The organism is Blastococcus sp. TF02A-26, assembly GCF_003319125.1.
Lineage (GTDB): Bacteria > Actinomycetota > Actinomycetes > Mycobacteriales > Geodermatophilaceae > Trujillonella.
Genome location: NZ_QOHG01000023.1, coordinates 1 through 56,775, shown reverse-complemented (window position 1 = coordinate 56,775; position 56,775 = coordinate 1). Strand labels below are relative to the sequence as shown.

55 protein-coding genes are annotated in these 56,775 nt (G+C 73.1%); 36 read left to right on the top strand and 19 right to left on the bottom strand.

Annotated features, from left to right (window positions below; translation table 11 throughout):
- Positions 1-142 precede the first annotated feature (142 nt).
- Positions 143-898 carry an SDR family oxidoreductase gene (locus tag DQ240_RS20530; protein ID WP_113841565.1) on the bottom strand — a complete coding sequence of 252 codons (756 nt, stop codon included), beginning with the start codon at positions 896-898 and terminating at the stop codon, positions 143-145.
- Between the two features lie 1,058 nt (positions 899-1,956).
- On the opposite strand from DQ240_RS20530, the gene DQ240_RS20520 reads away from it, so the two are divergent.
- Positions 1,957-2,352, top strand: coding sequence for a hypothetical protein (locus tag DQ240_RS20520; protein ID WP_113841563.1), 396 nt, complete (start codon positions 1,957-1,959; stop codon positions 2,350-2,352).
- An 85-nt stretch (positions 2,353-2,437) separates the two neighbouring features.
- Positions 2,438-3,121, top strand: a complete 684-nt coding sequence (locus DQ240_RS20515; RefSeq protein WP_113841562.1) for a DUF6766 family protein — start codon at positions 2,438-2,440, stop codon at positions 3,119-3,121.
- A gap of 235 nt (positions 3,122-3,356) precedes the next feature.
- On the opposite strand, the gene DQ240_RS20510 is transcribed toward DQ240_RS20515, so the two are convergent.
- The 4 genes from DQ240_RS20510 to DQ240_RS20495 are packed head-to-tail and all read right to left on the bottom strand — an operon-like array spanning position 3,357 to position 7,327.
- Positions 3,357-4,097: a histidine phosphatase family protein gene (locus DQ240_RS20510; protein ID WP_113841561.1), complete on the bottom strand. Its 741-nt coding sequence runs from the start codon at positions 4,095-4,097 to the stop codon at positions 3,357-3,359.
- A 25-nt stretch (positions 4,098-4,122) separates the two neighbouring features.
- Positions 4,123-5,280 carry a zinc-binding alcohol dehydrogenase gene (locus tag DQ240_RS20505; RefSeq protein ID WP_113841560.1) on the bottom strand — a complete coding sequence of 386 codons (1,158 nt, stop codon included), beginning with the start codon at positions 5,278-5,280 and terminating at the stop codon, positions 4,123-4,125.
- Entirely contained in the window at positions 5,277-6,260 is a 984-nt protein-coding gene (locus DQ240_RS20500) for a Gfo/Idh/MocA family protein (protein ID WP_199589433.1), read from the bottom strand. Before DQ240_RS20500 ends, DQ240_RS20505 begins: the two co-directional genes overlap by 4 nt.
- Complete coding sequence (locus tag DQ240_RS20495; protein ID WP_113841559.1) at positions 6,257-7,327, bottom strand: glycosyltransferase family 4 protein; 1,071 nt, start codon at positions 7,325-7,327, stop codon at positions 6,257-6,259. Before DQ240_RS20495 ends, DQ240_RS20500 begins: the two co-directional genes overlap by 4 nt.
- A gap of 453 nt (positions 7,328-7,780) precedes the next feature.
- On the opposite strand from DQ240_RS20495, the gene DQ240_RS20490 reads away from it, so the two are divergent.
- Entirely contained in the window at positions 7,781-8,356 is a 576-nt protein-coding gene (locus DQ240_RS20490) for a phosphoribosyltransferase family protein (protein WP_158548825.1), read from the top strand.
- Between the two features lie 415 nt (positions 8,357-8,771).
- Entirely contained in the window at positions 8,772-9,125 is a 354-nt protein-coding gene (locus DQ240_RS20485; RefSeq protein WP_113841557.1) for a hypothetical protein, read from the top strand.
- Between the two features lie 1,010 nt (positions 9,126-10,135).
- Here DQ240_RS20485 and DQ240_RS20475 read toward each other — a convergent pair.
- Positions 10,136-11,092 (bottom strand): Gfo/Idh/MocA family protein, encoded by a 957-nt coding sequence (locus tag DQ240_RS20475; RefSeq protein WP_113841556.1) that lies wholly within the window; start codon positions 11,090-11,092, stop codon positions 10,136-10,138.
- A 118-nt stretch (positions 11,093-11,210) separates the two neighbouring features.
- On the opposite strand from DQ240_RS20475, the gene DQ240_RS20470 reads away from it, so the two are divergent.
- Together DQ240_RS20470 and DQ240_RS20465 are read left to right on the top strand one after the other, a co-directional pair.
- On the top strand, positions 11,211-12,179 hold the full coding sequence (locus DQ240_RS20470; RefSeq protein WP_113841555.1) for a glucosyl-3-phosphoglycerate synthase: 969 nt from the start codon (positions 11,211-11,213) through the stop codon (positions 12,177-12,179).
- Positions 12,176-13,342 carry a glycosyltransferase gene (locus DQ240_RS20465; protein WP_113841554.1) on the top strand — a complete coding sequence of 389 codons (1,167 nt, stop codon included), beginning with the start codon at positions 12,176-12,178 and terminating at the stop codon, positions 13,340-13,342. Before DQ240_RS20470 ends, DQ240_RS20465 begins: the two co-directional genes overlap by 4 nt.
- Here DQ240_RS20465 and DQ240_RS20460 read toward each other — a convergent pair.
- The 5 genes from DQ240_RS20460 to DQ240_RS20440 form a co-directional block, all read right to left on the bottom strand.
- Positions 13,330-13,689: a transposase gene (locus tag DQ240_RS20460; RefSeq protein WP_158548823.1), complete on the bottom strand. Its 360-nt coding sequence runs from the start codon at positions 13,687-13,689 to the stop codon at positions 13,330-13,332. The genes DQ240_RS20465 and DQ240_RS20460 overlap by 13 nt on opposite strands.
- 262 nt (positions 13,690-13,951) lie before the next feature.
- Positions 13,952-14,185: a hypothetical protein gene (locus tag DQ240_RS20455; protein ID WP_199589432.1), complete on the bottom strand. Its 234-nt coding sequence runs from the start codon at positions 14,183-14,185 to the stop codon at positions 13,952-13,954.
- A 659-nt stretch (positions 14,186-14,844) separates the two neighbouring features.
- Positions 14,845-15,006 (bottom strand): alpha helical protein, encoded by a 162-nt coding sequence (locus tag DQ240_RS20450; RefSeq protein ID WP_113841552.1) that lies wholly within the window; start codon positions 15,004-15,006, stop codon positions 14,845-14,847.
- 487 nt (positions 15,007-15,493) lie between these two features.
- Positions 15,494-16,708, bottom strand: coding sequence for a zinc-dependent alcohol dehydrogenase (locus DQ240_RS20445; protein WP_113841551.1), 1,215 nt, complete (start codon positions 16,706-16,708; stop codon positions 15,494-15,496).
- A 108-nt stretch (positions 16,709-16,816) separates the two neighbouring features.
- Positions 16,817-17,476, bottom strand: a complete 660-nt coding sequence (locus DQ240_RS20440) for a phosphoribosyltransferase (protein ID WP_199589431.1) — start codon at positions 17,474-17,476, stop codon at positions 16,817-16,819.
- A 205-nt stretch (positions 17,477-17,681) separates the two neighbouring features.
- On the opposite strand from DQ240_RS20440, the gene DQ240_RS20435 reads away from it, so the two are divergent.
- Together DQ240_RS20435 and DQ240_RS23745 are read left to right on the top strand one after the other, a co-directional pair.
- Positions 17,682-18,977 carry an erythromycin esterase family protein gene (locus DQ240_RS20435; RefSeq protein ID WP_113841549.1) on the top strand — a complete coding sequence of 432 codons (1,296 nt, stop codon included), beginning with the start codon at positions 17,682-17,684 and terminating at the stop codon, positions 18,975-18,977.
- Between the two features lie 482 nt (positions 18,978-19,459).
- A complete protein-coding gene (locus DQ240_RS23745; RefSeq protein ID WP_199589430.1) occupies positions 19,460-19,627 on the top strand; it encodes a hypothetical protein in 168 nt (55 codons plus the stop codon).
- A gap of 306 nt (positions 19,628-19,933) precedes the next feature.
- On the opposite strand, the gene DQ240_RS20420 is transcribed toward DQ240_RS23745, so the two are convergent.
- The 3 genes from DQ240_RS20420 to DQ240_RS20410 form a co-directional block, all read right to left on the bottom strand.
- A complete protein-coding gene (locus DQ240_RS20420) occupies positions 19,934-20,170 on the bottom strand; it encodes a hypothetical protein (RefSeq protein ID WP_113841547.1) in 237 nt (78 codons plus the stop codon).
- Positions 20,171-20,544: 374 nt separating this feature from the next.
- Positions 20,545-22,338: a thiamine pyrophosphate-requiring protein gene (locus tag DQ240_RS20415; RefSeq protein ID WP_113841546.1), complete on the bottom strand. Its 1,794-nt coding sequence runs from the start codon at positions 22,336-22,338 to the stop codon at positions 20,545-20,547.
- Entirely contained in the window at positions 22,335-23,012 is a 678-nt protein-coding gene (locus DQ240_RS20410) for a DsbA family protein (protein ID WP_113841545.1), read from the bottom strand. The genes DQ240_RS20415 and DQ240_RS20410 overlap by 4 nt, the downstream gene beginning before the upstream one ends.
- A 164-nt stretch (positions 23,013-23,176) precedes the next feature.
- On the opposite strand from DQ240_RS20410, the gene DQ240_RS20405 reads away from it, so the two are divergent.
- Positions 23,177-24,742 (top strand): alpha/beta hydrolase fold domain-containing protein, encoded by a 1,566-nt coding sequence (locus tag DQ240_RS20405; RefSeq protein WP_113841544.1) that lies wholly within the window; start codon positions 23,177-23,179, stop codon positions 24,740-24,742.
- The gene (locus tag DQ240_RS20400; protein ID WP_233498861.1) at positions 24,739-25,851 is read left to right on the top strand and encodes a major royal jelly family protein; all 1,113 of its coding nucleotides are present in this window, start codon (positions 24,739-24,741) and stop codon (positions 25,849-25,851) included. Before DQ240_RS20405 ends, DQ240_RS20400 begins: the two co-directional genes overlap by 4 nt.
- A 489-nt stretch (positions 25,852-26,340) precedes the next feature.
- On the opposite strand, the gene DQ240_RS20390 is transcribed toward DQ240_RS20400, so the two are convergent.
- Both DQ240_RS20390 and DQ240_RS20385 read right to left on the bottom strand, forming a co-directional pair.
- Positions 26,341-27,078, bottom strand: coding sequence for a GAF and ANTAR domain-containing protein (locus tag DQ240_RS20390; RefSeq protein WP_113841543.1), 738 nt, complete (start codon positions 27,076-27,078; stop codon positions 26,341-26,343).
- Positions 27,079-27,430: 352 nt separating this feature from the next.
- Positions 27,431-28,621 carry a PP2C family protein-serine/threonine phosphatase gene (locus DQ240_RS20385; RefSeq protein WP_233498860.1) on the bottom strand — a complete coding sequence of 397 codons (1,191 nt, stop codon included), beginning with the start codon at positions 28,619-28,621 and terminating at the stop codon, positions 27,431-27,433.
- Positions 28,622-28,946: 325 nt separating this feature from the next.
- Between DQ240_RS20385 and DQ240_RS20380 the strand changes: the two genes are divergently transcribed.
- Positions 28,947-29,315 carry an STAS domain-containing protein gene (locus DQ240_RS20380; protein WP_147262049.1) on the top strand — a complete coding sequence of 123 codons (369 nt, stop codon included), beginning with the start codon at positions 28,947-28,949 and terminating at the stop codon, positions 29,313-29,315.
- Between the two features lie 243 nt (positions 29,316-29,558).
- Here DQ240_RS20380 and xerC read toward each other — a convergent pair whose 3' ends face one another.
- From xerC to DQ240_RS20370, 3 genes are all read right to left on the bottom strand, one after another.
- Entirely contained in the window at positions 29,559-30,692 is a 1,134-nt protein-coding gene (gene xerC / locus DQ240_RS20375) for a tyrosine recombinase XerC (protein ID WP_113841540.1), read from the bottom strand.
- Positions 30,693-30,720: 28 nt separating this feature from the next.
- Complete coding sequence (locus DQ240_RS23155; RefSeq protein WP_147262048.1) at positions 30,721-30,933, bottom strand: hypothetical protein; 213 nt, start codon at positions 30,931-30,933, stop codon at positions 30,721-30,723.
- 65 nt (positions 30,934-30,998) lie between these two features.
- Positions 30,999-31,220, bottom strand: coding sequence for a helix-turn-helix domain-containing protein (locus tag DQ240_RS20370; RefSeq protein ID WP_113841539.1), 222 nt, complete (start codon positions 31,218-31,220; stop codon positions 30,999-31,001).
- Positions 31,221-31,745: 525 nt separating this feature from the next.
- Between DQ240_RS20370 and DQ240_RS20365 the strand changes: the two genes are divergently transcribed.
- From DQ240_RS20365 to DQ240_RS20240, 25 genes are all read left to right on the top strand, one after another.
- Positions 31,746-32,198 (top strand): helix-turn-helix domain-containing protein, encoded by a 453-nt coding sequence (locus DQ240_RS20365; protein WP_113841580.1) that lies wholly within the window; start codon positions 31,746-31,748, stop codon positions 32,196-32,198.
- A 348-nt stretch (positions 32,199-32,546) separates the two neighbouring features.
- Positions 32,547-33,005 (top strand): hypothetical protein, encoded by a 459-nt coding sequence (locus DQ240_RS20360; protein ID WP_233498859.1) that lies wholly within the window; start codon positions 32,547-32,549, stop codon positions 33,003-33,005.
- Positions 33,006-33,007: 2 nt separating this feature from the next.
- The gene (locus DQ240_RS20355; RefSeq protein WP_369832024.1) at positions 33,008-33,907 is read left to right on the top strand and encodes an ATP/GTP-binding protein; all 900 of its coding nucleotides are present in this window, start codon (positions 33,008-33,010) and stop codon (positions 33,905-33,907) included.
- Positions 33,904-34,590, top strand: a complete 687-nt coding sequence (locus DQ240_RS20350; protein ID WP_113841537.1) for an SAF domain-containing protein — start codon at positions 33,904-33,906, stop codon at positions 34,588-34,590. The genes DQ240_RS20355 and DQ240_RS20350 overlap by 4 nt, the downstream gene beginning before the upstream one ends.
- Positions 34,591-34,605: 15 nt before the next feature.
- The gene (locus tag DQ240_RS20345; RefSeq protein ID WP_113841536.1) at positions 34,606-35,409 is read left to right on the top strand and encodes a hypothetical protein; all 804 of its coding nucleotides are present in this window, start codon (positions 34,606-34,608) and stop codon (positions 35,407-35,409) included.
- Between the two features lie 58 nt (positions 35,410-35,467).
- Positions 35,468-36,814 carry a CpaF family protein gene (locus DQ240_RS20340; RefSeq protein WP_233498858.1) on the top strand — a complete coding sequence of 449 codons (1,347 nt, stop codon included), beginning with the start codon at positions 35,468-35,470 and terminating at the stop codon, positions 36,812-36,814.
- Positions 36,811-37,722, top strand: a complete 912-nt coding sequence (locus DQ240_RS20335) for a type II secretion system F family protein (protein WP_113841534.1) — start codon at positions 36,811-36,813, stop codon at positions 37,720-37,722. Before DQ240_RS20340 ends, DQ240_RS20335 begins: the two co-directional genes overlap by 4 nt.
- Positions 37,719-38,633, top strand: a complete 915-nt coding sequence (locus DQ240_RS20330) for a type II secretion system F family protein (RefSeq protein ID WP_113841533.1) — start codon at positions 37,719-37,721, stop codon at positions 38,631-38,633. Before DQ240_RS20335 ends, DQ240_RS20330 begins: the two co-directional genes overlap by 4 nt.
- Before the next feature lie 30 nt (positions 38,634-38,663).
- Positions 38,664-38,861, top strand: a complete 198-nt coding sequence (locus DQ240_RS20325; protein ID WP_113841532.1) for a hypothetical protein — start codon at positions 38,664-38,666, stop codon at positions 38,859-38,861.
- A 7-nt stretch (positions 38,862-38,868) separates the two neighbouring features.
- Entirely contained in the window at positions 38,869-39,333 is a 465-nt protein-coding gene (locus tag DQ240_RS20320) for a TadE/TadG family type IV pilus assembly protein (protein WP_233498857.1), read from the top strand.
- Positions 39,334-39,359: 26 nt separating this feature from the next.
- Positions 39,360-39,755: a TadE/TadG family type IV pilus assembly protein gene (locus tag DQ240_RS20315; protein ID WP_233498856.1), complete on the top strand. Its 396-nt coding sequence runs from the start codon at positions 39,360-39,362 to the stop codon at positions 39,753-39,755.
- Positions 39,752-40,201 (top strand): pilus assembly protein TadG-related protein, encoded by a 450-nt coding sequence (locus DQ240_RS20310; protein WP_113841530.1) that lies wholly within the window; start codon positions 39,752-39,754, stop codon positions 40,199-40,201. Before DQ240_RS20315 ends, DQ240_RS20310 begins: the two co-directional genes overlap by 4 nt.
- Positions 40,198-43,407: a LysM domain-containing protein gene (locus DQ240_RS20305; protein ID WP_113841529.1), complete on the top strand. Its 3,210-nt coding sequence runs from the start codon at positions 40,198-40,200 to the stop codon at positions 43,405-43,407. The genes DQ240_RS20310 and DQ240_RS20305 overlap by 4 nt, the downstream gene beginning before the upstream one ends.
- Positions 43,408-44,167: 760 nt before the next feature.
- The gene (locus DQ240_RS20295; protein WP_113841528.1) at positions 44,168-45,034 is read left to right on the top strand and encodes a hypothetical protein; all 867 of its coding nucleotides are present in this window, start codon (positions 44,168-44,170) and stop codon (positions 45,032-45,034) included.
- A complete protein-coding gene (locus tag DQ240_RS20290; RefSeq protein ID WP_113841527.1) occupies positions 45,031-45,414 on the top strand; it encodes a hypothetical protein in 384 nt (127 codons plus the stop codon). The genes DQ240_RS20295 and DQ240_RS20290 overlap by 4 nt, the downstream gene beginning before the upstream one ends.
- A 62-nt stretch (positions 45,415-45,476) precedes the next feature.
- The gene (locus DQ240_RS20285) at positions 45,477-46,220 is read left to right on the top strand and encodes a hypothetical protein (RefSeq protein ID WP_233498855.1); all 744 of its coding nucleotides are present in this window, start codon (positions 45,477-45,479) and stop codon (positions 46,218-46,220) included.
- Between the two features lie 148 nt (positions 46,221-46,368).
- Positions 46,369-47,838, top strand: coding sequence for a hypothetical protein (locus tag DQ240_RS20280; RefSeq protein WP_233498854.1), 1,470 nt, complete (start codon positions 46,369-46,371; stop codon positions 47,836-47,838).
- Complete coding sequence (locus tag DQ240_RS20275) at positions 47,835-49,355, top strand: SCO6880 family protein (protein ID WP_199589429.1); 1,521 nt, start codon at positions 47,835-47,837, stop codon at positions 49,353-49,355. The genes DQ240_RS20280 and DQ240_RS20275 overlap by 4 nt, the downstream gene beginning before the upstream one ends.
- A complete protein-coding gene (locus DQ240_RS20270; protein ID WP_113841526.1) occupies positions 49,352-50,857 on the top strand; it encodes an ATP-binding protein in 1,506 nt (501 codons plus the stop codon). Before DQ240_RS20275 ends, DQ240_RS20270 begins: the two co-directional genes overlap by 4 nt.
- Positions 50,854-52,014 (top strand): M23 family metallopeptidase, encoded by a 1,161-nt coding sequence (locus tag DQ240_RS20265; RefSeq protein ID WP_113841525.1) that lies wholly within the window; start codon positions 50,854-50,856, stop codon positions 52,012-52,014. The genes DQ240_RS20270 and DQ240_RS20265 overlap by 4 nt, the downstream gene beginning before the upstream one ends.
- A gap of 63 nt (positions 52,015-52,077) precedes the next feature.
- Positions 52,078-53,988: a type IV secretory system conjugative DNA transfer family protein gene (locus DQ240_RS20260; RefSeq protein WP_113841575.1), complete on the top strand. Its 1,911-nt coding sequence runs from the start codon at positions 52,078-52,080 to the stop codon at positions 53,986-53,988.
- Positions 53,985-54,542: a hypothetical protein gene (locus DQ240_RS20255; RefSeq protein ID WP_199589428.1), complete on the top strand. Its 558-nt coding sequence runs from the start codon at positions 53,985-53,987 to the stop codon at positions 54,540-54,542. The genes DQ240_RS20260 and DQ240_RS20255 overlap by 4 nt, the downstream gene beginning before the upstream one ends.
- Positions 54,542-55,099 (top strand): hypothetical protein, encoded by a 558-nt coding sequence (locus DQ240_RS20250; protein WP_113841524.1) that lies wholly within the window; start codon positions 54,542-54,544, stop codon positions 55,097-55,099. Before DQ240_RS20255 ends, DQ240_RS20250 begins: the two co-directional genes overlap by 1 nt.
- A gap of 16 nt (positions 55,100-55,115) precedes the next feature.
- Positions 55,116-55,412, top strand: a complete 297-nt coding sequence (locus DQ240_RS20245) for a hypothetical protein (protein ID WP_014739737.1) — start codon at positions 55,116-55,118, stop codon at positions 55,410-55,412.
- 3 nt (positions 55,413-55,415) lie between these two features.
- Complete coding sequence (locus tag DQ240_RS20240; RefSeq protein ID WP_113841523.1) at positions 55,416-56,675, top strand: hypothetical protein; 1,260 nt, start codon at positions 55,416-55,418, stop codon at positions 56,673-56,675.
- The last annotated feature ends 100 nt before the right edge of the window (positions 56,676-56,775 follow it).

The window sequence follows — 56,775 nt, the reverse complement described above, 5'->3', positions numbered from 1 at the left end:
CGCCGACGCTGTCCCCTCTTCCACGCTGCGTCTCAGGCCGCGCGAGGTCCACGCCGACCGGCGTCGCGCAGTGGCCTGACGGCAGAGCCGGGACCCGACTCGCCCGTTGTTGTGGCCGCGATGTCAATGCACCTTCGTATCCCTACGGCCATCCCCGCTCGAGCAGTGGGGTGACGGTGACCTCGTTGAGCACCACGTCCGGTGGGGCGGCGGCGATCCAGCAGATCAGGCGGGCGACCTGATCGGGAGCCAGCGCGTCGGCCGACAGGGCCGGCTCAGCAGAGCCGGTCCGATCGTCCGGTGACCAGACGCCCCAGCTGGTGTCCATGGCGCCGGGATACAGGACGCAGGCGCGGATGCGGTGCGGCCTGCCTTCGGCCGCGAGTGCCTGGGTGAGGCCGGTCAGCCCGAACTTGGCCGAGCAGTAGGCCGCGGCGTTCGCCCAACCGCGACGGCCGGCCACCGAGGACACGTTGAGGATGGTTCCGCCGCCGTTGTCGCGCATGTCCGGCCAGACCGCCTTGGCCAGCAAGAATGACGCGCGCAGATTCACCGCGAGCACCCTGTCCCAGGCCGCGACGTCGAGCTCGGCCACCGGACCCGGCACATCTGTTCCGGCCGCGTTGACCAGGACGTCGACGCGGCCGAGTTCGGCCCGCACCTGGCCCACCGCCCGCTCGATCGCATCGGCATCGGCGAGGTCCACCACGACCGCGCTCGCGCGGACCCCTGCAGCGCGGACCTGCTCCGCGGTCTCCTCCAGGTCCGTGGATCCACGGGCCAGAACCGCGACGTCGGCGCCGTCGGCAGCCAGCGCCAAAGCCGTGGCTCGGCCCAGACCGCTACTGCCGCCGGTCACCAACGCGATGCGCTCACGCAGCCCAGGTGAACTGCTCATTCCTGCCTCCGGTCTCCCCGTCACGGCCGCTGGGGCCAGCCTGCCCGCCACGGGCAAACGGTGCTGAGCAGGGTCGACGGGCAGGGTCGTGACACCCGCCGGAGGAGCTGACCCGGCCTTGCGCCGGAACCTTCAGCAGCGGAGCCTGACGGGCATCGTCCAGCCGATTGCCGCCACCGCGCGGTCAACTCCGTCAGGAGGACCGCACGATGGGCCGCTCATCCGCGTCACGGGGACCAGGAATGGCGCCTTGCGCTATGCCATGGCTGCGCCGGTCCCGCTTCACCGGTTGGGGCCACGTGGGAGCACGGGACATCGGATCTCCAAGTCGACCCCACCGGTGGTGGCGTTGCCCCGCCGCCACGCCCCCGGGCGCGTCGAGCTCGGAGCCCGACTGACCGCGGCGGAGGAGCGCCCTGCGCCCACGACTGTCGAAGCGTCCCAGCTCATTGGGCGCCGTGCAGTCCGGGCCGGGTGCAGCTGTGCCAGCTCGGACGCATGCGGGAACAGACTCAGCGTCCGACCAAGCGGCACCGCCGACCAGATAAGCAGCGAGTGCGGAGCGCGGCTGAGCTCCAATCAGACCGGCGTGGCCCCACCACAAGTAGGTCGGCGGCAGCGCGCCCAGCCGCCCAGAGAGGACGGTCAACGGGCAGGCAGAAGTCGCACGAGGTGCGCACGCACAGCATGGTCCCGCTGGGGTGCACGGGCCTCCCGTCGGCGCCCACTCCTGAGCCGGCCGCCGCCGGCGCCGTGAGCACGCAGGAGGTGCTCACCGTCGCAACGGCCCCCGACGCCCAGCCGCATCACCGCGGCGGTGGCGTCGGGCACGTCGCGGCTCTCCCGTGTGGACGGCGCCGCGCCACCGACGACTTCGTGGACTCGGCGAGGCGGTGGTCCGCCTGCTGATCGGTGCTCGGCGGCCGAGCGGCACCACTGCGGAAGGGGAGGACGCCCGACCGGACGAGGGCCGTTTGCCCGTCGGCCGCGCACGGGTAGCCGCAGGTCACGCGGGCGAGCCCAGCCGGCGGACGTGCTGCCCGCGAGAGGAGACCGGCGTGACCGGCTCGGTGTTGGGCGCAGGGCTGGCCGCCGCGGCGGCGGTGCTGGCTCTCGGGGGATGTGCGAGCACGCAGGACGGCGACGTCCGCGACGTCGCGGCGGCGTTCTTCGACCCAACCGCGACGCCGGACGCCCGGTGCGACCTCCTGGCCCCGGCCACGCGTGAAGCGCTGGAGTCCGACGAGTCGGCGCCCTGCCCTGACGTCATCGGAGAGCTACCGCTGGACGGCGGCACCGTCGAGTCCGTGGAGATCTGGGGCAGCAACGCCCAGGTGCGGACGACCGGGGACGCCGTGTTCCTGACCGAGACCCCCACCGGCTGGCGGGTGGTGGCGGCCGCCTGCGAGTCGCGTGGCGAGGCGCCCTACGACTGCGAGGTAGAGGGGCCATGAGAGGCGTCCACCGGCTGTACGTCATCTACCTGACGGTGATCCTCCTCGGAGTCGCCTACGTCACCCTGCTGGGGTTGATGGGGCGATGACCGGCCGCCGCGGCTTCGTCAAGGACAACGCCCTCGGCCTGGCGTTCGGCGGGTTCTTCGTCCTCACCCTGGTCGGCCAGGCGATCTTGGGGACGGCGGACTACAACGCGCAGCAGGTCACCAACGGCCTGGAGCCGGTCTCCTTCCTGGACTACGTGACGTCGTCGTCGTTCGGCGTCGATGTCATGGAGAACTGGCAGTCGGAGTACCTGCAGTTCTTCCTCTACATCTTCGCCACCGTCTGGCTGGTGCAACGCGGATCGGCGGAGTCCAAGGAGCCCGGCGACGAGGGCATGGAGTCCGACCAGGAGCAGCGCATCGGCGAGCACGCCCGCGCTGACTCCCCGGCCTGGGTCCGGGCCGGCGGGTGGCGGACGACGCTGTTCTCCCGCTCGCTCGGCCTGGTCATGGGCGTGCTCTTCCTCCTCACCTGGGTGGCGTCCTCGGTGGCCGGCTGGGCCGCCTACAACGGCGAGCAGCTCGCCGAGAAGCAGGACCCGGTGAGCTGGGTCGGCTACCTTGGCGAGGCCGACTTCTGGAACCGGTCCTTCCAGAACTGGCAGTCGGAGATGCTCGCCGTCGGTTCGATGGCGGTGTTGTCGGTGTACTTGCGCCAGCGTGGATCGCCGGAATCCAAGCCGGTCGGCGCCGCGCACGCTGACACCGGCGAGACCGGGTGAGGCAGCTTTGCCCGGTGGGCGAGCTGCACCAGTCGCTGGTGGAGGAGGCTGACTGACCGTGGTTGAGGAGCTCACGTGCCGGGCGGTCGGCCGGCACTCGCCGTGGTGCCGTTCTGGTCGCCATCTGTGACGTACACCAGGGTTCGTGGGTGATTCGTGACCGGTTGCTCGAGCCGCTGACCAGCCGGGACGCACGTCAGCGGACTCCTACGGACCTTTCGAGCCGCCCTGGCGGTCAAGGGCGTGCTGTCGAGGACGCTCGCTCCTCCCCGGTCCCCGCACGGTCGTCGCCATGGAGAGGCACGGCGTCCTGTGCCGGCGACTCGGGCAGGACGCTGTTCGTCAGGTGGCTGGCGTCGTTGAACGTGACCAGCGTCCACAGCGGCTCTCCGCAGGGTCCGAGCCGGTGGCGCCAGTGGGTGAGGCTGGTGTTCGTCGGTGCGCAGTCCACCCGGTGCGCACTCGCCCCCAAGCCGAACGCCAGCGCGAACGACGCCTCCACGATCCCCGCGTGGCACACGGCGACCACCGTCTCGTCGCGGTGGCGGGTGACGAGCTGGGTCAGCGCTCCACCCGCGCGGGCCAGGAACGTCGCCCAGCTTTCGCCGCCCGGGGAGAACACGCGGTAGGACTCCCGCGTCCCCGGCGGTTCCTCGCCGACGCGGTACAGGTCCCGCCACTGCTGCACGGTCAGCCCGTCGGCCTCACCGGGGCGGAGTTCGTGCAGCCCCTCGTCGTGCAGCACCGGCAGGCCCAGCGCCCGGGCGACGTACTCGGCGGTCTCGAGTGCCCTCGGCAGGGTGCTGGAGACGAGTCGGTCGACGTGCATGGGCCGGCGCGAGAGCCGGTGCTCCAGCAGCCGGCACTGTTCCCGCCCCCGCGAGGTCAGGCCCCTGTCGCCCCGCATGCCGCCGATCACCGGCTCGATGTTGGCCACGGCCTCGCCGTGTCGCACCAGGTACAACTCCGTCGCCACCAGCCCTCCCTCCTGCCTGGCGCCGCTACTCACGGGCGCGCCCGTCGTCCCACGGACCGCTCGCACCCGGTGAGTCGGCGGCGTACCGCAGCACCGCCTGCAGCGGGGGACTCGGCAGCCGCCGTTCGGCGAGATCGGTCAGCAGCCGCGGCCCCTCTTCGAAGGGGACGACGCTGGTGACCACGTGGTCGCGGATCGCCCGGCCGCGATCCCGGAGGAGGTCGAGGGTGGCTGCGGCCAGCGCCGTCCGGGGCCAGGCGTCGGTCATGCCCCGGGGCACTCGGCCGATCTGCGCGCAGACCAGCGCGAGGCCGTTGTGGTGGAACTCCTCGCCGAGCCGTACCGCCCTGGCGCCGGCCTGGTAGAAGCCCAGGTCGACCACCAGGCCCTGCGGCCGCAGGGCCTTGAGCGCACCGGCCAGCGAGACGTCGTGGCCTCGGCACTGGAGCGCGACGTCGGCGCCGGCGTCGCCGGGACCGTGGCGCCACCGGTCCTTCACGGCCAGCCAGACCGGTTGGTCGGTGTCGTCGACGGTCTCGAGTCCCAGTGCCGCGGCGACTGCGCGGCGCTCGGGCGCCGACTCGACGACGAGGACGTCCGCGGCCCCGTGCTGTACCGCCAGGAGCGCCGACAGCAGCCCGATGACGCCGGCGCCAGTGACGAGCACCTGCCGGCCCCGCACCCCGTCGCCGATCCCCGCCGCCGGCCCTGCCAGCGCTGCCGCCGCGTGCAGGAGGCCGTTGACGCAGATGGGCCCCATCTGGGCCAGGTATATGCCGAGCAGGGGGTCGAGGTCGTCGGGCACCGGGATCACCGGCATGGTGGCCGGGTCGGCGCACCGGCCGGTGCGGTGGCCGTAGTTCATGGCGACCCGGCTGCCCTCGACCAGCACGTCCGTGCGGCTCTCCGTGACCCGCCCGACCGCCATGTACCCCAGACCGCGGATGGGGTAGCCGGCCCTCGTCCCGGGGGCGCCGAAGGTGCGCAGGTCGGGATCCCAGCCCACCTGGTGCTGCGGATCGGTGCCACGGACCAGGGCCACCTCAGTACCCGCGCTGATCCCGGACCACTCGGTGAGGACCCACGCCTGCCCCGGGCCGGGCTCGGGTTCGGCGTCGTCGATGATCGCCGGCCGGCCCGGGCCGAGGACGCCGATCGACCGCGCCGGCCGCTGTCCGGTCACGCGCCCTCGCCCAGGAGGCTGACGGTGGTCCCGTCGCGAGCGGCCCGGTCGGCGGCACAGGCCAGCGCGTGGGTGCGCAGCGCCTCGTCGTACGGCACGCGGGCCTGCGACACCCGGCCCAGCAGGACGTCGAGGAACTCGCGGTCCTCGGCGAGGATGGGGTCCTCGTCCGACCGGATGACGTCCTCTCCGTCCGCGGTGACCACCCGGAGTTCGTGATCGGTCAGGCTCCGCTCGGTGAGCTCCACGACCAGACCCTCGGCGACCAGGTTCAGCGCGACACGGTGCCGCCAGCCGAGTACACGGGCCGAGGAGATGCTGCCCACGGCACCGGAGGTGAACCGGAGGAGCGCGCTGGCAGCTGCCGGGACGTCGCCCCTCCCGTCCTCGGCGGGCCGCTCGGCCGCCGCGACGGTCGCCACGTCCCCGACGAGGTGGCGGGCCAGGTCGAAGATGTGCGTGGTCTGCTCGATCACCTGGCTGCCGGAGTTGTCCCGGTGCGGCCACCAGCCGACTCCCGGGGTCTTGTCCAGCCAGTAGCCCGTGACCAGCTGCGCCGGCTCCCCGGCCAGCAGCTCCGCCGCCCGCTGCACGGGGCCGAGGTGTCGCCAGTGGTAACCCACGGCCGTGGCCAGCCCGCTCGCGGCGACCCGGTCGGCGACCGTCCGTGCGACGGCCAGGTCCGTGGCCAGGGGCTTCTCGACGAAGAACGGGACCCCGCGGTCGATCGCGGCGGCCTCCAGGGCGCCATGGGCGAACGGGGGTACGCACAGCCAGACGGCGTCGAGGTCCTCGTTGTCCAGGAGCGCGAGCCCGTCGGCATGGGCGCGGGCGCCGATCCGGTCGGCCGCCTGCCGGGCGCGCTCGGGTACCGCGTCGGCGACCGCCACCACCTCGACGTCGTCGAACCCGGCGAGGGCGTGCAGGTGCTTGCCGGCGATGAAGCCGGTCCCGACGCACCCGACGCGCAGCCGCCTCACGCCGCAACCTCAACGCCGGCGAGCACCGCTTCGTAGACCTCGGCCGTCTCGGCGGCCATCCGCTCCCGGGTGAACGAGGCCTCGTAGCGGTGACGGCCGGCCATGCCCTGCCGACGGCGCAGTGCGGGATCGGCGAGCAACCGGCCGAGCGCGGCACCGAGCGCGGACGGGTTCCCGGGCCGCACCAGCGCCCCCGTGACGCCGTCGTCGACGACCTCGGCAGTGCCGATGACCCGGGTGGCCACCACCGGCAGGCGCGCTTCCATGGCCTCCAGCGCGGCCAGCGGCATGCCCTCGTGCCGGGACGGCAGGACGAAGACGTCGGCGGCGGCCAGCAGCCGCCGGGCATCGGGCCGGTGCCCGGCGAAGACGACGTGCCGGGAGACGCCCAGCGCGGCGGCCCGTGACTGCAGCGACTCCCGCAGCGGCCCGTCGCCGAGGAGGACGACGGCCAGACCGGGGAAGCGGGCGATCAGGGGCGGGAGTGCGTCGATCAGGTGCCACTGCCCCTTCATCTGCGTCAGCCGGCCGATGGTCAGCGCCACCGGCTGGTCCGGTCCCAGACCGAGGACCCGCCGCGCCTCCTTCCGGCTCATGCGGCCGGTCAGCGGGGCGACACCGTTGGGAACGGTGACGATTGACTCCGGCGGCACACCGATCCGCTCGTAGGTCCGCCGGAGACCCTCCGACACGGCGATCAGCCGGTCCACCTCCTCGACCGCATGGTGGAACGCCTGCCGCTTGCGGGGGTGCGACACCAGGAAGGGCAGGTGTTGCGTCTGCACCACGGCCGGGCACCCTGCCGCGCGGGCGAGCCGGACGCCGTCCCAGTCCTCGCACCCGGTGCCGACATGGCAGTGGAAGACGTCAGCCGGGTGTGTGCCCAGGAAGCAGGTGATCGACTCGGCGAACCGCGGGTCGCGCGGGGACGGCAACGGCACGGTGCGGGCGCCGAGAGCAGCAGCTTTCTCCAACAGCCAGTCCACTCGGGAAGTCTTCTGCGCCATCAGCGACACCTCTGCTGTCCCCACATACTCCGCGACCAGATCCAGCATGTGGGCGCCCATCCCGGACGGATCCGCGGACGGCGTGTACAGGCAGAGCGAACGACGCAGGGACACCCACACCACCCCCAGGCACGACGCTGTGTCTCAGCGGGTCCCTCATCAAGCCCGACGGACGTCCCTCCGGCAACCGGAGGTACTGCTGCAGGCGACCGAAGCGGACCAGCACGGCGCCCGGAGCACGTCACGTCCGCGGCAGCCGTCCCGGTTCCGCTCGCGGGTCCCGACCCGACGCCCTAACCTCGCAGCCCACCGGTCGGGGGACAGCGGCGCAGCCGCGAGAGGGGCCGCCAGATGCCGTTCGACCTGCGAGCCCTGACTCCTGCTCCGGCCGGGTTCGGCTCCTGTGCCGGCTGTCCGTACCGCGACTCGGCGACCCCTGCGCTGTGCTTCACGTGCGCGACCGCGACGACGGACGGGGTCGCCGGTGCCCGGTGTGCGTCCTGCGGACAGCCCATGGAGGACGGCCGCTGCCCGAACGCAGTCTGCAACCTGGACCACCGGTACTTCTCCCGGATCCACACCATTTGCGACCACCCGGACGACATGTGGCGCGTGATCATGGCTTACAAGTACCAGGAGCAGAGGGCCTGGGCGCAAGTCCTCGGCCGCGTCCTCGTCGGGTACCTGGAGCAGCACCGCGACGAGTTGGCGCGCTACGACGTGATCACGACCGGGGCCATCTACGTCGGCCCGCGGGCACAGCGGCTCTGGGACTACCTCGAGCTCATCATGCGGGCGGCCCAGGCGCAGGGTCCGGGCTGGCCGTTCGCCCCCCGCCTGATCGCGAAGTCCGGCCCGACCGGGCGCTTCCTCGGGATCAGTCCACAGGCACGCCGCGAGATCGCGGAAGGCGAGCTGCGCGCAGCGCTGTCGGTGCCGGCGCCGGAGGACATCGCCGGTCGCCGCATCCTGGTCATGGACGACATCTACAGCGAGGGTTACTCCCTCCGTGAGATGGCGCGGGCCCTTCTCGCCGCTGGCGCCGCCGAGGTCGCAGGCCTGGTCTTCGCCCGTCGCAAGGGTGGATGACCTCGGAGCCGCCTGCAGCCCGGGAACGGGCGGGACCGCCGGGGCACCAGTGTTCAGTCCGCTGCGTGGTTCACGGAGGGGTCACCGACACTCGTGTCGCCGTCATCGCGTGGCCTCGAGCGGCCGCGAGTCTCCGGGGCATGCGCATCTTCGGCCACCGGGGGACGCTGAGCTGCCCGGGCGCACTCGGAGAACACCTTGCAGTCCGTCCGCACGGCACTCGACGGGGGCGCCGACGGCGTCGTGCTGGTGCTGGCTCACGACCCGGATCTGGGCAAGGTCCTCGGGACCGGTGCCCGAACAGGGCCGGTCATCGCGGAGATCACGCTCGGTGAGCTGCGCGTGCTCCGGCTCCCGGCGGGCGCTCGCGTTCCCACACTCGCCGAGGCGCTCGACCTCGCCGCGGCGCGCTTTCGTGGTCACCGAGGTCAGGCCCGAGGCCCGAGGTGCGGCCGCGGCTCGCACGGCCAGACTCCTCGCCGCGCTGCTCGACCACCGCAGGAAGCAGTGGCCGGGCGCCGACCGGGTGACCACCTCGTCGTTCGACCTGCTCACCGCCGCCTCCGTCGCCGGCTACGGCACGGTTTCCGGGGCCCTCATCGTCGCGCCCCACGTCGATGGCGACGTCGCTGCCCGGCGTGCCCGGGAGCGCGGTGTGACCGACGTCCATCTGAACCCGGTACACGTCCGGCGCGATCCCGGCGTGGTGGCTCACGTCCACGCGCTAGGCCTCTTGGCGTCCGTGGGGGTCTTCAACAAACCGGTATGAGGTCCGGCAGATGGCCCGACTTGGCATCGACAGAATCTGCACCGACGACCCGATCGGGCTCGCTCGTCAGGGCATCGCCGTCTTGGGCGCAGCGACTCGCACGCGCTGACGCGGATTGGTCGGTACGAACTGGCCTATGGCGTCGGTCGGCTGCACTCGGGCGGTGGTGACAACGTCCTCGGACGAAGTGTTCATCCGCGCACCCATGCCCCTCGTGGATGCACTAGCGCCCCTCGGACCTTGGAGCCTATCCGCAACCCGACGGCGGGGCATGTTCGGTGCGGGTCGCCGCGAAGCGACGCTCACTTCCCGACGGGAGTCGTACCGAACATGAGGACCCGCCGACCCACGTCGAAGTGGACGTCCTCGCTAGGCCTGAGCAGGTTTTGCAAGACGTCGGCATCCTCTGCGGACACCGTGAGAACTTCTTCCCGCACCCCTTGGTCCGTCACGAGTTGCATGGTGAAGACGCCAGCCTCGCCCGCTTCCTGGGCGATCCACGAGAACTGGTAGTGGCTGAGCTGACGGACGCGGATGCTGTCGTCCGTGATGTCACGTTCACTGTGCCTGGCTTCTCTGCCATGACTTGCTCCAGGTGATCGCGGGACCCGGTGCCCACCCGCTGGCTCGGCACGCAATAGAGATTCCCGTCCGTGGTGGCCCACCGAACGCCAACCCCACCTGCTTCGTCGACGGGTGAACGCATCGCGACGACCGAGCCCTCGGCCTCCACCGCCGCGGCTCGGCTGTCGGTCACCCGGGCGAGCTCCATGTAGCCCAGCCGCCGCACCGGGAACGACTGCGCCGGCCGCCGGGTCGAACAGGCCGAACTCGGCGTCCCAGCGGAGGCGAGGTAGGGGCTCGGGCCGCGGTACCAGGTGAACTCGGTCCCGGCAGACAGCCCGCTGTAGAGGGTCTCGGCGCGGAAGCGGCCTCGTCCAGCGGCGGCTCGGGGGTCTCCTCGACCTCGAGCACCCCGGCCCGGGGGACGACGAGCGTGCGGACGACGCTCACCGCGGCACCCGCACCGTCGTCCCGGTGCGGGTGGCCTCGGCGACCGCCCACCCGAGGCGGTGGGTGGCCAGCGCCTCGGCGACGTCGACGAGACCCGGCGGTGCGGGTCGCCCGGAGAGGACGTCGACGAAGGCGCGGTCGACGGCGGTGCGGGGCTCGACGGCGGGTGTGGACTCCTCGTCGCCGCCGGGCGTGCGGACCCGCAGCGCGGTCTCGGTGAGGTGCACCGACGTCCCGTCGGCGACCACCTCCAGCCCGGCTGCGGTCGGGGCCGGCAGCACGCACGAGGTGCTCACCGTGCCGACCGCGCCGGACTCCAGCCGCAGCACGGCGGCGGTCGCGTCGGGCACGTCCCGGCCCTCGCGGGTGGAGGGCGCCGCACCCCCGACCACCTCGGCGACCTCCCCGGCCAGCACCCGCAGCAGGTCGAGCACGTGGGTGGCCTGCTCGACCACCTGACCGCCGGACCGGTCCGCGCGGCTCCACCACGCCGGCGGCGGCGTCGTGCCCCACCACCGCGCGTCGACCAGCCGCACCGTCCGGCCGGCCAGCGCCGCGCGGGCCCGGGCGACGGTGTCCAGGTGCCGCCAGTGGTAGCCGGTCGCCGTCGGCAGCCCGGCGTCCGCGACCGCCGCGGCGACCCGCTCGGCCACCGGCAGGTCGGCGGCCAGCGGCTTCTCGACGAAGAAGGGCAGCCCGGCGCGGACCAGAGCCAGCTCCAGGTCGCCGTGCGCGAACGGCGGCACGCAGACCCACACCGCGTCCGGCCCGCGGCCGAGCAGGGCGTCCAGGTCCGGCGCCTCCGTGCTGCCGACCTCGGCGGCCAGGGCCGCGGCGGCGCCCGGTGCGGCGTCCCAGATCCCGGCCAGCTCGACGTCGGCGAAGCCCGAGAGCACGCGGGCGTGGCGGGCCCCGACCCCGCCCGCACCGACCAGTCCCACCCGGATGCCCATGGCCGCATCGTGCCGTCGGAGCAGGTGAGCCGCGCGCCGACGGGGTGACGGATGGCGCTGTTCCGGGGTAGGCATGGCCGACGGGGACGGGAAGCAGCACCCGACCGAGAGGGTCCGAATGCGCATCGACGTCGCTCGCTGGTTGAACCGCCGCACCTTCTCCGCCCGGGACTACGACCCGTGCCGGCTGCTGGAGCGCAAGCGCCGGCAGGACCTCACGGTGAGCGTGGTGCTGCCCGCCCTGGACGAGGAGCGGACGGTCGGTGCGATCGTCGCGGCGCTGCGCCGGGAGCTGGTCGACGCCGTGCCGCTGGTCGACGAGGTGGTCGTCGTCGACAGCGGGTCGACCGACCGGACGGCGGCGCGCGCCGCGGCGGCCGGCGCCCGCGTCGTGCACGTGGACGACGTCCTGCCCGAGCGCGGGCACGTCCCGGGCAAGGGCGAGGCGCTGTGGAAGTCGCTGTTCGTGACCTCCGGCGACCTCGTGGTCTTCGTCGACTCGGACTTGGTCGAGTTCGACCCGCGGTTCGTCGTCGGCCTGCTCGGGCCGCTGCTCACCGATCCGGCGATCGGGTACGTCAAGGGCCTCTACGACCGGCCGATGCAGACGCACGAGGGGCTGGTGCCCACCGGTGGGGGCCGGGTCACCGAGCTGACCGCGCGGCCGCTGCTCAACGCGTTGTGGCCGCACCTGTCCGGGTTCGTGCAGCCGCTGTCGGGCGAGTACGCCGGCCGCCGGGAGCTGCTCGAGCAGGTGCCGTTCGTGTCGCACTACGGCGTGGAGCTCGGCCTGCTGATCGACCTGGCCGAGCTGGCCGGCGTCGACGCGCTGGCCCAGGTCGACCTCGGCACCCGCCGGCACTCCCACCAGAGCGACGCGGCGCTGGGCCGCATGGCCGGGCAGGTGCTGCAGACCGCGCTGGCCCGCTGCCCCGGCATCGGGGTGCCCGAGGACCGGCTGGTGCAGTACGTGCGCGCCGGGACGGCGGTGGAGGCGGTCACCTGGGAGGTCGGCGTCCGGGAGCGGCCGCCGATGCGCACGGTGCCCGGGTACCGCGGCGCGCGGGTGCGGGGAGCGGACCGGTGAAGGTCCTGATGGACGCCGGCCCCTGGCTGCCGGTGCCCCCGCTCGGGTACGGCGGGCTGGAGAACGTCGTCGCCACGCTCACCACGGAGCTGCGCCGCCGCGGGCACACCGTCGTCCTGGCCACGGTGGGGGAGAGCACGCTGCCGGCCGACGGCCGGGTGGCGGCGTTCCCGACCGGGCGGTTCGCGGAGCTGGCCGCGCCCTACCCGCAGGTCACCGGGGTGGCGCACGCGCACGCGCAGGCGGTCGTGGCGGAGATCGGCCGGCACGCGGCGGCCGGGGCGCCCTTCGACCTGGTGCACACCCACCTGGAGGTGGTGGGCCCGGCGGTGCTCGCCGCGCTCGGCCCGGGCGCGCCGCCGGTGCTGCACACCCTGCACTGGGACCTGCGGCGCAACGCGGAGTTCTACGCGTCGTTCGACGGCGGCGGGCGGGTCTTCTACGCCGGGGTGTCCGACTCGCAGGTGGCCCGCGGCCCGGAGCTGCTGCGGCGGCAGACGCTCGGCGCGGTGCCGCTCGCCGTCCCTCTCCCGGAGGGGCCGCCGGTGCCGCGTGAGGAGCGCTCGGACTCGGTGCTGGTGCTGTCGCGGATCTGCGAGCTCAAGGGCACCGACGTCGCGCTGCGCGCCTGCCGCGCCGCCGGGGTGCCGCTCGTGCTCGCCGGGCCGGTGGGCGGGCAGCCCGACCGGGCCGCGCTCGATGCGGCGCTGGCCGACCCGGCGAGCCCGGTGGCCGGCTACCCGGACGTCCGCTGGTTCCGCGAGCACGTCGAGCCGCTGCTCGACGACGGCTCCGCGCGCTGGATCGGCAGCGTCTCCGGCGCCCGGAAGGACGACCTGCTGCGCCGGTCGCGCGCCGTGCTGTTCCCCATCCGCTGGCCCGAGCCGGGCGGGACGGCGGTGTGCGAGGCGCTCGCCGCGGGGACGCCGGTCGTCGCCTCCCCGCTGGGCTGCCTGCCCTCCCTGGTCGACCCCGGCGTCACCGGCTTCCTCCCCGAGGACGAGGCGGCCTTCGCCGCGGCGCTGCGCCGGCTCGACGAGATCGACCCCGCCGACTGCGCCGCCGCCGCGCGCCGCCGGTTCGCCCCCGCCGTGATGGCCGACGGGTACGAGCGGCTCTACGCCGAGTTACTGCACCGTTCGAGCCTGGCTCAGGCTGCGTGAGACGGACTCCCCGAGCGGCCCGCTGGTCCCATCCGTCTCATGAGCGCATCGAGACCGGCGCGGGACCACTCGCGCTCGCCCTGTTCTCCGAACTTCTCGACGAGGCTCTGATGGAGCTGGATGAACACTCCCAGCTTCTCCCACTCGTGCATCCGCCGCCAACAGGTCCAGCCGGAGCATCCAAGGTCCTCGGGCACCTTGGTCCACGCGATGCCGGTGGTCAGCACGTAGGCGATGCCCTCGAGCACCTGCCGGTCGGGTGTGCGCGGCCGTCCTGTACGCCCATGCAGGGGCACCTCCTGGCGCGGGACGACGGTCTCGAACGTCGTCCACAATTCGTCGCTCACCAATCGCGACGGAGAGGACGTCGTCGACGACATGAGACCAGTCTCCGACTGAGCTGCCCTGTCAGCCACCGATACGCGCTCATGCCGCATCGTCGGCCACGCTCGACCGTCGGTCCACCGCAGGCATCGGCAACGGCACAGACGAGCTGAGCCCGTCGAGGTCAGGAGGGCGGGCGGTGGGGAGGCGCGTCAGATAGCCGCCGGATGCTGCGCGGCGCACAGTGGTGCGTGACCGCACCTGGAGCAGTGGTCGGTCGGCGCATCAGCGGTCGAGCAGGCGGCTCAGCGGATGGCCATCCACCAGCCGGTTCAACCCCGCGTACACGAAGGTGATCCCCGGGCAGGTGCGCCAGTGACCGAGGAGCCGCGGTTTCAGGTGCTCGACGCTGAGCGGCTGGCGGAGCAGGACGTTGTCCTGAAGGTGAATCATGGCCGCGGCCAGGTAGTCCGCGGCCCGCCGGTAGCGGCGCAACTGGTCGGTCGAGACGTCCGGCACGCTCGATGCCCTACCCGTAGCTGAATCGGTGAGCCGGTCACGGGGGCGTCCGCCGGTTCGTGGCGTACTGGCGTACCTCGGATGGTGAGCGCGTCGGGAATCGCCCGGGTTCGGCTGGCGGGCCGCGTACAGGGGGGCGTGCTCGGCGTGGCCGGCGCTGGAAGGGCTCACGCAGTCCTGGCATCACCGTGGGCGGACCGCCGTCGCTGATGAGGTCTGCGACGAGATGGGGTCCAGAGTCCGAGTCGGAGGAGCACCCTCGCGCAGGGTGGCGCCGCGGGCGGCGGCGGTACCGCCGCGGAGCCGCAGTGCCGCCCCTTCCGGATGAAGGTCTCCCGGGCTCTCGATGAGTCGCGTGGATCAGACGGGAGGCGGGGCGGTCGGTGCCGGGGCAATCGGCTCGGTGGGATCCGGCTGCGGCACGGGCGCGGGGCCGGGTGGCGAGACCGGATCGGGGAAGGCAAAGGCGAGGGCGGTTGCGGCGCCGGGGTCGGCGGTGTCGTCATGGGCTTCTTCCCTGTCAGGCGCCTGCTCCCGGTTGTCGCGGCGGTGTGGCCGGTGAATTCCGGAAGGTGGGTGACCACCTGCGCGAGGGGTGCGCCGAACTCGGGCGCCGTCCGAACCGACGCCGGCGTGGGCGACGGCACTTCGGTTCCGCGTCAGCTTTTGTTGCCCGGTTCGTTGCGGCGGGTCTCGAACGTCTTGTGCCCGTTGGGGCACGGGGGGATCTCGTCCCCCTGCGTCACGTGCACCTTCTCGCTGAAGTGGGCGCAGTAGAAGTCGCCGGTCTTCTGCGCCTTCTCGCCGGCGTGAGCGGCCATGGACACCTCCGGGTGTGGTGTTGGGGACAGGGCTGCCGTCGGCTGGAGGATCAGCGCAGGGCCAGTCCGCCGCCTTGCGCCCGGCTGTCGGGGTCGATACCGAGCTCGCGGAGGAGGTCGGCATCGCGAACGGTGTCGACCTCCACGTCCAGCACCTCCTCGGCTCGACGTGCCTGGTCGGTTCGACCGCCGGCGCGCAGTACCTGGACGACGTGCGACCTGTCGATGTTCAGACCGTTCCTCCTCGTTTGCGGCTACCGCCGGAGCGTCCGACAAGACCGTGCGCCGGTCCTCGCCCGTGCCGCAGTCCTGCTGAGGGTCGCGCGAGGTCTCGGCGATGCCGGACTCGCTGTCGTAGCAGGCCTGCTCTGCCGCAACCACGAGGGCGTCCTTGTCGGCGGGGTCGCCGACGTCGACGAGGTGGCCGAGCGCCTCCTGGGCGGTCACGGAGCCGGACACGGCGTCTCCTCTCGTCGGGGGAAGGTCGTCAGGACGACGGGTCGAGGGCGACCTTGGTCCAGCCGGTCTGCCGCTGGTCGAAGGTCTCGTAGGCGTCGATCACCGAGGGCATCTCGCCGACCTGGGTCAGGACCGTGGAGGGGTCGATGGCGCCGGTGCGCACCAGGTCGAGCAGGTGCGGGATGTACCGGCGGTGATTGCAGTTACCCATCTTCACGGTGAGGTTCTTGTTCATCGCCGCACCGGTGGGGAAGCTCGTCATCTGCGGCGGGTAGACGCCAATGATCCCGATGCTGCCGGCCTTGGCCACGGCCTCCACGGCCCACTGCAGCGACTGGCTGGGCGCGTCGCCCGGCACCCAGGTGTCGCCCTGCGGGGCCTGCTCCGGGGCGACCTGCGACCGCTCCTGGTCGAACTGCTCCGCCTGCTGTTCACCGGACTCAGCGGCGGGCCCACTCTTCGGCCGCTGCGCATCGACGCCGACCGCATCGATCACCCGGTCGACGCCGATGCCACCGGTGAGCTCCTTCACGACGGCCACGGGGTCCTCGCTGTTGAAGTCGATCGCCTCCGCGCCGCGGGCGCGGGCCTGATCCAGCCGGCTGCCGATGCCGTCGACGACGAGGACGCGCCCGGCGCCCTGCTGGAAAGCGCTGGTCACAGCGAACTGGCCGACCGGTCCCGCACCGAGCACAAGCACGGTGTCGCCCTGGCCGACCTCGGCGAGACGGGCGCCGAACCAGGCGGTCGGGTAGATGTCGGACAGCATGATGGCCGCGTCGTCGCCAACCTCCTCGGGCACCCAGACGGGGCCGACGTTCGCGTACGGGATGCGGGCGTACTGCGCCTGGAGGCCGTCGATCGGGCCGGTGGTCTGCGGGCCGCCGAAGAAGCAGGTGCCGGCGGCGGCGCCGTTCGGGTTCGCGTTGTCGCACTGGGCGTAGTAGCCGGCCCGGCAGTACGAGCAGGTGCCGCAGCCGATCGTGGACGGGATGACGACCCGGTCCCCCGGGCGTAGGTTCCGCACCCCGGGCCCGATCTCGCGGACGATGCCGACCGCCTCGTGGCCGAGGATCGTGCCCTCGACCATGCCGGACATGGTGCCGCGCACGAAGTGCAGGTCGGTGCCGCAGATGGCGCTCGCGGTGATCTCCACGATCGCGTCGGTGGGGTCCTGGATGGTCGGGTCGGGGACGTCGTCGAGCCGGATGTCCCCGACGCCGTGCCACACCACTGCCTTCATCGCTGAGCCTCTCCGTCGTCGGACCTCACTGGTTGCCCTACCCGACGGACGGCGGCCTACGCCGGGTCGGGTGGGTGCCGCCTGCTCGACCTGCGGGCGCCCGCACGGTCAGGCGCTCGCGCGGGCCAGCGCGTCGCGGACCTCGTCGTCGGTGGTCGCGCGGAAGTCCTCGTAGCCCTGTCCCACCGCGGAGAACGAGTCGGGCGCCCAGAGGCAGACGACGTCGTCCACCTCGTCCTGGAACGCCGTGCAGACCCGGGGGGAGCCGACGGGCACGGCCACGGTGAGCCGTGCGGGCTGCTGCCGGCGGACGGCCGCGACGGCGGCGCGCATCGTCGAGCCGGTGGCGAGGCCGTCGTCGACCACGACGACGGGGCGGCCGTCCAGCGGGGTGGGCGGCCGGCCCTGCCGATAGGCGTCCTCCCGGCGGCGCAGCTCGGTGATCTCGCGCTCCCGGGCCCGGGCGAAGGCCGCCTCGTCCACCTGCACCTGGCCGAGCACGCGCTCCTCGCGGATCGTCTCGACCTCGGAGTCGACGGCGGCGATCGCGCCCATGGCGAGCTCGGGCTGCCAGGGCACACCGAGCTTGCGGACGACGACGATGTCCAACCTCCCGCCCAGCGGGCGGGCGACCTCCGCGGCGACCACGACGCCTCCTCGCGGCAGGCCGAGGACGACGAGGTCGGGGGAGGCGTGTCCGGCCAGGCGGACGGCGAGTGCGCGTCCCGCTTCCGTCCGATCGCGGAAGGGTTTGATGGTCGCGGCCATGGGTCTCCTCCTCCGGGCACACCGGGTCATCCGGGGTGGCCGTCCTCGCCGGGCCCTACCCCGGACGGGGCGACGGCAACGCCGACGCACGGCTCCAGGTGCCCGTCGATCCGCCGCGTTCCCGACGAGCCGCCTCCTGGGCATGCCGACGGGAGCAGGGGGTAGGGCGCCCACGGGATGGAAGATCCCCGGAGGGGGCGCTCGGATGGACGAGGTCGAGGCGCAGGTGCGGGACCAGGCCCTGCCGCTGCGGGATCCGGATGACCTCGAGCCGCTGCTGGAGCGGGTCGGGGACGCGCGGGTGGTGCTGCTCGGCGAGGCCTCGCACGGCACGCACGAGTACTACGCGTGGCGGGCCGCGCTCACCCGTCGGCTCATCGGCGAGCGGGGCTTCTCCTTCGTCGGGGTGGAGGGGGACTGGCCCGACTGCTACCGGGTCAACTGCTCGGTGACGCTGGCCTCCGCCGCCGAGGACCCCCGCGAGGTGCTGCGCGGCTACGAGCGCTGGCCGACGTGGATGTGGGCCAACGAGGAGGTCGCCGAGTTCACCCGATGGCTGCGCGCCCACAACGCCGCGCGTCCGGTCGAGGCGAGAGCGGGCTTCTACGGCCTGGACGTCTACAGCCTCTGGGACTCGCTGCGGGCGATCCTGGGCTACCTGGAGGAGCACGAGCCCGAGCACGTCGAGACGGCCCGGGCGGCGTTCCGCTGCTTCGAGCCCTACGCCGAGGACCCGCAGGCCTACGCCCGAGCCACGCGGCTGGTCCCCACCAGCTGCGAGCACGCCGTCGTGTCCATGCTCGGCGACCTCCGGACGCGGATCTCCGATGACGGGGTGCCGGACCGCGACACGGCATTTAACGCCCAGCAGAACGCCCTCGTCGCCGCCGGCGCGGAGGCCTACTACCGCGCGATGGTCCGCGGCGGAACGGAGTCGTGGAACGTGCGCGACCACCACATGGCCGACACCCTCGACCGGCTCCTCGACCACCACGGACCGGGTGCCAAGGCGGTCGTCTGGGAGCACAACACCCACGTCGGCGACGCGCGGTACACCGACATGGCCGACCGGGGGTTGGTGAATCTCGGGCAGCTGGCCCGCGAGCGGTACGGCGAAGACGACGTCGTCGTCGTCGGCTTCGGCAGCCATCACGGCAGCGTGGTCGCCGGGGAGAGCTGGGGTGCGCCGATGCAGCGGATGCCGCTGCCGCCCGCCCGGCCCGGCAGCACCGAGGCGCTGCTGCACGATTCGGTGCCCGAGGCCAGCGCGCTGTTCCTCTTCCCGCGCGAGCTGCCGACCTGGCTGGCCGAGGAGCGGGCGCACCGAGCCGTCGGCGTCGTGTACCACCCGGGCGCCGAGCGATGGGGCAACTACGTGCCCACTGTGCTGGGCCGCCGCTACGACGCCTTCTGCTGGTTCGACGAGTCCCGGGCGTTGACGCCCCTGCACGACGTCCACACGTCCGGGGCGGAGATGGAGACCTATCCCAGTGCCGACTGACCGCACGGTCGAGGCGCCGACCTCGTCCGTGTCCCTCATCGATGACCTCGCCGTTTCGCGAGGGGCGCGCGGTCTGGTGCTGTTCGCCCACGGCAGCGGCAGCAGCCGGCACAGCCCCGCGACCAGCAGGTCGCCGCCGCCCTGCAGCAGGCGGGCTACGGCACGCTGTTGATGGATCTGCTCACCGAGGATGAGGGGCAGATCGGCGCGGACGCCCGCGCACTCCGCTTCGACGTCCCGTTCCTGGCCGGGCGGCTGACCGACGCGGCCGACTGGCTCGACGACGCCGACGGGATCAGGAGGCTGCCGCTCGCCGTTTTCGGGGCGAGCACCGGCGCGGCCGCCGCGCTCATCACCGCCGCCGACCGCCCCGACCGCATCTCCGCCCTCGTCTCCTGCGGCCGCCGACCCGACCTCGCCGATGACGCCCTGGCCCGGGTCCGAACCCCACGCTCCTCGTCGTCGGCGGTGCCGACCAGCCGGTGGTCGAGTTCAACCGCGACGCCGGAGCCCGCCTCACGACCGAGCACGAGATCGCCGTCGTCCCTGGCGCGACCTCCCTGTTCGTCGAGCCCGCGGCGCTCGAGCAGGTCATGGACCGGACCATCGACTGGCTGAACCGGTGGCTGCTGCCCCGGCTGGCCCAGTGACGGCGCTTGCCTGCGTGCAGTGCCCCGTTGCTGACCAGGGGGTGGTGGGCCGGGGCTCGCCCAACGCGGGACGCCGGGGCCCCCGCCGCCCGGTGATGGTCGCCTACGCCGTCGGCATCCACCACGCCACAGGGTCGCCGACGCCCGGTGCGCCGCTGTCCGGCCACGCCGAGGTCGTCGCGGCCGCGAGGACACCGGATCTCCTCGCGGGTCTCGAGCCGCTACGGGCCGCCGCCCGTCACCGCCTGGTGTTCGTGTGGGGCACGGGGCAGGAGGATGGGTTCCCGCCCATCGTCCGGGCGTAGCTCAGCCTCGGATCCGGCTGGCGAGCATCTGCTTGCCCTGCTCGGCGCCCTTGCGGCTCTCGCCCTGTGCCCGGCGGAAGAGGTCAGCGAGTTCGTTGTCGCCGTCCCGCTCGGCGTCCTGGATGTCGGTCTCCAGGCGCAGGGCGTTGCTCAGGCAGGCCTCGGTGAACCAGATGAGGTTGTAGTCCTTGTCCTTGGTGCCGGTGACGTCGCCGGTCTCGCTGTCGCCGCTGGTCATGACGTCCTCCTGGGGCTGACGTGGTGCCGGCACCGGGGCCCTCCCGGCGCCTCGTCGATCCTGATCGGATCGAGGTAGGCACCGACACGGACAGTCGAGCCGAGCGAGGACGCTGCCGCCACTCGGGATAGCAGTCGACCGACGGTCTCCGACGAGCCGATCCGAACGTCGCCCATGGCCCGGAGGAGCGGTTGGTCACCAGTGACCCACACATGGGCCGGGCCGTTCCTGATCACCGCGGGCCTCGCGACGTCGTTCCGACGGTCGCCCGTGCAGCCTGCAGAACCGCTCGCCCCTACGGCCGAATCCACCGACGGTCGGTCCGTCGCGCTCACCCCGGCGTCGAGCCGGTGTCGGCGAATGGGGGATGGGCCTCAGCTTTGGGTACTGCGTGCCTCGTGTTCGGCGTAGGTGTCGAGCAGTTGCCGGGCGTGCTCGCCGGACGGGCCCTCCTGCGCCAGTCCGGCGCGGAAGGAGCTGAGCTTCTGCTCGCCTGCGGGGAAGGGCGGGAGCAGCGGGACGTCCGGGTCGGTGCGGACCTCGAGGACGACGGGTCGGTCGGCGGCCAGGGCCTGGTCCCACGCTGAGCCGAGCCCGGCCGGGTCGTCGACCCGGATACCGGTGAGCCCGAGCAGGTCGGCGTAGCCGGCGTAGGGGAAGTCGGGCAGCGTCTGGCTGTCGTCGAATCGGGGGTCGCCCTCCATCTCCCGCTGCTCCCAGGACACCTCGGCGAGGTCGCGGTTGGCCAGCACGCAGACGACGAACCGCGGGTCGGCCCACTGCCGCCAGCGGTGGGCGACCGTGACGAGCTCGGCGTTGCCCAGCATCTGCATCGCGCCGTCACCGGAGAGAGCCACGACCGGGCGGTCCGGCGCGGCGAGCTTGGCCGCGAGCGCGTAGGGCACCGCGCAGCCCATCGAGGCCAGCGTGCTGGACAGGTGCGCGGGCACGCCCCGGGGCAGCCGGAGCTGGCGGGCGTACCAGTAGGTCACCGACCCGACGTCGACGGCGACCTGCGCGTCCGCCGGCAGCCGCGGGCTCAGCTCGGCGAGCACGGCCTCGGGGTTGACCGGGGTCGCCGGCGTCCGCGCGCGCTCGGCGGACAGGTCGTGCCAGGACCGGACGGCGCCCTCCACCTCGGCCTGCCACGGGGACCCGCCCCGGTCGGCCAGGAGGGGCAGCAGCGCGCGCAGGGTCTCCGCGGCGTCGCCGGGCAGCCCGACCTCGACCGGGTAGCGGTCGCCGAGGTGGCGGCCGTCGACGTCGATCTGCACCGCCCGCGCCTGACCGGGCGCGGGGTAGAACTCGGTCCACGGGTCGTTGGTGCCGACCAGCAGCAGGGTGTCGCAGCCGCCGAGCAGGACAGCGCTGGCCGTCGTCCCGAGGTGGCCCATCACGCCGGCGGCGGCCGGCAGCGTCTCGTCCACGTACGGTTTGCCGAGCAGGCTGGTGGCGATCCCGGCGCCGAGCCGGTCGGCCACGGCGACCACCTCCTCCTGCGCGCCGCGGGCGCCCTGCCCGACCAGCAGCGCCACCCGCTGCCCGGCGTTGAGCACGTCGGCGGCGGCACGCAGATCCTCGTCGGCCGGCAGGTGCCGGCCCCGCCGCCACGTGGGCGCGGTGATGACCACCCCGTGCTCCTGCTCCGGCTCGGGAGCCGGCTGTTGCTGCACGTCGTGCGGCAGGACGACGACGGTGGGGGAGCGGGTCTCCAGCGCGGTGCGGAACGCCCGGTCGAGCACCATGGCCGCCTGCTCGGGCGCCGTCACGGTCTGGGCGAACTGCGCGGCGACGTCCTTCACCAGCGACAGCAGGTCGATCTCCTGCTGGTACTCGGCGCCCAGCACGGTGCGCTGCTGCTGACCCATGACCGCGACCACGGGCACGCCGTCGAGCTTGGCGTCGTAGAGCCCGTTGAGCAGGTGGACGGCACCCGGCCCCTGGGTGGAGAGGACGACGCCCACGCCGCCGGTGTACTTCGCGTGCCCGACCGCCATGAATGCGGCCGCCTCCTCGTGCCGCGCCTGGACGAACGCCGGGTCGCCGCCGGCCCGGCGCAGCGCGCCCATGACCGCGTTGATCCCGTCGCCGGAGTAGCCGAACACGCGCGGGACGCCCCACGCGCGCAGCCGCTCGACGACCAGGTCCGCGACCAGCCGGTCGCTCACCGCGATGCCCCGGCGGCGCGCCGCACCAGGTCCTCGTAGGCCGACGGGTCGTCGGCGTCGACCACCGGGTAGCGGGCGTCGGAGGAGTGTTGCTCGGTGCCGGGGTTGTGCACGTCGGAGCCGTCGGCGAGGAAGAAGTGCGGGCTGCCCTGCACCTCGCCGGCGTGTGTCCGATAGTCGGCCATCATCGGCCCGCGGGCGCGGCCGTCGTCCAGGGCGGCGGCGATCGCGTCGGCGTCCACGGCGTCGCAGCCGCGGGCGACGTCCACGACCTCGTGCAGCATCGAGATGCAGCGGCTGTCGCGGAAGAAGGCCAGCCGTAGAGCCATGTCCAGCTGCTCGGCGGCGGCCGGCGACTGCGCCTTCGCGGCATGCACGGCCTCGTTGGTCAGGAGCACGGTCACCGGCCAGTCCGAGGGCTGTCCCTGCCACGGGGTGATGCCGAGTTCGGGCTCGAGCTGACCGACGACGGGGAGCTCGGCGTTCAGCATGCGCATGGGGATGGCGAAGGAGTTGACGTCCTCGAGGAGGAAGAGCCGGTGGTCGACGTGCACGGCGTCGTCCAGGCCGAGGCGTGACCGGGCCGTGTAGAAGCGGTGCAGGGCCACGGTGGACCACGCGCAGATCACGTCGGTGTAGACGGCCACGGTTCCGGGTGCCACCTCGACGGTCATGGCTCAGGCCGTACCCCGTAGTGGTTGTGACACGCATCGACCCGGCGGTGTAGCTGCGGATACGGCGGGTAGGTGGCGCACGACGGATCGCTCGTCACGACGGGACGGCGGCTGAGACCAGGCGTGTGCCGACCGCCCTCACATCCACCGCGAGGAGCTCTTCTGTGGCGCTGTCCTACCCGACCCAGCCCGGCGACATCGACCACCTGATCGCCGACGACCACGCGGTCGTCGAGCGGCAGTTCCAGCACCTGGAGGCCGGCCGCGGCAACCGTCGGGTGCTCGTGGACCAGATCTCGCTGGAGCTGGCGTTGCACGCCTTTGCCGAGGAGACGGTGCTCTACCCGATCTGGCCCGAGGTCGGCATGACCGACGAGCACGACGACGCCGAGCACGAACACCAGCAGATCAAGGAACTGCTCGTCGTCCTCGGCCGGACCGAGCCCGGCGAGGCCGAATTCGAGCAGGCGCTCACGAAGCTCATGGAGGTCGTACGCCACCACGTGCACGACGAGGAGGACGAGGAGCTGCCGGAGTTCCGTCAGAAGGCCGGCCCCGAGCGGATGGCCGAGCTCGGCGGACAGTTCCTCGCCGCCAAGCGGCAGGCGCCCACCCGGCCGCATCCGCACGCGCCGAGCGAGGGCCTCGCCGAGCGCGTCGCCGGTCTGCTGGCCAAGCCGCTGGACTCCGTGCGCGACTTGCTCTCGGGCAAGCAGAAGGAGATGGCGACCGACCCGTCGGGCCTGCTGACGCCGCAGGCGCAGGCGATCGTCGACGCGCACTCCTCGCTGGGCCCGCTGCCGTTCGAGATCCTGGAGCCCGCCCAGGCCCGGAAGCAGCCCGGCCCGGACGACGCGGTGAAGAAGGTCATGGCCGACCGCGGCATCTCCGGCCCCGAGCCGGTCGGTTCGGTCGAGGACCGGATGATCCCCGACGGCGCCGAGGGTGAGATGAGGGTGCGGGTGTACACGCCGGCACAGGCGCCGGCCGGCCCACTTCCGGTCATCGTGTGGATCCACGGGGGCGGCTGGGTGCTGTTCGACATCGACACCTACGACGCCTCGTGTCGCGGTCTGGCGAACAAGACCGGCGCGATCGTGGTCAGTCCCGACTACCGGCGGGCACCGGAGGCGGTGTTCCCGGCGTCCCACGACGACGTCCTAACGGCCTATCTGTGGACCGTCGCGCACGCTGCGGAGCTCGGCGGCGACCCCACCCGTATCGGCATCGGCGGCGAGTCCGTGGGCGGGAACATGGCCCCGGCGACCGTCCTGCAGCTCGCCGAGGCGGGGGAGCCGCTGCCATCGGCGGTGGTCTGCGTCTACCCGCTGACCACGGGCGAGCAGTTCGGCGAGTCGATGGACGACGCCGCCGACGGCCGCCCCCTCAACCGGCCGCTGCTGTCGTGGATGGCGATGCACGCGTTCCAAGGCGTCCCGGAGGGCGCGAAGGACCCGCGCGTGGACCTGCTCGGCTGGTCGTCGGAGCAGCTGGCGCAGATGCCGCCGACGCTGGTGATCACCGACGAGCGGGACGTGCTACGCAGCCAGGGGCAGGAGTTCGCCCGCAAGCTGGAGGCGGCGGGGGTGCCGACGACGCACCGGTTCTACGCCGGCGTGATGCACGAGTTCTTCGGCGCCGCGGCCGTCCTGGACGAGGCCGACCAGGCCCAGCGCGAGGCGGCGCAGCACTTCACGCGCGCCTTCGGCACCGCAATGGCGGCCCGGTGAGCACGGCCCAGCAGCCCGCGGCGGACGAAACGCTCGGCGGGCTGGAGGTCGTGCACCTGTTCTCCGGCGCGATGCCCACCGGCGTGACCGTCTCCCACACCGGCCGGGTGTTCGTCTGCTACCCGAAATGGGGCGATGACGTCGGCTTCACGGTCGGGGAGATCCGTGAGGGCCAGGAAGCTGCTGCCTTTCCGGACCAGGAACTCAACGACAACCGGTCCGACGCCGACCCCGAGAGGTTCGTGTCGGTGCAGAGCGTCGTCGTCGACCCCGCCGACCGGCTGTGGGTGCTCGACACCGGCAGCCCGATGTTCCAGCCCACCGAGCACGGCGGACCGAAGCTGGTCTGCATCGACCTGGCCACCGATCAGGTCGTGCAGACGATCCTTTTCCCGACCGAGGTCGCACTGCCGACGACCTACCTCAACGACGTCCGCTTCGACCTGCGCCGGGGCGAGGCGGGGATGGCGTTCATCACCGACTCCTCCGACCAGGGGCCGAACGGGATCATCGTCGTCGACCTGGCGACGGGGCAGTCCTGGCGGCGGCTGCACGAGCACCCGAGCACCAAGGCGGTGACCCCGCCGGACCTGCGGATGGTCGTCGAGGGCCAGGAGTTCATCGAGCGCGCCGAGGACGGGACGACGTCGCCGATCTGCATGGGTGCCGACGGCATCGCGATCTCCGCCGACGGCGAGCGGCTCTTCTACTGCCCGATGGCGGGCCGGCGCTGGTACAGCGTGTCGGTCGATGCGTTGGTCGACCGGTCCACGGACGACGACGATGTCGCCGCCACCGTGCGGGACGAGGGCGACAAGGGGTGCGTCAGCGACGGCCTGGAGACCGACGACGCCGGCCGGCTCTACGTCACCGACGGCGAGCACAACGCGATTCACCGTCGGCTGCCCGACGGCACCTGGGAGACCGTCGTCCATGATTCGCGGCTGCTGTGGCCGGACACCATGAGCGTGGCCGCCGATGGCTTCCTCTACGTCACGGCCAACCAGCTGTACCGGCAGGACAAGTACCGCGGCGGCCGGGACGAGCGGCGCAAGCCATACGTCCTGTTCCGGACTTCGATCGACGCGGGCCCGGTCCGCCTGCGATGAGCCCTCCGGTACCGGAGACCCAGGCGGACGGAGGAACTCCGGGAGGGACCGACCTGCGCGCCGGAGAGGTCCTCAGGACCCGGACGCGGCGGACCGCGGCCGGGCCCCCAGGGGTCGTGTCAGCCGAGGGCGGTGACGGAATCTCGGCAGGCCTGCTCGCAACGGCGGCAGGCGTCGGCGCAAATGCGAGGGCGCTCGGGCATGTCTTCGTGACGAGCACACTCGTCGCCGCACGCCTTGCAGGCCGCGGCGCAGGTGAGCACGACCGCCGCCGTTCGGCGGTGGCCCCCGGTCAACCGGGCTCTCGCGGGCGGTCGCGCCGCCTCACCACACGGACGTCGGATTGGGAACGGTGGCGGTCCCGTCGCGGTGGAGCAGCTGGTGGTCGAGCCGGGGCGGGTGAGCTGGCCGTCGAGGAACGGCGGCGTCCCGGTCAGCATCATCATCCGCCGGTGATGCCGCAGCGCTCGGCGTCCCGACGGGTGTCGTTCAGTTCTGGTGCCGATCCTGACCGGCGACACCGTCGACGATTCCCTGCGCGATGTCGCGCAGCTTGCGGTTGGACCGCTGTGAGGCGGCGGCGAGGAGGTCGAACGCCTCCGTCGCGTCGCAGCGTCGTTGGCTCATCAGGATGCCTTTGGCCTGTTCGATGACGGCCCGGGTGCGCATCGCGATGTCGAGGTGTTCGGCCAGCTCGCGGGCGCTCTCGTAGAGGTGCATGTTGTGGATCGCGACGGCGGCGTAGGAGGCGAACGTTCGGGCCACACCTTTGGCGTCGTCGTCGAAGGCGTGGGCCTCGACCGCATAGAGGTTGAGGCCGCTATGGATGCCTTCGCGCACCGGCACGGGCACCGAGATGGAGCTCAGCGATCCGCGTTCGACGCAGATCCGGGTGTAGTCGGGCCAGCGCGTCTCCTCGCGGGCGTCGGTGATCTCCCGGATCTCCTCGCCGACGGCCGCCTCCAGGCACGGGCCGTAGCCGCGGCCGTACTGGGTCTCGTCGAGCTCGAGGGCGAGTTTGCCGGTGTAGGCGGCTGTCGTGGCCTTGTCGGCGGCGATGAGGCTGACTGAGGCCTCCGCGACGCCGGGGATGACCTCTTTGGCCAGTTCCGCAACCCGTTGCAGCATCGCGTCCATCGACGTGTTGTCGAAGGAGAGTCCACCCAACTGCGCGAATGCGTCGCGTGGGTCGAGGGGTGGGCGTTCGGCGTGCTGGTCTGCGCTCATCGGTGCCGGGCCCATCTGGTCGGCCGACGGCGAGGAGGTCTCGACGACGGAAGGTGCGTGTGCTCGGCTGGTCGAAGGCAACTCGGCCAGAATTTCCTCAACCGGCGGCGCTCGGCCGGGCGGACGTAGATCCGAGCACCAGGCGTATCGCTGACCCTACGCGCGAGGCGCCCGTCAGGACAGGACGGTCCGATGTGGATGCCGGACCTCCGCTCAAGGACGGCCGGTCGCAGGCGTCCCCGATGATGGGCGGCCGCGGACCAGACTCACCGGGCGCAGTCGCGCGGGGAGCCCAGCCGCGCCGTGCTCGACGGCCGGTCGTAGGACATTTAGTGGGTCTCGGCTGCAAGGTTCAGCGCTCCAGCTGCAGCTGTGCTTCATCGCCGGTCAGCCACTCCAGGACCACGATGCTGGCGTCGTCCTGGAGTTGGTCGGCCTGATGGGTGAGGATGTGGCGCATCAGCCGCCGGACGGTCTCCGGGGCGGAGTCGCCGGCGGCCACGGCGGCGGAGATGAAGTCGGCCAGCCGCTGCTCGCCGAAGAACTCCCCGTCCGGGGAGCGGGCCTCGATGACGCCGTCGGTGTACAGCAGCACCCGGTCCCCGGGTTCAAGGCGGGTCTCGCAGCAGGTCGGTTTGGTCTCCTGCAGCCCCAGCGGTCGGCTGGGCGGGCAGTGCGGCGGCTGCACCAGCGAGGTGCCGCGCACGATGAGGGGTGCGGGATGCCCGGCGTTGACCCACCGCAGCCGGCCGGTGTCGATGTCGAGGCGAGCGAGCACGGCGGTGGCGAATTGGCTGCCGGTGAACTGCCCCGCGATGGCGGTGTTGATCTCGGCGGCGATGTCGGGCAGGTCCAGTGCATTGCGGCGGGCGTGCCGGTAGGCGCCAACCGCGACGCTGGCCAGCACCGTTGCCGGCAGGCCGTGCCCGACCGCGTCGATGACCAGCAGATCGGCCGTGCTCCCGTTCACGGCGTAGTCGAAGGAGTCCCCGCCGATGTCGTAGGCCGGCTCCAGGCCGCCGGTGATGACGAGCCGCTCGGTGCCGAAGCTCAGCGGCGGCAGCAGCTCCCACTGCATCTCCGCGGCCAGGGACAGGGTCTTGCGCCGGCGCAGCCGGGAGAAGACGTCGCTGTAGGCGTCGTTGACCACGATGAGCTCGGCGACCAGGGTGACGAACACCCGCAGGTCATGCTCCAGGTCCGGACTCGGCGGAGCCGGCAGTTCCAGCTCGGCGACGCCCAGCCGCTCCACCCCGTCCAGCAGGGGCACCCACAGCCGGTGGCTGCCCTGGGTGGCCGTGCTGTTGACCATCTCCACCCGCCGGAAGGCGCGCCCGGCCATCGTGCCCTCGATCGGCAGCTCCTGGCGCTCCGGCACCCCGGCGCCGGGCAGCGGGAGCAGCGTGGCCTGCTCGTAGTCGGCCAGGTAGAGGACTGTGTCCCGGACTCCCATCCGCCGGGCCTCGGCGGCTGCGGTGGCGGCCAGGTCGTCCGGTGCAAGCAGATGCGACGCGCGCAGCAGCGAGCTCAGGGAGTCCGTCACCGAGCAGGCGTTCTTCCTCGCGCTCTCATGGAGGCAGACGGTAGCCCCGCGTCCACGCCCGGTGTCCGTCCTCGGCCCGGCGATGTCAAGGGCAGGCCTCCCAGCCAGCGATTCGCTAATGCTGACTGCGCTGCTCCGGGTGCCGACGTGCACCAGCCCGCACGGCGCGTCGTCGCGTCGACATCGGCTGCGGCCGGGTGGCTGATCGGCGTAGGGCGGGCTAGCGTCGAGACGGGTCGAAAACGCGGCCACTCCCGCAGTGCTGCGGGCGCCGGGTTCCTCCCTCTGTCGCCGGCGACCATGCTCGTCCGCCGAGGTGATCGTGGTGGCCCTGCGGTCCATGTTCCCGGCCGAGGCGCGTCCCGACGACGTCCCGGAACTCTTCGCCCATCTGGACCTGGTCACCGGCCGGGTCGAGCTGGTCGGGCGACTCGACCACGCGACCGCGCACCTGCTCCATGACGCCGTCTCCGCGCTCCTGGTGACCAGCTGTGCGCAGTGGACCGTCGACGTCACCCGGGCGACGGTGAGCGACCACCACGGCTTGCGTGCCCTGGCCGTCGCCTACCGCCGCGCCGGCCGGCACCACCGGCAGTTCCTCCTGCTGGGAGCGTCTCCCACCGTCCAGCGTGCCGCGCTGCAACTCGGCGGCAGCGAGTCTTCAGCTGTTGCCGGCCAGGTCTGCCCGAACTGAGGCCGACCCCGCGGACATGTGACGGCGCCAGCCCGACAGTCGTCGGCGCTGGTCCGCCGGGCCTGGTCCAGCGGGATGCCCTGCAGCGCGCCCATCGCCGAGAAGCCGCCGCGGCGCACGCCGGTGGGCAGCGACGCGGCGAGTGCGGCCAGCGGCCGAGAACCCGGGCCCACGGACATGTCGCGGTGGTCCTTGCCCCGCAGGTACCGGCCCACCGCGTGGGCGGCGTTGACCCGTGTCTGATCAGGTCGAGGCGGCACCGTCCGCTTGCCTCACTGCCGCGCTCATGGCGGCCGCGAGAGCGGCATCTCTTTCTTGCTCGGCGCGTTGGTATCGCAGCGCCGTGGCGGGCGAGGCGTGCCCGAGCCGGTGCATCAGTTCCTTCGTGGTAGCGCCATGCCGGGCGGCGATGGTGGCGCCCCAGCCGCGCAGGTCGTGTAGGTGAGAGCCGGGCGGGAGTCCGGCCGTCTCGGCTGCTGGAGCCCATACGCGTGCCGAAAAGTTGTTGCGTCGGATCGGCCCGCCCTTGGGTCCTACGAAGACCAGCCCTTGTGCGCCGGGCTGGGCATACGTCGCGAGGTGGTGCTCCAGGTCGTCGATGATGTGCGGCGGGATGGCCACCGTTCGGCGGCCGGCGGCCGACTTCGGCGGTCCGTAGGAACGTTCCTGCCCGATCACGTCGACGACCGAGCTCCTCACGCTCACGGTGCCTGCGTCGAGGTCGAGGTGTTCCCGGCGCAGCGCCGACAGTTCACCGATGCGCAGGCCCGTCCAGGCGGCCAGGAGGATCAGCGCTCGCCAGCGATCCTCGACGGCATCGACGAGTGCCTGGACCTGAGTGAGGGTGAACATCGGTCGCTCGCTGGATCGTTCCTGCCCCGCCCCACGGATGGAACACGGGTTTCGAGCGATGAGGTTGTCGTCGACGGCCGTGGTGCAGATGGCACGCAGCAGCCGGTAGCACTTCGCTGCCGTGACCTGGCCCGGCCCGCTGGGGCCGCTGATTTTGCCGTACCAGGACCGGACGGCGGACGCCTCCAGCTGGCGCAGCGGCGTCGATCCTAGGGCAGGCGCGATGTGGTTCTTGAGTTGTGCCCGGTAGAGCTCCGCAGTGCGGGGTGCCAGCGGTCGGCCACGGACGAGTCGGGTGTCGACCCACCGTTCGGCGTATACCTCGAGTGTCTCCTGGCCCGCCTTCGGATCGATCCAGCGCCCCGAGTCCAACTCGGTCTGCACCTTGGCGAGCCACCGATTGCCGTCAGCCTTGGACGAGAACGTGTGCGGCGCCGAGACCTGCTTGCCCGAGCCATCCGGGTATCGAGCCTGGTAGCGGCCCGAGGGAAGCCGGCGGACGGTGCCCCAGGCTCTGCGACCCATGACGACCTCCTGTTCCTTCCCGCGGACATCAGGTTGCGGTGGTGCCGACCCGGTCGGTGGCGGTTGCGTCGATCCGGGCATAGCCGTCCACCGCGTCCACACAGGGCTTGACTTCGCCGAGACCAGGTGCTTGCGGAGCCAGCGAGATGGTTTTCATCCGCGGCCCGCAAGATCTTGCTGCTCGCACGAGGTCGGTCGCATGGCCGCCGGGGACGACGGCGAGGTCGGCACCCAGTGGCACGGGAAGGTCGTTGGACGGTCGCGGTTCCCGCTGCCCGGCCCACCCAGCGCGCGCCGCGAGTCGGGCTACCCCTCATCTGCGACACGTCCGGCCTCGATGAAGTCGTCGAGGGTTGAACGCTGGACCCTGACGTACTTGCCGAGCTTGACGTACGTGATCCGCCGTTGAGCGATCAGCCGACGGATGAACCGCTCTCCGGTTCCCAGGTAGTCGCCGGCCTGCGCGACGGTCAGCAACGGATCGTGCCGACCGTCGAGCGCGGCCCGCTTCGACGTGGTCCCGGGCATCAGGTGCCGACCTGCCAGTCGGGACTCGCCCGTCCGGGGAGGCTGCGGCCGGCGGCCGGCCAGCACCGTAGCCGGCATGGACGACGTCGCGGCCGGGGATGGGCTGCAGGTCTCATGCCCCACAGCCTCGACAGCCAATTCCGGTCTTCCTGCAGTCGCTGGGACCGCGGCTTGGTGCTTCGCCGCGATGACGCGGGCACCCTTGGCAGCCGCGCGGGGGCGCCGGCGTTGCTGAACCCACCGTCCTGCGGGTCGACTCCGGCTCTGGACGGAGGCGGCTGCGCGGCCCGCTATGCACCTGCGGAGATTCTGCAGTGCACAAGAGGCCGCCGAGGAACCCGACGTGCTCTCGCCCCGCGCCAGCTCACAGCTGCCCCGGTTTTCGGTTTCGGGCGTGCACGCGCCAGTCGACCGGTCACGGCGCGCCGGCGCGATGAGGGGTGTTCTCCGCCAGCGGGGGACGTGGTGAGCGCTAGGGTCCTGAGCCACGGACGGGTGTCCACCGATCGGGTGATGGAGGCTGCCGTGGCGCGGCCGCTGCTTCGAGGCGATCGCCTGCAGGCTGCCCGGGAAGCCATGGGTCTTACTCGAGAAGAACTGGCCGAAAAACTGGAGCTTTCGAGCCCATCGCGCATCAGGGTATGGGAGACGGGACTGGAGCGGCCGCGGCCTCGTTACGTACCGCGGTTGGCGGCCGCCGTGGGCGTCGACCCCCTGCACCTGCTCGACGTCGATCCCGAGGACCCGCCGCTGGCGGCTCTGCGCTTGGCGGCCGGACGCGCCACGAACGAGGTGACTGGTCCCGGGCTGTCGGTCATGACCTACGTGCGCCTGGAGGACGGACGAACCGGGGCGGTTCCCTCGGCCGAGGTGATCGGCGCTGTCGCCGACGTTCTGGGCGTGGACGTCCCTCGCGTGGAGGCGGCCGTCCGCCGTAGTCGCAGCGACCAGTCGGCCTTGGCGTCCTCCGGCGGCTGAACAGGAGAATTACTGGAGGAAGAAGCTTGCTCTCCTGGACGACTGCGGTGGTAATTTCCCGCGCACGTTGCCCCGGGAGGTGGCCATGGGCCGCACGTCGAAGTCAAGCGTGGCGTGCTCCTGCGTTCTCCTGAGCCAACTGCCCCGGCACATAGCGGTCTCCCTGGTGGTCCAGGGCGACCTGCCCACCCGGCGAGGGCACTCGCGATGACTGGGCGGCGGTGGACGGCTGGCGTACTCCTTGCGCTGCTGTCCCTCGCCGGCTGCACCGAGGGTGAGGCCAGTCCCGAGGGCTCGTCGCCGGGCGCGACGACGGCGTCGGCTTCGCAGACATCGACGACCCCTCCTGTGGCGAGCAGCGCGCCGACTCCCGAAGACGAGGCGGCAGAGGCCGCCACCGCGGTCGTCACCGAAATGCTGCGCGTGACCGACGCGGCCAAGAGGGACCCAGGTGCCAGGGACTGGGAACCGGAGATCCGGCGATACGCCGGCGACCCCGCTGCCCTGCTCGCCGTCACGGCGGTACGGGATTACGCGACGATCGGCCTCCGCCAGGAAGGCGACACCGTGGTCGATCTCGAGGTCACGACCGTGGATCTGGCGTCCCCGGAAGGGCCGACCGTGAGGATCACGGGCTGCTATGACAGCCAGAGCACGCGAGTGCTGAACGTGGAGACCGGCGAGGTCGTGCCACCGGGGACTCCGCCGCGGTACGTCTGGGACATCACCGTGACGCGCTACGAGGCCGAACCGGGGTCCCCATGGCTGGTCAACCAGCTCGACCCGCTGACGGATCAACCATGCTGAGGATGTCCTGCGTGGTCGTGCTGGCAGCCGCGATGCTCGCCCTCACAGGTGGGCTGGACGGCGCCATGGCAGCCCCACCTGTCCACTGTGCGAAGGCTGATGCGCAGACCGGCATCTGCCTCGTCGAGGCGACATCTCCTGGCCAGGACGCGAACGCGGACCCCGTAGCCAGCGGTGGCAATTCCGGTGAAGGGCAGCCGGCCGGCGGAGATGCCTCGTCCCAAGACCCGTGCACCTACACGCTTGCCCAGCCGCAACCGCCGTCGACGAGTGTCCTGTGGCAGGGGCAGTCCCCGGCTGACGGAGCGATGTACGCCAAGGTCTGTCCACGGGTGGACGGCTCCGGCCTCACCACGATCCTCGAGTTCGTACCGAACGGCTCCGCGCCGCCGGCGGGACCGCCCGTGGACCCGCGCGTTCTGGCCGAGCAGGCGATCGCATCGCTCGTCATGCGCGCCCCGGAGATCCGGATGGCGCCGCCACCCGGGTCCGGCAGTGGCCTCGTCGGTCTGCCGGTGTGGATGTGGACCGAGCGCGGGGAGCAGTTCGTCGGCCCGACCCGGCAGTCGGTGTCGGCCGGTGGAGTCACGGTGGCGGCCGTGGGCGAGGTGAGCCGCATCGTCTGGGACATGGGGGACGGCACCACCGTGGTCTGTGGGCCTGGGACGCCCTACTCACCGGGCGCCGAAGGAGAGTCACCGGACTGCGGCCACGTCTATGCGGAGGCGTCGAGCCGACACGTGCCCGGTGGCGGCGCATGGCCGATCACCGCGACCAGCACGTGGACGGTCACCTGGTCCGGCGGCGGGCTGTCGGGCACCGAGACGCTGGAACTGTCGTCGTCGGCGGAGCTGTACGTCGGCGAGTTGCACGTCCTCAACCAGGACGGGAGCACGCCATGACTGTCACTCAGCCGTCGAAGGCCGGCGCACCGCCCTCCTCCAGGCCGGTCAACGGGCTGTCCCGGGCGCCGGTGCTGCCGCCACCGCGTCGCCGCCGCCGTCCGGCCCTGCTGGCCCTGGCCGTGACCATGGTGGTCCTCGGGGCCTTGGGCTCCGCTTACTTGGCGACATCGCTGGGGCAGACGACACCGGTGATCGCGATCGCGCGGGAGGTGCCCTGGGGGCAGACCCTCACCGCAGCCGACCTGGTGGAGGCGCGCATCTCGGCCGATCCGGCGCTGGAGCCGATTCCGTACGGCGACCGCGACCAGGTGATCGGCCTGGTCGCCGCGACCACCCTGGCGCCGGGCTCGCTGCTCACCCGCGACGCCCTGACCGACCAGCGCCTTCCGGCTCCTGGCCAGCAGCTGGTCGGGGTCGGGGTGTCGGCGGTGCAGCTGCCGACGACACCGCTGCGCCCGGGCGACGACGTCCTCCTGGTGCCCGTGGCCGCCGGCAGCGCTCCAGCTGCGACCGAAGGGGGAGACCCGAGCACGGTGCAAGCGACAGTGGTCCAGAGCGGACCACCCGGCACCGACGGCCGTCGAGTGGTCGACGTGCTCGTCGCGGCTGCCGACGGACCGGACGTCGCTGCCAGCGCCGCTGCGGGACTGGTCGCCATCGTCGTGGTGGCCGGCGAGTAGGGCGGGGTTGCCGCCGTGTTGATCGCGCTGTGTTCGGCGAAGGGTGCACCCGGGGTCACCACCAGCGCGCTGGCGCTGGCGTTGTCCTGGCCGCGACCGGTGATCCTGGCCGAGTTGGATCCGGCCGGCGGGGACGTGCTGGCGGGATACGGCCGAGGTGAGATGTCCGCCGGCGGGCTGGCCGACCTGGCGCTGGCGGCGCGGCGGGGCGGGCCGGCCCGTCACCTGGACCGCCAGCTGCTGCGACTCGACCCCGAAGGGCGGGCACGGCTGTTGCCTGGCCTGGCCGACCCCGTCAGCGCCCGACACGTCGACTGGGATCGCCTGGGGGCTGCGCTGGTGGCGGTGGAGGACGGCGCGATCGATGTGGTCGCCGACTGCGGGCGACTGCGCGCCGAGCACTTTCCGGACGCGGTCGTCCATCGGGCCGCCGCAGTGGTCCTGGCCACCGGCTCCACGCTTCGCGCCGTGCGTTCGGCGACGCAGGCGATCGCCGAACTACGGGAACGGGACGCCTGTCCGGGCATGCTGGGCGCGCTGGTGATCGGGCCGGGGGAGCCGTACGGCGAGCGAGAGATCAGCGAGGCGCTCGGCGTTCCCGTCGTCGGCGCGCTGCCGCGGGACGAGAAGGCGGCGGTGGTGCTCAGCGACGGCGCGCCGGCCGGCCGGCTGTTCGTCCAGTCGGCGCTGCTGCGGGCCGCCCGCACGATCGCCAGCAGGTTGGTCGAATCCGCCGCGGCGCACCAGTCCCGGGTGGCCCCACCGCCGGCGCCCGTGCCTGCGTCGGTGATCGCGGAGGGGGGAAGCCGTGTCCGCTGACCTCAGCCGGCTCGGCGAGGGGGCCCTGCCACGACGACTCCCAGCGTCTACCGCGACGGTGGACTGGGCGTTGGTGCGCCGGCTGCACGAGGCGACGGCGACGGCCTTGGCCGAAGAGCTCAAACGCCGTCCGACGCTCAGCGCGGCGGCGCAGCAGGAGCTGGCCCGCACACTCGCCCAGGACGGGATCGACGATCTGGTCCGGCAGCGCCTACGGGCCGGGCAGGCGGTGCCGACTCCGGACGACGAGATGGCGATCGCCGAGGCGGTGTTCGCCGCACAGTTCGGTCTCGGCCGGCTGCAGCCCTACGTCGACGACCCGCAGGTCGAGAACATCGAGGCGCACGGGCACGACAACGTGTGGATCGGCTACGCCGACGGACGTGACGTCCGGGTCGGCCCGATCGCGGACTCCGACGAAGATCTGGTCCGCCAGCTGCAGCACATCGCGGCCCGGCTGGGCCGCGCGGAGCGGGCCCTCACCACGGCGAGCCCGCTGCTCACGATGCGCCTGCCGGACGGGTCCCGGCTGGCCGCGGTGATCGAGACGGTGCCCCGTCCGCAGCTGGTGATCCGCCGGCACCGCATCCGCAACGTCGACCTCGACGATTTGGTGGACCTGGGAGCCGTCGACCGGGCGCTCGCTGAGTTCCTCCGGGCGGCAGTGCGGGCCCGCAAGAACATCATCGTCACCGGCGCGCAGGGCGCCGGGAAGACCTTGTTGCTGCGGGCGCTGGCCAACGAGCTCCCGGTCTCGGAGAACCTCGCCACCATCGAGAAGCACTTCGAGCTGCTCCTGCACGAGCTGCCCGACCGGCATCCGCGGGTGGTGCCGTTCGAGGCCCGCGAAGGAACCGGCGAGCGGGGCCCGGACGGCCGCCGCCTGGGCGAGGTGACCTTGACCGAGCTGGTCGAGCAGGCGCTGGTCATGAACGTCAGCCGGGTCTGGCTGGGCGAGGTGCGCGGCGAAGAGGCGTGGCCGCTGATCGAGGTGATGGAGGCCGGCGAGGGCGGGTCGTGCTGCACGCTGCACGCCCGCTCGGCGCACCACGCGTTCGAGCGGCTGGCGAACCTGTGCATGCGCGGACGCACCGCCGTCACCCCGGAGCACGCCTACCGGTCCTGTGCTGCGGCGATCGACCTCGTCGTGCACATCGCGACTGTGGATGAGCGGTGGATCGGCGGTGAGCGGCAGCGCTTCGTCAGCCAGGTCGTCGAGTGCAACGGCATCGGCGAGGGCGGGCGCCCGGCGGTCACCGACGTCTTCGCCCCGGGCGCCGACGGGCGGGCGGTGCCCGAGCACGATCCCGTGGACCTGGCCGACTACGTCCGGGTCGGCTTCGACCCCGGCTGGCTCCGGTCCGGCCGAGGTCACTGGTCGAGCACCGCTGCGGGACGGCGATGAGCGGCGCGGGGCTGTTGGCCGGCGTGTGCGGCGCCTTGTCGGTCGCCGGCCTCCTGCTGGCCGCCCATGCGCTCACCGCAGCCGAGCCGCCGGCCCGGCCGCGGCGTCGCCAGCCCCGGCCGACGGCGCAGCTCGACCGGCCGGCGGTGCGGCGGCAGCGGGCGCTGTGGGTGGCCGCAGCCGTGCTGGCGGCTGTGGTGTGGCTGGTCTCCGGCTGGCCGGTCGGCGGTGCGCTGGCCGGGCTGGCGGTGATCGGTGTCCCCTGGCTGCTGGCGCAGTTCTCCGGCGGCAACGCCGCAGTGGAGCGGCTGGAGGCGCTGCAGGAGTGGGTGCGCCGCACCTCCGACGTGCTCGCCGCGGGCGGCGGTCTGGAGCAGACGCTGATCCGCTCGGCCCGCACCGCGCCCGAGCCGATCGCGGCGGAGGTGGCGACGCTGGCGGCGCGGTTGCAGGCGCGCTGGCCGACGTCCCGAGCGCTGCTGGCCTTCGCCGACGAACTCGACGACGCCGCCGGGGACCTGGTCGTCGCCGCCCTGCTGCTCGGTGCGGAGCTGCGCGGGCCGGGGCTGGCGCGGGTGCTGACCGAGCTGGCGGGCAGCCTCACCGAAGAGGTCACGATGCGCCGCAAGGTCGAGGCCGACCGCGCCAAGCCCCGCGCCAACGCCCGCTGGCTGCTGCTGATCACCGTCGCCGCGTCCGGGCTGGCGGCTCTCAACGGGAACTACCTGGCGCCCTACGGCACCGGGCTGGGACAGCTGGTCCTGAGCGTCATCAGTGCGCTGATCGTCGCCTGCCTGCTGTGGATGCGCCGGCTCACCGTGCCAGCGCCGTCGCCGCGCTTCCTGGTCGATCCCGGCGGCGGCCGGCCGGCAGCCGAGCTCGAGCCGGATGAGGTGCCGGTCCGGTGAGCGGCTCCCAGGCGCTGCTGATCACCTTCGGCGCGATCGTCGGGCTCGGAGCGTTCCTGCTGGTGCGCGCCGCGTTGGTGGTCGAGCAGCCGCGGTTGGCCGATGCGCTCGCCCGCCTCGACGGGCGCTCGGCCCCGGTCGCCGTCGGCTCGATGACCGGGGGAGGCGACCGGTGGGCGCGGGCCACCGGTCGCGCCGGAACGTGGGCCGCGTCCCGGTTGCCCGCCGGCGCGTTGCGGACGCCGTCCCACGCGCTCACGCTGATCGGCTGGACGCCGGAGGGTTACGCCGCCCGCAAGCTCGGCCTCGCGGCGTTCGGCGCGGTGTTCGTGCCGCTGTTGACCGCCGTGCTCGGGGTCCTCGGCGTCCGCCTGCCGGTGATGATGCCAACGGCCGGGTCGCTGGCTCTGGCCGTCGTCCTGTTCTTCGTCGTCGACCTCGTCGCGCGGGACCAGGCCGCTGAGGCGCGCGGCCAGATGCGCCGGGCGCTGTGCTCCTACCTGGACCTGGTCAGCCTGCGCCGCGACGCCAGCGAGGGGCCGACCATCGCTCTGGAGCGGGCCGCAGCACTGGGCGAGGGCTGGGTGTTCCGGCGGATCAACGACGCGCTGGTCGCCGCCCGGCTGGCCGGCGACCCGCCCTGGGACGGACTGCGCCGGCTGGCCGCCGACACGGGGGTCGGGGAGCTGGCCGACGTCGCCGACATCGCCGCCGTCGCCGCCGTCGAGGGCGCGTCGATCGCCCCGACCCTGCGGGCCCGCGCCCAGTCGCTGCGGGTGCAGCTGCTGGCCGAGGAGGAGGCAGCCGCCAACACCGCCAGCGAGAAGCTCACCGCCCCCGTCGCCCTGCTGTCCATCGCGTTCCTGCTGCTGTTCCTCTATCCCGCCCTGGCCCGCCTGATGGCCACCTGACCCGGTGAACCCGACCCGAGAGGAACCCCGATGACCTCGCTGCTCACCCTCCTGACTGCCGTCGGCGCGCAGCTGCGGGACCGGCTGCGCGAGCTCCGCGACGACCCGGAGCGGGGGTCGCTGTCGGTCGAGCAGGTGATCATCACCGTGGCCCTGATCGGCATCGCCGTCGCGCTCGTGGCGGTGATCGCCAACGCCGTGACCTCCCGCTCGGGTCAGATCCAGTAGCCCGCCCGTGGCCCGCCCCGTCGGCCTCCGCGGCCGCATCCCGCAGTCCCGGCTCAGACCTGCGTGTGGCGAGCGGTCGGGCGGCGTGCTGCGCCGACGGCTGTCCGGAGAGCGTGGCGCGGCCTCGGTGGAACTGGCGATCGCCTTTCCAGTGGTGCTCCTCCTGGTGATGACGCTGCTCCAGGCGGGCCTGTGGTTCTACGCCCGCTCGGTCGCCCTGGGCGCTGCACAGGAAGGGGCCCGCGAGGGCCGGGTGCAGCCCGCCTCGACCGCACGCGCCCAGTCGGCGACCGAAGGCTTCCTCGACCAGACCGCCCAGGATCTGCTCACCGGCCGGGACGTGACCGTGACCGGCTCGCCGACCAGCATCGAGGTCACGGTCACCGGCACCTCGCTCAGCCTCTTCCCCGGGTTGGCCGGCTGGTCGGTCACCCAGACCGCCGTCGGCCCCGTCGAACGGCCCACCCCGTGAGCGCGCAGACGAGGGAGCAAGGGTCGGTGTCGGTCGAGCTCGCCCTGTTGGCACCGGCGCTGCTGTTGCTGCTGTCCTTCGCCGTCGTCGCCGGACGTACCCAGGTCGCCGAGGGCGCCGTCGCCGAGGCCGCCCGCGCGGCCGCCCGGGAAGCCTCCCTCGCTCAGGACGCCGTCACCGCGGCCACACTGGCCGACGCTCAGGCGGACCGCACCCTGGCCGCCCAGGATCTGCGCTGCCAGAGCACCAGCGTCGACATCGACACCACCGGATTCCAGGCTCCGCCCGGCCAGCCCGGCGACGTCACGGTGTCGATCACCTGCGTGGTCGGCATGGCCGACCTGCTGGCCCCCGGCCTGCCCGGAGCGGTCACCGTCGAGGCGTCCTTCACCAGTCCCGTCGACGCCTACCGCGAACGATGACCCTCCAGCGACGCCGCCAGAAGGCGGACGCCGAGCGTGGCGCCATCAGCATCTTCCTCGTCGTCCTCGTCCCCGGGTTGCTGCTCATCATCGGCCTGGCCGTCGACGGCGGCGCCAAGGTGGCCGCCACCCAGCGCGCCAACGCCATCGCCGACGAGGCAGCCCGCGCCGGCGGCCAGGCACTCGACGTCTCCGCGGCCCTGGCCGGACAGATCCAGCTCGACCCGGCAGCCGCGGTCGCCGCCGCGCAGGACTACCTCGACCGCAACGACGTGCAGGGCGCGGTGACCATCGTCGACGGCGACACCCTGCAGGTGACTACCACGATCTCCGAACCCACGACCTTCCTCGGCCTGATCGGCATCTCCACCCTCACCGTGGAGGGCACCGGCACCGCCGACCTGACCACCACCGGAGACGGCCAGAACGGGGAAGCGGGCCCATGACCATCCCACCGCGGGCACTGGACGCGCCGCGCCGGCTGATCGCCGTGGTGCTGCTGGCCGCCGCGGTCGCCGGCATCCCTCTCGCGCTGTGGCGGCTCGGCGGCGCCTACCTGCCCGACGACATGTCCTCCTGGGAGCAGGTGACCAGCACGCTGAGCCGCCCGGACACCGGCGCGCTCTTCCTCGGCCTGCTCGTGGTGATCGGCTGGGTCGCGTGGGCCTGCTTCGCCCTCTCCGTGGCCGTCGAGCTCGTCAGTCAGCTGCGCGGCCTGCCACCGATACGACTGCCCGGCCTGGCGGCGCCGCAGCAGCTGGCCGGCCTGCTCGTCGCTGCCGTCCTTGGTACCGGCGGCGGTCCGCTGCTGGCCGCTCCTGCCCTGGCCGGCCCCCCGATCGTCACCGAACAGCCGGTCGGCCACGAGGAACCGTCACCAGCACCTGCAGCGCCCGCGGAAACGCGGCCGACCGGACCGGCCGCGGCCGGGCCTACGTACACGGTGGCCCCGCGCGACACCCTCGGCCGCATCGCCGCCCGCTACCTGGGCGACTGGACCCGCTTCGAGGAGATCGTCGAGCTCAACCGCGGCCGGCCCCAGCCCGACGGCGCGCGTCTCACCGACCCCGGCCTGATCCGTCCGGGCTGGACCCTGGTCCTCCCACCGGACGCACGCCTTCCAGAAGCCGGCGCGACCCCGGGCGAGGTGACGGTTCGACCCGGCGACACCTTGACCGACATCGCCGAGCAGCACGATCTGCAGCACTGGCAGCCGATCTTCGACCTCAACGCCGGCGAACCGCTGCCCGGTGGCGGCCAATTCACCGACCCCGACCTGATCCGTCCCGGGCAAGTCCTCGATCTGCCGCCGGCCGATCCTGCGGCCGCCGATCCTCCGCCGCCGACCGAGAACGAGCCCCCGGCCGACGAGCCGGCGCCGGACGAGGACGAGCCAGCCGTCCCCGCTGAGCCTTCGCCGACCCCGGACAGCCTCCCCGAGCAATCGGAGCAGGCGGCAGTCGACGCCAACGCCGACGGTGGAGATGCCGACGAGAGCCCGTCGGAGCTGGCGGCCGTTCTCGCCGGCAGCGGGGCACTGCTCGCCGCAGGTGTGGGCGCGGCGTGGCTGGCGCATCGCCGCCAGCGGCTGCGCCGCCGCCGTCCCGGCCGACGGCTCGCCCCACTCTCGAGGATGCAGTCGGCCACACAGGCGGTCGTGGCATCGGCGGCCGACGCGGGGACGGCCGACTACGCCGCGCTCGACCTGGCCTTGCGCGGCCTCGCCGTCCGGATCTCCGCCGATCCGGGCGGGCAGCTCCCCGATGTCGTCGCCGCCCGACTCCACGGCGGCCGGCTCGAGTTGCGGCTGCACGCCCCGGCCGACCGTCCCCCGCCGGAACCGTGGACGGCGGACGACACCGGCCTGTGGTGGTCGGTGCGGCTCGACCGGGACGCCGGCGTCGACCCCCAGGTGGCCCGGACCCGCCTGGCGCCGTACCCGACTCTGGTCACCATCGGCACCGACACCGCGGGTCGCTGGCTCCTGGACCTGGAACGCCTCGGTGCGGTGTACGTGACCGGACCGGCCGACCGCCGCGAGGACCTCGCCCGGCACCTGGCTGCCGAACTTGCCGTCAACGGCTGGTCGGACCTGCTCACCGTCACGCCCGTCGGCTTCGGCGAGGAACTGGTCGACCTGGCCCCCGGGCGGGTCCACCCGGTCGACAGCGCCACCGACCCCATCCTGCACTCCGGCCTGGCGGAAGCCGCCGAGTCCGACGGCGACGATGTGCTGGACGGGCGGCTGCGGGCCGGAGCCGGGGACGGTTGGATGCCGCAGGTCGTCCTCGTCCCACATCCGCCGGATCAGGTCGGTGAACTGGCCGAGGCCGCCGCAGTTCTGCATGCCCGGAAGCGGCGCGCCGCGATCGCATTCGTGCTCGGCGCGGAACCGGGGCAGGTCAGCGACGAGTGGCTGCTGACGCTGACCGACGACGGGTCGCTGCTCATCCCTGCACTGGGGCTGCGGTTGCCGGCGCCACAGCTGACCGTCCAGCAGGCTCGCGACATCGCCACGCTGCTGGCCTTCGAACGCGACTCCGAGGACGCTCCGATCCCCGTCGCCGACGGCGACCGCCCCTGGCAGGTGCACACCGACGCCGCCGGCGCGCTGAGCGACGATGGGTCCGGTCCGGGCACTGCCGCGCCATCGGGACACGCGCCCTCACCGCGGCCGGCTCGACGTTCGAGTTCCGTTCCCAGGGCGGGCGCTTCGACGACGTCCGGATCGGCCGAGACCTCGACCGCGAGGCCGTCGGCGACCACCGATGGTGGGGAGGCACTCGGGCGTTCAGTGGCGGCCGGCCTGCGCAGCCGGATCGAGGACGACCTCGACCAACTCGATCGCGACCTCGCCGACTGGTGGGCGCCCGACTGTGCCCGGCCGCGGCTGACCCTGCTCGGACCCATCACCCTGCGCGCGCAGGGCGACGAGGCGGCCGTCGCCCGGTCCGGGCTGCGCCGCCGCTACGAGGAGACGGTCGCCTATCTCGCCACCCGTCCGCACGGCGCCACCGCTGACGAGGCGGCCACCGCTTTGCAACCGGCCCGCGGCGGCAGGACCGATCCGGTCAGCGCCCGGGCCTACGTCCACCGGGTCACCGCCGGTGCCCGCGCTTGGCTGGGCACCGACCCCGCCACCGGCTCCAAGCACCTCAGCTCCGGCCACCGCGGTCGCTACACGTTGACCGGTGTGCTGGTCGACGCCGACCTGTTCCGCCAGCTGCGCGCCCGGGCCGCGGTCCGTGGCGACGACGGACTGCCCGACTTGCTGGCCGCCCTGCGACTGGTGTCCGGCCCGCCGTTCGCCCAGCGCCCCGTCGGTTACGAGTGGCTGGACGGCCTGGACCTCACGCTCACCGCCGCCGTCTGCGACGTCGCTCACCAGGTGGTCACCGCTGCTCTTGCCGACGGCGACTTGGCCGCCGCGGGCACCGCCTCGGCCACGGCCTTGCTCGTGGCGCCGGATGACGAGCAGGTGCTGCTGGATGCGATGTGGGTGGCCTTCCACCAGGGTAACCGTGCCGAGGCCGAGACGTACGTCGCGCGCATCGTGCAGATCCACGACGGCGAGGACGAGATGGACCTGCCGATGAGTACCGCAGAGACCATCAACCGCGCCCGCCGGCAGTTCCTCGACCGCGCCTCGTGAGGGGTGCCGCCGCCGGTGACGCCGACAGACGAAGAGGCATCCCGCCTGGACATGCCGCGCCTCGGGACCGCCTGCAGTCGTCGGCACCCGCAGCTGCGTCGGACTCAGTGGAGAACCGTGGAGAGACGCAGCCCCGGCGACATGGCCTGAGGCCAGCGGTCCACCGGGGCTTTCACGGTCACGGTACGTCAGGCGGGCGTAACCGCAGCTCCGCCGCACATGAGAAGACGCTGTGGGTTCCGGCCCTGCATCGCGCATTCCCAGCCGGCACCGACCGCGCGGCGCACGTCGATGGTCCGGTAGGCCGCCTGCACGACCTCCGCAACGGGGTGGCTCACCACGAACCGCTGCTCACGACTGACGTAGCCGGCCGACTGACCTACCTGAACGGGTTGCGCGCGCCTCGATCCCCAGATGGGACAGCACCTGCGGGTGATCAGCACCGTCGCCGCCCCGCTGCCATCCGGCCATAGGCACAGCTGCGCCGCCCGCGCACGGCCTGGCTTCTCCAGTAGTTCTGCAGTGGTCCGCCCGTCCGGGGCGGTCGGCCATCGCCTGCTGCGCCGGTGGGCCCGGACCTCGGCCAGAGGCCTGTCTGCCTGGTCGACTGGAGGACTACCAGAGGTTCGGTCGCCACCGTCGGCGCATGCAGACGACAGCCCCGCATCGGGGGCCGCGGCGCGGTAGGCCAAGTCTTGGCACGCCGCCGTCGGCGGCGCCGGCGCCCTTGAGCTCCACGGATCCTCACAAGGGATGGTCGATGACCGTGCCCGCCATGCGCGCGGCCGTCGTGGCCATCCGGTCGGGGCTCTTCGACGACGTCAGCGACGGCGTCCTCGCTCCAGAAGATCAGGCGTTCCGGGACGCGGTCACCGGCGCTGCCGGCCGACCGGATCGCTCTGACGTCCCCTGGACGGGAGTGACCGCCGGCAGCCGTGCGGTCCTGGTCGTGGCCGGTCACGCCGGGGCCGGTGCTTCCACCGTCGCGTTGACGATCGGCGAGGAGCTGGCGGAGGGCCGGCAGGTGCAGCTGGTCGACTACGCCGAGCCGGTCCGCTCGGGGCTGGCGGCTGCCCCGGCCATCGAACTGGGCACCGACGACGGATGGCGCCGCGGCCGGCGCGGTCGACTCGATGTCGTCAGGCTCGCTCGGCGCCCCGCCGACGGAGCGCTCCCACCGCTCCCGGAGACCGACGCGAACGGCACGGTCGTGGTGGACGCGGGCTGGTCGACGACCTGTGCGCTGCTCGACTCACCGCGGTCGCTCGTCGGCTGCAGCCTGGTCGTCGTCACCCGGGTCACGGTCCCAGCGGTCCGGCAGACCGAGCACGTCCTGGCAGTCATCGATGGAGAGGCGGCCGTCGCCGCGGTGGGTCCGGCGCGGTGGCCACGGCCGGTGGAGGCCAGCTGCGGTCCGCGGCTGGCTGAGTTGCGGGCGCGGGGACGGGTGGTCTCGGTGCCGGTCGACCGACGTCTGCAAATCACCGGTCTGACCAGAGACCCGCTGCCCAAGCCGGTAGCCGCCGCCGGGCGGGCGCTGGCCGCACTCCTGGTGCCGGTGGCGCCCCCACGGCACCGGCACCGCGCAGCGCGGTCCGAGGACTGTGCACCTGGAGACGGCCGATGAGGGTGGGACGGGGAACCGCGGCTGCAGCAGTCCGCGCTGCGTCGATCATCGCGCTCGCCCTCGCCGGACTGCTCGTGCTGAGCGCCTTGCCGGCCACCGCGGCGCCGGCGGGGTTCTCCGCAGCGGTCTGTCCGCAGGCGCCGCCCGGCATGCAGGGCTTCGCCAACCAGATTACCGGCTGGGTGAAGTGGGGCGTCCTGGTCCTGATCGTCATCAGCGCGGTGGTGTCCTTGGGCGCCGTGCTGATGGGGCGGATCTTCTCGCATCCGCACGCCTCTAGGTATGGGGCCATGGGGGTCGCGGTCACCGTGATGGTGGCGATCACCTACACGGTCATCCTCGTGATCTTGAACTCCATCACTGGCAGCGGGTGCACGTGATGAGGCGCCGAGCTGGCCGTCAAGAGACGGCGAAGACGGAGTGGAGTCCGGCTCGACTGCTCGTGCTGGCCGGCAGCTGTGTGGCGGTCTTGCTGGCGATCGTCGCCGGGCTGGTGCTCGCGGTGATTGCGGCGCTGGCCGAAGACCCGGACGGAGGTGAGGCAAGCCCAGTCGCCGGAAGGGCAACCAGGAGCCTGTCCGAGCAAGATGCGCTGGCCGCCGCACCCATGCCGACCGCCGAGCCGGAGGAGGCGCTGCCCGGGCCGCTCTCGAGCAGAGCGGCCGAGGTGCTGGTGCTCCCGCGCCCTTCAGGTGTCGGTCCGGCGAATGTGGCGAGTGGCTTTCCACGCACGCCGGAAGGCGCGCTGGCGCAGCTGGCGGCGATCGACGTGACGGCGATGCAGTCAGGGTCGATGGACGGCGTCCGCGACGTGATCGGCGCGTGGGCGGCCGCCGGCGGTCCGACGCCGGAGAACTGGTCCGGCGTCGTCGGAATGGCGAGCCTGCTGTCGGGAGCGGGGCTGTCCGTCGCTGGGTCACCGCAGCTGGCCATCGTCGTCCGGCCCGTCATGGGATTGATCAAGGGCACGGTGGGTCCGGACTTCGCGGTGGTGTGCGTGGACCTGGAGTTCACCGTCACCCTCGAGCGGACGGCCCGGATGGCCGTCGCCGATTGCCAGCGGATGGTCTGGGTCGAAGACCGGTGGCTGATCGGCCCGGGTCCGGAGCCTGCACCGGCGCCGTCGTTCTGGCCGGGGACCGACGCGGCGATCGACGCCGGATGGCGGGACCTGCGCCATGCCTAGCCCCTCCGGGCGTCGACGTGCGAGGTCGCCTCTCGTCCGCCTCCTGCTCGTTGCTCTCGTGCTGACGTTGATCAGCTGGCTGGGGACGGGGACGCCGGCTGCGGCCGAGTCGACGGTCATGGCTCTGCCTGCGGCGGGTCCGAACCGGTTGCCGTGTCTGCCCGTCAACCCGCTCTGCGCGCTCGGCGAGGCAGCCGGTGATCTGCTCGGCGACGCGGCCGGCAACGTGGCAGAGGGCGTGTGGACCAGCGCCATGCTGGCGCTCTGGGGCGCCGGGCTGTGGTTGCTCAGCCTTGCGTTCTCGGTCATCGATTCTCTCGCCACGCCTGACCTGTCCGCCGACGGCCCGCTGGCCGGCGTCTATCCGGTGACTTTCGGCATCGGCGCGGCCGTGGCGACGCTGATGGCCCTGGTGCAACTGGGTGCCGCGGGGCTGCGCCGGGACGGGCAGACGCTGGGGCGACTACTGCTGGGCGTCGCGCAGTACGGGCTGGTCTGGGCCGGGTACATCGGCGTGGCCGCGCTGCTGGTCACCGGCGTCTCCGGGCTGACGACGGGCCTGCTGCGCGCCTTGCTCGACATCGACACGATGGCCGCCTTCGATCCGTCGATCAACGTGGAGCGGGACCTGGTCAACGGGACCGTGGCCACCGTCCTCGGGGTGTCGTCCATCTTCCTGCTGGTCCCGGCCAGCCTCGGCTACCTGCTGCTGATGCTCGTCCGCGAAGCGGCGCTGATCGTGCTCGCTGCAACGTCGGCCATCTCGGCGGGCGGGCTGCTGGCGCAGACGTCGAGCGCCTGGTTCTGGCGCAGCCTGCGCTGGTTCATCGCCGCGCTGCTGGTCGCACCGGTGGCCGTCCTCGTCCTCGGGGTCGGGGTCACCATCACCGAGGGCATCCTGACCGGGGCCGAGGAGACGGACACCGAGGCCGCGGTCGGCATGGCCGTCGTCGGGTGCCTGCTGATCCTGCTCGGAGCAATCTCGCCGCTGGTGCTCTTCCGGCTTCTGGCCTTCGTCGATCCGGGCACCTCCAGCGGCGCGGCGCTGCGTTCCTCGCTCGCCGCCTCCGGTGGCGTCATGGGGGCGCTGAGCAGGCTGGGCGCTGGAGCGGCCGCCGCCGGTGCCGCGGTCGCCGCAACCTCCGGTGGCGTGGCCGCATCTGGAGCGGCCGCGCAGACGAGCGGAGACCGCGCGCAGGGGGAGTCCACCGCGGACGCCGCGACCAGCGGGCGGTTCGCCGGTGCGCTGCGAGCTCTGGCCGCCGGTACGTCGGGGGCCGGCCGGCTGGCCGCCGGGGTGGCTGCGTCGGCCTCCGACGTGCTGTCCAGCGCGGGAGTCGGGCACTCCGCCCCCTACCACGGCCAGCCGTCCCCGGGGCGGACGGCGTGGCGTGGGTCCGGGGCGTCGAGCGGAGGCGGCTCCGGCTCAGCGAGTCAGGTCGCCGCTGCAGGCGGGCTGCCCCGCACGACGTCGCACGGTGGTGGCGGTGACGACGGATCGGTCGTCGCCGCCTGGCCGGCGGAGCGATCGGACAGTCACGCGGGCCTCGAGCACGACGCGCTCGAGACGCCGACGAGTTGGTCGGACGACGTCGGTGGGGAGGGCGATCACCGGTGAGCGCCACCCGATACGGCGACTACGCCAAGGACGTCTCTGGCTGGTTCCTCGGCATGACCGGCACCCAGCTGGCACTGGTCAGCCTCGCCGGTGTTCCGGCGCTGATCGCCCTCAACGCCCGGGCCTGGATGGTGCTGTTGCTGTGGCTGCCGGTGTGGGCCCTGCTGTCCGCGGCTCTGCTGGTGCCGATCCGGGGGCGCTCGGCCGGGCGCTGGGTGGTCGATCTGTGCCTGTTCGCGGTGGGGCGGGCGCTGGGCTGGACGGCCTTCGGGTCCCGCGCGGCCGCCGGGACAGCCGAGGACTTGTCGGAGGTGGATCTGCCGGGAGTGCTGGCCGGGATCCGTACCCACGACGGGCCCCCGTTCGGCCAGACCTTCACGCGCCCGGTGATCGTGCAGAACTACGCGGCACGGACCTGGGCGGCCGTCGCTCGGATCTCCCACCCCGGCATCGGCTTGGCCGAGCCCGGAGAGCGCGACCGGATGGGCGCCGGGCTAGCCGAACTGTGCGAGATCGCGGCTCGCACCGAACTGGTCGACGTCGTCGCGCTGCAGGTGCGCACGGTGCCCGACGACGGGGCCGAGCGCGCCGGCTGGGAGCGGGCTCATGCCCGCGCGGACGCGCCCGCGGTGGCCACGCAGGTCAACGCCCTGCTGGGAGCCGCGCTGACCCCGGCGGCGGTGCGGTCGGAGGCGTTCGTGACCGTGGTCGTCGGCGAGCGGCGGATCGGCCGCGCCGCCCGGGAGTCCGGCGGCGGGATCGACGGCCGCGCGCGGGTGCTGCACGGAGTGATGGCCGAGATCGAGGGGGCGCTGCGCGGGGCGGTCGGCTGCACCGCGCTCAGCTGGCTGGACTCGGCCGGCCTCGCGGAGGCGGTGCGCACGGGCTTCGCGCCCGGGGACCGCGGCCAGCTCATCGCCGCTCACTACCTCGACGGGCACGCCGGCGGCCGCGCTCCGGCGACCGGGGTGCCGATGGGCGCCGCAGGGCCGACACGATCCCTCGCCGAAGTGCGTCACTACGCTCACGACGCCTGGGCATCGGTCACCGACACCATCCTGCTGCCCGACTCCGGCGCGGTGCTCGGCGCACTGGCCCCGGTGCTGGTGCCGGCCACGCCGGGGGAGCGGCGCAGCCTGACGGTGTTCCTGGCGCCCCTGCCACTGGACCGGGCGACCCGGCTCGTCGGCCGCGAGGACATGAGCGCCACCACCGGCAACGAACTGCGCGCCCGTATGGGCTTCCGCCAGCGGGCACGGCAGCGGCGGGACACCGAACGGATCGGCGCCGCGGACGAGAAGCTCGCCGCCGGCCGGGCACTGGTCCGTCCGGCCGTGGCCGCCTGCGTCACGGTGCCCGGCACCTGGCCGATCGCCGAGCACGGCCGGCGGCTCGACGCCGCCGTCCGCGCCGCGGGTTTCGTGCCGCTGCGGCTGGACCTGGCACAGGACGCCGGATTCGCCGCCGCCGCCATCCCCCTGGGGATCGGTCTGCCGGAACGGAGGGGACGGCGATGAGCCGCCGCCACGGTCGGGGCCGGGACCTCGCCGTCCTGCTCGACGACTTCGGCCACCCCCTCCCTCCCGTGCAGAGGGAACCGGTGGGGGAGCGGTGCACCTCACCGTTCCCGGTGGCGGTACCGCGCCGAGGCCCCCGCGGGCGCGGACGAGGGCGTGCGGTTGCGCTGGCGCCGCTGTCGGTGTGGCGGATGACCTCGGAGCAGACCCCGGTGGTGTGGCCGCTCATCGCCACCAGCGGCCTGCCACCGACCGGTGCACAGATGGGCATCGACCTGCTCTCGGGCGGCGCCTTCTACTGCGATCCGGTCGGCTGGGTCACTGACGACGACATCCCGGTCACCAACCCGAACGTCGTCGTGTTCGGCAAGCCGGGACGCGGGAAGTCCGCCACGGTCAAGGCCTTCGCGCTGCGGATGCTCGGCTACGGCTACCGGACCCTCGTCCTGGGCGACACCAAGGACGAGTACGAGCCGCTGTGCCGAGCTCTCGGCGTCGAACCGATCGCCGTCGGCCACGGACTGTCTGCGCGGGTGAACCCCTTGGACTTCGGCCCGCTCGGGCACGGCTGGGACCGGCTGCCCGCCGCCGAGGCCCGACGCCGGGAGGCGCTGGTCTTCGCGCGATGGATCGTGCTGCTGCGCGGTCTCGTCGGCTCCCAGCACGTGCCGTTCGGACCGGTGGAGGAGACGGCGGTGGGGGAGGCGCTGCGCCTGCTCACCGGCTACCGCTCCGGCGCCACCCGGCTGACTGAGGTGACCGTCCCGCAACTGTGGCGGGCACTGGACGAGCCACCCGACGCTCTCATCACCAGCTGCCGCTACGCCGACCGCCGGCACTTCCTCGACGCCACCCGAACCCTGCGCGACGCCCTTGGGTCACTGGTCAAGGGCTCACTGGCCGGCCTGTTCGACGACCGCACGACGATCGCCGTCGACTGGCGCGCCCCCATCCAGTCGCTGTCGCTGTCCCGCCTGGAACCGCTCGGCGACCAGGCCGTCGGTATGGCGCTGACCTGCTTGAACAGCTGGGGGCAGGCGATGCGCGAGATCGCCGACCCCGGCGACCTGCGCATCGTCGTGCGCGACGAGACCTGGCGGCAGATGCGCCTGGGCGCCGAGGCCATGAAAAGCCTCGACGCCAACCTGCGGCTGTCCCGCCGCGACGCCGACGTGCAGATCCTGCTCGCCCACAAGCCCTCGGACATGCTCACCGCCGGCGACGCCACGTCCCAGGCCGTGGCTATTGCCCGCGACCTGCTGCACCTGTGCGACGTCAAGGTCCTGCACGGCCAGGATCAGGCCGTCGGCGACGAGTTGGGCGAGCTGCTCGGCCTGACTCCGATCGCCCAGCGGGTCGTCACCGGCTGGGCGGTCGCCGGCAAGGGGCGGGCGCTGTGGCTGGTCGGGGACCGGGCGTTCAAGGTGCAGACGGTCCTCACCAGACCCGAACTGGAGCTGACCTACACGAATGAGGCCCTCACCGGCGGGCGGCCTGCATGAGCGGGGCCGTCGGGCGCGCCGCCCAGTCGTACGCGCAGGCGTGGCTGTGGAAGCTGGCCGCACCGCTCGCCGTCCCGGTCGGTGGGGCGGTCGCTCTGCTGCTGATTCCCCTGGGAGTCCTCGCCGCGCCGGAAGCGGCGGAGGCCGCTCGGCCTGTGGGGTTCGCCTCGTGCGGGGCCGCAGGCACCGGCGCTACCGCCGCCGGCAGCGACCTCGACGCGGTCCAGATGGGCCATGCCCAGACCATCGTCGACGTCGCGGCACGTGTCGGGCTGCCGCCGTACGCGGCAACGGTGGCCCTGGCCACCGCCTACCAGGAGTCCCGCCTGCGGATGCTGGCCAACGACGGCAGCAGCTCCCAGCTGACCGCGGAGCAGGCCGCGGTCACGGCGACGAGCCTGCAGTACCCGCACGACGGGATCGGCACCGACCACGACAGCGTCAACACCTTCCAGCAACGCTGGACCGCCGGCTGGGGAGCCATCGCCGACCTGATGGACCCCGTCTACGCCGCCGAGGCGTTCTACCAGCGGCTCGCCACAGTGCCCGACTGGCGGACCATCCCACTGACGGCGGCCGCGCAAGCCGTGCAGATCTCGGCCACGCCGACCGCCTACGCCCGCTGGGAGCCGCTGGCCCGCGAGCTGACCGCCATGCTCTGGCCGGCCGCCGAGGCCGCCGCAGCGGACCCGTCCGCCGCAGCGCCTGCCCTGTGTCCCGCCGCGGTCGCGGCCGCCGGAACCTGGATCCGGCCCACCGCCGGGACCATCACCTCCGGCTTCGGTCCCCGCGGCGGAAGCCTGCACGCGGGCGTGGACATCGCCGGCCCCCGCGGCACCCCTGTCTACGCCGCCACGGACGGCACCGTGACCGACGCCCGCTGCACCAGCGCCTACTGCGACCGCGACGGCAGCCTGGCGCTGACCGGCTACGGCAACCTCGTCGAACTCGACCACGGCGCCGGCGTCAGCACCCGCTACGCGCACCTGACCGCCTACACCGTCACCGCCGGCCAAGCGGTCAGCGCCGGCGCGCTGCTCGGCTACCAGGGCTCGACCGGCAACAGCACCGGAGTGCACCTGCACTTCGAGGTCCGCGTCGACGGCGCCCCGATCGACCCCGTCCCCTGGCTCGCCGAGCGCGGGATCGAGCTGTGAGAGCCGGCAGGTGCGTAGACCAGTCGTGGGACCAGACGTGAACAGGGAGAACGGAGGGTGGTCGTGAGCGGCGATCGATCCCGGGACGACGTCGGCCCGGCGAGCTGGGAGATTCCGGTGGCTGCGGCGGTGGTGTGGGTGACGGCCGCCGCACTGCTGCTGCCGGCCGGCCGCGCAATCGCAGCACTGCTGACCGGCGGCGGCTGGGTGTGGCCGCACGGGTCGGCCGCCCTGGTCGCCGCCGTCGGCGGCTTGCTCACCGGCGAGCCCACCGCCGGGCTGGACGCCGCACAGACGGCGGCGCTGCCGTCGCCCGCGGCTGTGTACACCGCCATCGCCGGGTGCTTCGCGCTCTTCCTGGCCGTCAGCGGGGGAGCGGCGTGGGCCGTGCACCGATGGCTGACCGGGCGGTCGGGCATGGCCACCCGCAACCAGGTGGCCGAGGTACTCGGCAGCGGTCGGTTGCGCCGGGTCGGACTCGTCGTCCGTCCCGACCTGACCCCGGCCCGTCGGCGTAGCCCTCGCCGCGTCGTGAACACGGATATCGGATGGCCGCTGGGCCACGCCGCGGTCCCCGCCGCCGGGGAGCTGTGGGTGCCCTTCGACCGCACGACCGGCGTCTACGGGCCGCAGGGGTCGGGCAAGACCCTCGACCTGCTCGCCCCTGCCCTGCTCGACGCGCCCGGCGCGGCGCTGGTCACCCTGACCAAGGCCGAGGATCTGCTGCTCACCGTCGACGCACGCGCCGACGGCGACCGCCCGGTCGCCGTGCTCGACCCCTTCGGCGCCGTTCCTGGACTGCCGGAGCTGGTGTGGGACCCCATCGTCGGCTGCGTGGACCCCATGACGGCCGAGCGCCGCGCCAAGGCGTTCACCGCCGGCACCGTTCCCGGTGCGGTCACCGGCGGCACGACCGATTCCGCGGCTCGGTTCTACGCCTTCGAAGCTGCCAAGGTGCTGCAGGGCTATCTGCACGCCGCCGCGCTGACCGGCCGCACCATCGAGGACGTCCTGGAGTGGGCCGCCCACCCCCAGGCGGCGACCCAGCCGGCCGACATCCTGCGCGCTCATCCGCACGCCGCGCCCTTCTGGGACGGGCTGCTCCACGGTGCTCTTAACGGCGATCCGCGCACCGCCGGGAACACCGCCACCACGGTGCAGCAGGCGCTGACCCTGTTCTTCCAGGCTGACATCCGCCGCCGCTGCACTCCCGGGCCCGGCCGGCCGGGCACGGACATCGCCGCGCTGCTGGCCGCCGGTGGCACCGTCTACCTGCTCGGCCGCGAGGATCCCTACGCCTCGGCGGCCCCGCTGATGACGGCCCTGGCCGAGCACGTCCTGGACACCGCTCTGCAGCTCGCAGGCGATGCACCGACCGGGCGGCTGTGCCCGCCGCTGCTGGCCTGCCTGGACGAGCTGCCCTCCACCGCGCCGCTGCCCACGCTGCGCACCCGGATGGCCAACGACCGGGCTCTGGGCATTTCCTTCATCTACGCCGCGCAGACCTGGCGGCAGCTGGTGCTCATCTACGGCGAGCACGAGGCCCGAGCCCTGTTCGGGCTCACCAACGTGCTCGTCGCCTTCGGCGGCGGCAAGGACGGTGGCTTCTACCGCGATCTCTCCGAGCTGCTGGGCAGCACCCGGGTCCGGCGCACGTCCTACAGCTACCGAGGCAGCGGATGGTCTCGATCCACCCACGGCGAGACCGTGCCCGTGCTGCGCCCGGAAGAGATCCGCCAGCTGCCGCCCGGCCGAGCTCTGGTGGTCGCGGAGAACGCCCCACCGGTGATCGCCGCGCTCACCCGCTGCCTCTCCGGACGCCGCGGCGCGCAGCTGCTGGCCGCGCAGGCCTCGGCTCGCGACCGGGTCGCCGCCGCCCGGGAGCACACCGCCAGCATGGTCGAGCGCACCGGTGACGCTCACGCCGCGGCCGCCCGCGCGGGTCTCGCCCCGGTCGAGCGGGGTCTTCGATGACCGATGTCGGACTGGCCGTGCCGTTCCCGCCACCGCCGCGGGAGATCCGCCGGGCCCTCGAGCAGCTCCGGCAGGCCGAGGAAGCCGGCCTCGAGTCCGCCGGCCTGCGGCTGCTGGACCGGCCCTGGGACCCGGCGACCTGCTCGGCTCAGGTGCGCACCCGGCTGTGGCCGTGGCTGGATGACGTCGCCGCCTGGCTCAACCACAGCTACGCGTGGCAGACCACGCAGGCCATCCCCTCCTGCTGGCCGGCCCATCCCCACCTCGTGCACGAACTCGCGGTACTGGCCTGCCTGCGCGCGACCGCTGGCGACGCGGCGGCTCCGCACGCGCTGGAGGAGTGGCACCGGTACGCGCTTCCCGCCTTCCACGTCCGCCTGGCCGAGCGGCTGGGCATCGGCTGTCCACCCGGCCGGCACACCGACTGGCCGGCCCGCTCCTGGGCCGCCGAATACACCAGCCCGCAGGCGACCGCAGCGCGGCACGCGCTGTTCGACGGCGACCTGGGCGTTACCCCGACCGGCCACCTCCCCGAAGCGGCAGGAGGCCAGTGATGAGCAGCGCCTCACCGTCCGACCGCGGTGACTGGGTATCGACGCTCGCCGGCGTCCGGATCAGCCGCGCCTGGATGCTCCGGCACACCCCAGACCTGCTGGCCGCCTGGTGCGACGCCGCAACCGCCGAGGACCGCCGCACGATCGCCACGCGCATCCTGCAGATCGCCGCCGACCTGGAGAGCGAACCCGAGCACGGCGACGACGCAGCCACCGACCCGGCCTGGCGGCAGCTCCTGGCCCGCATCGACCCCCGCCTCGTCAGCGGCCCGGACTGGCTGCCGCTGGCCGCCGCGCTCGCGCGCGCCGAGGCCGCCGGCTACGACGTCGCCGCCCGGCTGCCCGCGCTGGCCGCCGCCGCCCCGCTGCCCGCCCGGCACCCCGCCCGCGAGCTGCACTGGCGGCTGCTCGACGACTGCGCCGCCGCCCTTCCCCCGCACGGCGCCACTGAGCACCGCTCCTCGGACGCACACAGCCCGGGCGGTCCTCCACAGATGTCCCGCAAGACCCCCGCAGCCGACCGCGGCGACGCAAGCGTCGACAGAACCGAGCCCTGAGGAAAGGACGTGTCCCATGACCGTCGACACGGTCAGCGACCCGCTCGGCTACGCCGCTTCGCTGCTCGACGCTGTCGGCGCCGACCGGGAGCAGGTGCCTGCCGACATCGCCCTGGAATGCCTCTACGCCGCCGAGTTGCTGGAGCTCGCCGGCGGACGCACCCAACCGGTCCCGCTGATCGACGGCGACCCCGCCGCCAGCATCCGCGCGGCCATGGGCGCACTCGGATTGCTCGACGAGCGCACCTTCGCCAGCACACCGGTTCTCGACGCCGCGCGCGCCGCCCGCCACGCCCTGCGACGGCTGGGCTGAGCGGTGGCCACCACCCTGCGACAGCTGCTCGACGACCTCACCGACCGAGCCGGCGCCCGCCCCGCGGCGGCGACCATCGAGGACGTCACCGGAGCACTGGCCCACCTGGGCCGGGCGGTGTCCGGACTGGCCGAAGACGGGCTCACCCTCGCCGACAGCCGCCGGCAGCGCACGGCCACCACGCTCGCGACCGCCTGCACCACCGCCGGCCAGCTGTGGCCGCACAGCGACGGGCCGCTCACCGACCTCGCCGGTGTCGCCGCCGATCTCGTCGGCCGCGACCGGGCCATCATGGGCCGCTCCCACCGCTGGGCCGTCACCGTCGAGGTGGCCGAGGCCGCCGACCACTGCGCGCGGCTCGGTCGCCGGTTGCTTCCGGAGGGGGCAGCTCCGGAGCTGGACGTCGTCCGCCAGTCGGCCGCCGCCCTCGAGCGTGTGGCGCAGACGGATCCGCCCACCGCCGCGGACTCCGTGGTGCTCGACCGTCTGATTCCCCTGCCAGGCCCGCCGACCGGAGAGGCCGAGGTGACCGTCCTGGACGCCGCCGCAGGCCTGCTCGCTGCGCTCGACCGTGCGCGGCAAGCCGACACCCTGACACTGCGGGACTTCCGTGCAGCCGTCGCCGCCGCAGAGCTCACCAGTCGCTACGCCGCCGGCGCCGCGGGCCAGACCGGGAGGGACGCCGGACCGCCGCTGCTCGCAGGGCTGGCCTGGCAACTCGCCGGTCGCGCCAGCATGGTCTTCCACGACGGACGCCGAGGGGCACCGAGCGACGGCGGGAAGGTCGTCTCGTCGTCGCAGGCGCTCGTCCGCGCCCTGCGCAACGAGGTCGGCGTGCTCGCTGATCGTGGCGAGCAGCACGACTCCAAGACGTCCGCGGACGTGGCAGCTGCGGTTCAGGAGGCCGCGAACCAGATACCAGCCCTCGCCGACCGGCTCACCACGGCGGTCGAGCGCTGGTCCCGCACCGGCCAGCTCTTCGCGAACGCTCGAGACCTGCCGCGCATGGAAGCCATGCCTGAGGACCGGATCCAGGCGGTGATCGCCGGACGACACGTGCGGGCAAGCGGCGACGACCTCGACCGTCTGCAGCAAGTCGTCGGCCGAGCCGCTAACCTGTCGACCGGACTGGCCGATGCGCTGAACCGCGCCGCCGGCACAGAGCCACTGGCGCAACGGCACCGAGCCGACCGGTGCGATCGGGGAGCGAAGGTGCCGGGCGACGCCGACCGCCTGCTTAGCCTCGATCCACCGATGAGCTGAGCGCCGCGGACAGGCGTGGGAACACCGAAATGCCCTTCTGAACTGGGAAGATACGACTTGTCTAAGGTCCGTATCGCCAGTTCAAGAAGGGCATCTCGTA

Excerpts from the sequence above, each read along its gene's own strand:
- DQ240_RS20475 (WP_113841556.1), bottom strand. The coding sequence starts at position 11,092 with ATGGGCATCCGGGTGGGACTGGTCGGTGCGGGCGGGGTCGGGGCCCGC.
- DQ240_RS20420 (WP_113841547.1), bottom strand. The coding sequence starts at position 20,170 with ATGACCAGCGGCGACAGCGAGACCGGCGACGTCACCGGCACCAAGGAC.
- DQ240_RS20250 (WP_113841524.1), top strand. The coding sequence starts at position 54,542 with ATGAGCAGCGCCTCACCGTCCGACCGCGGTGACTGGGTATCGACGCTC.
- DQ240_RS20295 (WP_113841528.1), top strand. The coding sequence starts at position 44,168 with ATGACCGTGCCCGCCATGCGCGCGGCCGTCGTGGCCATCCGGTCGGGG.
- DQ240_RS20450 (WP_113841552.1), bottom strand. The coding sequence starts at position 15,006 with ATGGCCGCTCACGCCGGCGAGAAGGCGCAGAAGACCGGCGACTTCTAC.
- DQ240_RS20410 (WP_113841545.1), bottom strand. The coding sequence starts at position 23,012 with ATGACCGTCGAGGTGGCACCCGGAACCGTGGCCGTCTACACCGACGTG.
- DQ240_RS20445 (WP_113841551.1), bottom strand. The coding sequence starts at position 16,708 with ATGAAGGCAGTGGTGTGGCACGGCGTCGGGGACATCCGGCTCGACGAC.
- DQ240_RS20370 (WP_113841539.1), bottom strand. The coding sequence starts at position 31,220 with ATGCCCGGGACCACGTCGAAGCGGGCCGCGCTCGACGGTCGGCACGAT.
- DQ240_RS20305 (WP_113841529.1), top strand. The coding sequence starts at position 40,198 with ATGACCATCCCACCGCGGGCACTGGACGCGCCGCGCCGGCTGATCGCC.
- DQ240_RS20355 (WP_369832024.1), top strand. The coding sequence starts at position 33,008 with ATGTCCTGCGTGGTCGTGCTGGCAGCCGCGATGCTCGCCCTCACAGGT.
- DQ240_RS20390 (WP_113841543.1), bottom strand. The coding sequence starts at position 27,078 with ATGAGCGCAGACCAGCACGCCGAACGCCCACCCCTCGACCCACGCGAC.
- DQ240_RS20255 (WP_199589428.1), top strand. The coding sequence starts at position 53,985 with ATGACCGATGTCGGACTGGCCGTGCCGTTCCCGCCACCGCCGCGGGAG.
- DQ240_RS20440 (WP_199589431.1), bottom strand. The coding sequence starts at position 17,476 with ATGGCCGCGACCATCAAACCCTTCCGCGATCGGACGGAAGCGGGACGC.
- DQ240_RS20310 (WP_113841530.1), top strand. The coding sequence starts at position 39,752 with ATGACCCTCCAGCGACGCCGCCAGAAGGCGGACGCCGAGCGTGGCGCC.
- DQ240_RS20470 (WP_113841555.1), top strand. The coding sequence starts at position 11,211 with ATGCGCATCGACGTCGCTCGCTGGTTGAACCGCCGCACCTTCTCCGCC.
- DQ240_RS20265 (WP_113841525.1), top strand. The coding sequence starts at position 50,854 with ATGAGCGGGGCCGTCGGGCGCGCCGCCCAGTCGTACGCGCAGGCGTGG.
- DQ240_RS20515 (WP_113841562.1), top strand. The coding sequence starts at position 2,438 with ATGACCGGCCGCCGCGGCTTCGTCAAGGACAACGCCCTCGGCCTGGCG.
- DQ240_RS20270 (WP_113841526.1), top strand. The coding sequence starts at position 49,352 with ATGAGCCGCCGCCACGGTCGGGGCCGGGACCTCGCCGTCCTGCTCGAC.
- xerC (WP_113841540.1), bottom strand. The coding sequence starts at position 30,692 with ATGGGTCGCAGAGCCTGGGGCACCGTCCGCCGGCTTCCCTCGGGCCGC.
- DQ240_RS20325 (WP_113841532.1), top strand. The coding sequence starts at position 38,664 with ATGACCTCGCTGCTCACCCTCCTGACTGCCGTCGGCGCGCAGCTGCGG.
- DQ240_RS20495 (WP_113841559.1), bottom strand. The coding sequence starts at position 7,327 with ATGGGCGCCCACATGCTGGATCTGGTCGCGGAGTATGTGGGGACAGCA.
- DQ240_RS20350 (WP_113841537.1), top strand. The coding sequence starts at position 33,904 with ATGACTGTCACTCAGCCGTCGAAGGCCGGCGCACCGCCCTCCTCCAGG.
- DQ240_RS20530 (WP_113841565.1), bottom strand. The coding sequence starts at position 898 with ATGAGCAGTTCACCTGGGCTGCGTGAGCGCATCGCGTTGGTGACCGGC.
- DQ240_RS20435 (WP_113841549.1), top strand. The coding sequence starts at position 17,682 with ATGGACGAGGTCGAGGCGCAGGTGCGGGACCAGGCCCTGCCGCTGCGG.
- DQ240_RS20490 (WP_158548825.1), top strand. The coding sequence starts at position 7,781 with ATGGAGGACGGCCGCTGCCCGAACGCAGTCTGCAACCTGGACCACCGG.
- DQ240_RS20335 (WP_113841534.1), top strand. The coding sequence starts at position 36,811 with ATGAGCGGCGCGGGGCTGTTGGCCGGCGTGTGCGGCGCCTTGTCGGTC.
- DQ240_RS20245 (WP_014739737.1), top strand. The coding sequence starts at position 55,116 with ATGACCGTCGACACGGTCAGCGACCCGCTCGGCTACGCCGCTTCGCTG.
- DQ240_RS20290 (WP_113841527.1), top strand. The coding sequence starts at position 45,031 with ATGAGGGTGGGACGGGGAACCGCGGCTGCAGCAGTCCGCGCTGCGTCG.